This window comes from Nonomuraea sp. NEAU-A123 (assembly GCF_018603905.1).
GTDB lineage: Bacteria > Actinomycetota > Actinomycetes > Streptosporangiales > Streptosporangiaceae > Nonomuraea.
In genome coordinates this window covers 1-56,884 of record NZ_JAHFZZ010000033.1, presented here as the reverse complement: position 1 = coordinate 56,884, position 56,884 = coordinate 1, and the positions used below count along the sequence as shown (strand labels likewise).

Annotated in this window: 51 protein-coding genes and 1 rRNA gene (1 of these 52 cut by a window edge); 19 read left to right on the top strand and 33 right to left on the bottom strand. The window is 69.6% G+C overall.

All coding sequences use genetic code 11. The features are described from left to right. Positions 1-25: the 3' portion of a nucleotidyltransferase domain-containing protein gene (locus KLK06_RS53275; RefSeq protein WP_214643539.1), read on the top strand. 755 nt of this gene lie to the left of the window's left edge; only the last 25 of its 780 coding nucleotides appear in the window; the start codon falls outside the window, past its left edge; the stop codon is at positions 23-25. Between the two features lie 8 nt (positions 26-33). Here KLK06_RS53275 and KLK06_RS53270 read toward each other — a convergent pair whose 3' ends face one another. The 4 genes from KLK06_RS53270 to KLK06_RS53255 form a co-directional block, all read right to left on the bottom strand. After that, positions 34-1,632 carry a beta-N-acetylhexosaminidase gene (locus KLK06_RS53270; protein ID WP_214643538.1) on the bottom strand — a complete coding sequence of 533 codons (1,599 nt, stop codon included), beginning with the start codon at positions 1,630-1,632 and terminating at the stop codon, positions 34-36. Further along, on the bottom strand, positions 1,629-2,474 hold the full coding sequence (locus KLK06_RS53265; protein WP_214643537.1) for an N-acetylmuramoyl-L-alanine amidase: 846 nt from the start codon (positions 2,472-2,474) through the stop codon (positions 1,629-1,631). Before KLK06_RS53265 ends, KLK06_RS53270 begins: the two co-directional genes overlap by 4 nt. Before the next feature lie 86 nt (positions 2,475-2,560). Then, positions 2,561-2,809 (bottom strand): hypothetical protein, encoded by a 249-nt coding sequence (locus tag KLK06_RS53260; RefSeq protein WP_214643536.1) that lies wholly within the window; start codon positions 2,807-2,809, stop codon positions 2,561-2,563. A gap of 126 nt (positions 2,810-2,935) precedes the next feature. Further along, positions 2,936-3,985 carry a LacI family DNA-binding transcriptional regulator gene (locus tag KLK06_RS53255; RefSeq protein ID WP_250907458.1) on the bottom strand — a complete coding sequence of 350 codons (1,050 nt, stop codon included), beginning with the start codon at positions 3,983-3,985 and terminating at the stop codon, positions 2,936-2,938. 224 nt (positions 3,986-4,209) lie between these two features. Between KLK06_RS53255 and KLK06_RS53250 the strand changes: the two genes are divergently transcribed. Beyond that, the gene (locus KLK06_RS53250) at positions 4,210-4,797 is read left to right on the top strand and encodes a TetR/AcrR family transcriptional regulator (RefSeq protein ID WP_214643535.1); all 588 of its coding nucleotides are present in this window, start codon (positions 4,210-4,212) and stop codon (positions 4,795-4,797) included. Positions 4,798-4,922: 125 nt separating this feature from the next. On the opposite strand, the gene bldC is transcribed toward KLK06_RS53250, so the two are convergent. Together bldC and KLK06_RS53240 are read right to left on the bottom strand one after the other, a co-directional pair. Continuing rightward, complete coding sequence (gene bldC, locus KLK06_RS53245; RefSeq protein ID WP_013133571.1) at positions 4,923-5,126, bottom strand: developmental transcriptional regulator BldC; 204 nt, start codon at positions 5,124-5,126, stop codon at positions 4,923-4,925. A gap of 322 nt (positions 5,127-5,448) precedes the next feature. Then, positions 5,449-6,312, bottom strand: coding sequence for a hypothetical protein (locus KLK06_RS53240; protein ID WP_214643534.1), 864 nt, complete (start codon positions 6,310-6,312; stop codon positions 5,449-5,451). 111 nt (positions 6,313-6,423) lie between these two features. On the opposite strand from KLK06_RS53240, the gene KLK06_RS53235 reads away from it, so the two are divergent. Further along, on the top strand, positions 6,424-7,503 hold the full coding sequence (locus tag KLK06_RS53235) for a Glu/Leu/Phe/Val dehydrogenase dimerization domain-containing protein (protein ID WP_214643533.1): 1,080 nt from the start codon (positions 6,424-6,426) through the stop codon (positions 7,501-7,503). Between the two features lie 151 nt (positions 7,504-7,654). Continuing rightward, on the top strand, positions 7,655-7,879 hold the full coding sequence (locus tag KLK06_RS53230) for a DUF3073 domain-containing protein (RefSeq protein WP_214643532.1): 225 nt from the start codon (positions 7,655-7,657) through the stop codon (positions 7,877-7,879). A gap of 233 nt (positions 7,880-8,112) precedes the next feature. Here the strand turns inward: KLK06_RS53230 and purM are convergent, their stop codons facing one another. The 4 genes from purM to KLK06_RS53210 all read right to left on the bottom strand — a co-directional run bounded on the left by purM (position 8,113) and on the right by KLK06_RS53210 (position 11,867). Next, positions 8,113-9,138: a phosphoribosylformylglycinamidine cyclo-ligase gene (gene purM / locus KLK06_RS53225; RefSeq protein ID WP_214643531.1), complete on the bottom strand. Its 1,026-nt coding sequence runs from the start codon at positions 9,136-9,138 to the stop codon at positions 8,113-8,115. Next, complete coding sequence (gene purF, locus KLK06_RS53220) at positions 9,135-10,571, bottom strand: amidophosphoribosyltransferase (protein WP_214643530.1); 1,437 nt, start codon at positions 10,569-10,571, stop codon at positions 9,135-9,137. The genes purM and purF overlap by 4 nt, the downstream gene beginning before the upstream one ends. 51 nt (positions 10,572-10,622) lie before the next feature. Next, positions 10,623-11,369: an SDR family NAD(P)-dependent oxidoreductase gene (locus tag KLK06_RS53215; protein WP_214643529.1), complete on the bottom strand. Its 747-nt coding sequence runs from the start codon at positions 11,367-11,369 to the stop codon at positions 10,623-10,625. A gap of 93 nt (positions 11,370-11,462) precedes the next feature. Then, on the bottom strand, positions 11,463-11,867 hold the full coding sequence (locus KLK06_RS53210) for a MarR family winged helix-turn-helix transcriptional regulator (RefSeq protein WP_214643528.1): 405 nt from the start codon (positions 11,865-11,867) through the stop codon (positions 11,463-11,465). Positions 11,868-12,009: 142 nt separating this feature from the next. Here KLK06_RS53210 and KLK06_RS53205 point away from each other — a divergent pair, with 142 nt between their 5' ends. After that, a complete protein-coding gene (locus KLK06_RS53205; protein ID WP_214643527.1) occupies positions 12,010-13,230 on the top strand; it encodes a DUF4190 domain-containing protein in 1,221 nt (406 codons plus the stop codon). On the opposite strand, the gene KLK06_RS53200 is transcribed toward KLK06_RS53205, so the two are convergent. Continuing rightward, on the bottom strand, positions 13,227-13,664 hold the full coding sequence (locus KLK06_RS53200) for a sterol carrier family protein (protein ID WP_374197204.1): 438 nt from the start codon (positions 13,662-13,664) through the stop codon (positions 13,227-13,229). The two genes, KLK06_RS53205 and KLK06_RS53200, sit on opposite strands and share 4 nt — an antisense overlap. Before the next feature lie 167 nt (positions 13,665-13,831). On the opposite strand from KLK06_RS53200, the gene KLK06_RS53195 reads away from it, so the two are divergent. Then, complete coding sequence (locus tag KLK06_RS53195) at positions 13,832-15,820, top strand: PhoX family phosphatase (protein ID WP_214643597.1); 1,989 nt, start codon at positions 13,832-13,834, stop codon at positions 15,818-15,820. Positions 15,821-15,854: 34 nt separating this feature from the next. Continuing rightward, positions 15,855-17,759, top strand: coding sequence for an ABC transporter ATP-binding protein (locus KLK06_RS53190; RefSeq protein ID WP_214643525.1), 1,905 nt, complete (start codon positions 15,855-15,857; stop codon positions 17,757-17,759). A gap of 17 nt (positions 17,760-17,776) precedes the next feature. Here the strand turns inward: KLK06_RS53190 and KLK06_RS53185 are convergent, their stop codons facing one another. Next, entirely contained in the window at positions 17,777-19,201 is a 1,425-nt protein-coding gene (locus KLK06_RS53185; RefSeq protein ID WP_214643524.1) for an MFS transporter, read from the bottom strand. 70 nt (positions 19,202-19,271) lie between these two features. Here KLK06_RS53185 and KLK06_RS53180 point away from each other — a divergent pair, with 70 nt between their 5' ends. After that, positions 19,272-19,925 (top strand): TetR/AcrR family transcriptional regulator, encoded by a 654-nt coding sequence (locus KLK06_RS53180; RefSeq protein ID WP_250907467.1) that lies wholly within the window; start codon positions 19,272-19,274, stop codon positions 19,923-19,925. 47 nt (positions 19,926-19,972) lie between these two features. Here the strand turns inward: KLK06_RS53180 and KLK06_RS53175 are convergent, their stop codons facing one another. The 4 genes from KLK06_RS53175 to KLK06_RS53160 form a co-directional block, all read right to left on the bottom strand. Then, positions 19,973-20,293 (bottom strand): type II toxin-antitoxin system PemK/MazF family toxin, encoded by a 321-nt coding sequence (locus tag KLK06_RS53175; RefSeq protein ID WP_308168891.1) that lies wholly within the window; start codon positions 20,291-20,293, stop codon positions 19,973-19,975. Positions 20,294-20,516: 223 nt separating this feature from the next. After that, positions 20,517-21,953: an MFS transporter gene (locus KLK06_RS53170; RefSeq protein ID WP_214643522.1), complete on the bottom strand. Its 1,437-nt coding sequence runs from the start codon at positions 21,951-21,953 to the stop codon at positions 20,517-20,519. Between the two features lie 46 nt (positions 21,954-21,999). Beyond that, entirely contained in the window at positions 22,000-22,662 is a 663-nt protein-coding gene (locus tag KLK06_RS53165) for a Crp/Fnr family transcriptional regulator (RefSeq protein WP_214643521.1), read from the bottom strand. A 32-nt stretch (positions 22,663-22,694) separates the two neighbouring features. Next, positions 22,695-24,719 (bottom strand): adenylate/guanylate cyclase domain-containing protein, encoded by a 2,025-nt coding sequence (locus tag KLK06_RS53160; RefSeq protein WP_214643520.1) that lies wholly within the window; start codon positions 24,717-24,719, stop codon positions 22,695-22,697. 224 nt (positions 24,720-24,943) lie between these two features. Between KLK06_RS53160 and KLK06_RS53155 the strand changes: the two genes are divergently transcribed. After that, positions 24,944-25,852, top strand: a complete 909-nt coding sequence (locus KLK06_RS53155) for a hypothetical protein (protein WP_214643519.1) — start codon at positions 24,944-24,946, stop codon at positions 25,850-25,852. 53 nt (positions 25,853-25,905) lie between these two features. On the opposite strand, the gene purL is transcribed toward KLK06_RS53155, so the two are convergent. The 4 genes from purL to purS form a co-directional block, all read right to left on the bottom strand. Beyond that, positions 25,906-28,110 (bottom strand): phosphoribosylformylglycinamidine synthase subunit PurL, encoded by a 2,205-nt coding sequence (purL, locus tag KLK06_RS53150; RefSeq protein ID WP_214643595.1) that lies wholly within the window; start codon positions 28,108-28,110, stop codon positions 25,906-25,908. 44 nt (positions 28,111-28,154) lie between these two features. After that, the gene (gene purQ, locus KLK06_RS53145; RefSeq protein WP_214643518.1) at positions 28,155-28,832 is read right to left on the bottom strand and encodes a phosphoribosylformylglycinamidine synthase subunit PurQ; all 678 of its coding nucleotides are present in this window, start codon (positions 28,830-28,832) and stop codon (positions 28,155-28,157) included. Positions 28,833-28,969: 137 nt separating this feature from the next. Then, positions 28,970-29,356, bottom strand: a complete 387-nt coding sequence (locus tag KLK06_RS53140) for an ATP-binding protein (protein WP_214643594.1) — start codon at positions 29,354-29,356, stop codon at positions 28,970-28,972. Positions 29,357-29,578: 222 nt separating this feature from the next. Further along, a complete protein-coding gene (gene purS / locus KLK06_RS53135; protein ID WP_214643517.1) occupies positions 29,579-29,824 on the bottom strand; it encodes a phosphoribosylformylglycinamidine synthase subunit PurS in 246 nt (81 codons plus the stop codon). A gap of 226 nt (positions 29,825-30,050) precedes the next feature. Here purS and pdhA point away from each other — a divergent pair, with 226 nt between their 5' ends. Genes pdhA through KLK06_RS62095 form a run of 3 tightly spaced genes read left to right on the top strand, consistent with a single transcriptional unit; the run spans position 30,051 to position 33,630 of the window. Next, positions 30,051-31,142: a pyruvate dehydrogenase (acetyl-transferring) E1 component subunit alpha gene (pdhA, locus tag KLK06_RS53130; protein WP_214643516.1), complete on the top strand. Its 1,092-nt coding sequence runs from the start codon at positions 30,051-30,053 to the stop codon at positions 31,140-31,142. Further along, positions 31,139-32,119, top strand: a complete 981-nt coding sequence (locus KLK06_RS53125) for an alpha-ketoacid dehydrogenase subunit beta (RefSeq protein WP_214643515.1) — start codon at positions 31,139-31,141, stop codon at positions 32,117-32,119. Before pdhA ends, KLK06_RS53125 begins: the two co-directional genes overlap by 4 nt. 11 nt (positions 32,120-32,130) lie before the next feature. Then, the gene (locus KLK06_RS62095) at positions 32,131-33,630 is read left to right on the top strand and encodes a dihydrolipoamide acetyltransferase family protein (RefSeq protein ID WP_214643514.1); all 1,500 of its coding nucleotides are present in this window, start codon (positions 32,131-32,133) and stop codon (positions 33,628-33,630) included. A 71-nt stretch (positions 33,631-33,701) separates the two neighbouring features. On the opposite strand, the gene KLK06_RS53115 is transcribed toward KLK06_RS62095, so the two are convergent. From KLK06_RS53115 to KLK06_RS53100, 4 genes are read right to left on the bottom strand one after another with little or no spacing between them, the layout of a single operon-like run. After that, on the bottom strand, positions 33,702-34,886 hold the full coding sequence (locus KLK06_RS53115) for an adenylosuccinate synthetase (protein WP_214643513.1): 1,185 nt from the start codon (positions 34,884-34,886) through the stop codon (positions 33,702-33,704). Next, positions 34,883-35,818, bottom strand: a complete 936-nt coding sequence (locus KLK06_RS53110) for a hypothetical protein (RefSeq protein WP_214643512.1) — start codon at positions 35,816-35,818, stop codon at positions 34,883-34,885. The genes KLK06_RS53115 and KLK06_RS53110 overlap by 4 nt, the downstream gene beginning before the upstream one ends. Before the next feature lie 10 nt (positions 35,819-35,828). After that, positions 35,829-36,683: a molecular chaperone DnaJ gene (locus KLK06_RS53105; RefSeq protein ID WP_214643511.1), complete on the bottom strand. Its 855-nt coding sequence runs from the start codon at positions 36,681-36,683 to the stop codon at positions 35,829-35,831. Between the two features lie 17 nt (positions 36,684-36,700). Then, positions 36,701-37,432, bottom strand: coding sequence for an NUDIX hydrolase (locus KLK06_RS53100; RefSeq protein ID WP_214643510.1), 732 nt, complete (start codon positions 37,430-37,432; stop codon positions 36,701-36,703). A 143-nt stretch (positions 37,433-37,575) separates the two neighbouring features. On the opposite strand from KLK06_RS53100, the gene KLK06_RS61050 reads away from it, so the two are divergent. Continuing rightward, positions 37,576-40,830, top strand: a complete 3,255-nt coding sequence (locus tag KLK06_RS61050; protein ID WP_250907455.1) for a fibronectin type III domain-containing protein — start codon at positions 37,576-37,578, stop codon at positions 40,828-40,830. 4 nt (positions 40,831-40,834) lie between these two features. Further along, a complete protein-coding gene (locus tag KLK06_RS53080) occupies positions 40,835-41,128 on the top strand; it encodes a Dabb family protein (RefSeq protein ID WP_214643509.1) in 294 nt (97 codons plus the stop codon). Here KLK06_RS53080 and KLK06_RS53075 read toward each other — a convergent pair. The 5 genes from KLK06_RS53075 to KLK06_RS53055 form a co-directional block, all read right to left on the bottom strand. After that, positions 41,118-42,128: a CU044_5270 family protein gene (locus KLK06_RS53075; protein WP_214643508.1), complete on the bottom strand. Its 1,011-nt coding sequence runs from the start codon at positions 42,126-42,128 to the stop codon at positions 41,118-41,120. The two genes, KLK06_RS53080 and KLK06_RS53075, sit on opposite strands and share 11 nt — an antisense overlap. Further along, a complete protein-coding gene (locus KLK06_RS53070) occupies positions 42,128-42,661 on the bottom strand; it encodes an RNA polymerase sigma factor (protein ID WP_214643507.1) in 534 nt (177 codons plus the stop codon). Before KLK06_RS53070 ends, KLK06_RS53075 begins: the two co-directional genes overlap by 1 nt. Before the next feature lie 66 nt (positions 42,662-42,727). Continuing rightward, positions 42,728-42,952, bottom strand: coding sequence for a hypothetical protein (locus KLK06_RS53065; RefSeq protein WP_214643506.1), 225 nt, complete (start codon positions 42,950-42,952; stop codon positions 42,728-42,730). Positions 42,953-43,019: 67 nt separating this feature from the next. Further along, positions 43,020-43,964: an MBL fold metallo-hydrolase gene (locus KLK06_RS53060; RefSeq protein WP_214643505.1), complete on the bottom strand. Its 945-nt coding sequence runs from the start codon at positions 43,962-43,964 to the stop codon at positions 43,020-43,022. 120 nt (positions 43,965-44,084) lie between these two features. Next, a complete protein-coding gene (locus KLK06_RS53055; protein WP_214643504.1) occupies positions 44,085-45,890 on the bottom strand; it encodes an acyl-CoA dehydrogenase in 1,806 nt (601 codons plus the stop codon). 90 nt (positions 45,891-45,980) lie between these two features. Here KLK06_RS53055 and KLK06_RS53050 point away from each other — a divergent pair, with 90 nt between their 5' ends. Beyond that, positions 45,981-46,790, top strand: coding sequence for a class I SAM-dependent methyltransferase (locus KLK06_RS53050; protein ID WP_214643503.1), 810 nt, complete (start codon positions 45,981-45,983; stop codon positions 46,788-46,790). An 85-nt stretch (positions 46,791-46,875) separates the two neighbouring features. Then, positions 46,876-47,328: a hypothetical protein gene (locus tag KLK06_RS53045; protein WP_214643502.1), complete on the top strand. Its 453-nt coding sequence runs from the start codon at positions 46,876-46,878 to the stop codon at positions 47,326-47,328. On the opposite strand, the gene KLK06_RS53040 is transcribed toward KLK06_RS53045, so the two are convergent. Next, on the bottom strand, positions 47,294-48,211 hold the full coding sequence (locus KLK06_RS53040) for a zinc-binding dehydrogenase (RefSeq protein WP_214643501.1): 918 nt from the start codon (positions 48,209-48,211) through the stop codon (positions 47,294-47,296). The genes KLK06_RS53045 and KLK06_RS53040 overlap by 35 nt on opposite strands. A 57-nt stretch (positions 48,212-48,268) precedes the next feature. Here KLK06_RS53040 and KLK06_RS53035 point away from each other — a divergent pair, with 57 nt between their 5' ends. Further along, a complete protein-coding gene (locus tag KLK06_RS53035; RefSeq protein WP_214643500.1) occupies positions 48,269-48,727 on the top strand; it encodes a GNAT family N-acetyltransferase in 459 nt (152 codons plus the stop codon). Positions 48,728-48,731: 4 nt separating this feature from the next. Here the strand turns inward: KLK06_RS53035 and KLK06_RS53030 are convergent, their stop codons facing one another. Then, positions 48,732-50,747 carry a molybdopterin-dependent oxidoreductase gene (locus KLK06_RS53030; RefSeq protein WP_214643499.1) on the bottom strand — a complete coding sequence of 672 codons (2,016 nt, stop codon included), beginning with the start codon at positions 50,745-50,747 and terminating at the stop codon, positions 48,732-48,734. A gap of 139 nt (positions 50,748-50,886) precedes the next feature. On the opposite strand from KLK06_RS53030, the gene KLK06_RS53025 reads away from it, so the two are divergent. Beyond that, positions 50,887-53,322 carry a lysylphosphatidylglycerol synthase transmembrane domain-containing protein gene (locus KLK06_RS53025; protein WP_308168888.1) on the top strand — a complete coding sequence of 812 codons (2,436 nt, stop codon included), beginning with the start codon at positions 50,887-50,889 and terminating at the stop codon, positions 53,320-53,322. Here the strand turns inward: KLK06_RS53025 and mgrA are convergent. Together mgrA and KLK06_RS62810 are read right to left on the bottom strand one after the other, a co-directional pair. Next, complete coding sequence (mgrA, locus tag KLK06_RS53020) at positions 53,291-54,289, bottom strand: L-glyceraldehyde 3-phosphate reductase (protein WP_214643498.1); 999 nt, start codon at positions 54,287-54,289, stop codon at positions 53,291-53,293. The genes KLK06_RS53025 and mgrA overlap by 32 nt on opposite strands. Then, positions 54,286-56,334, bottom strand: a complete 2,049-nt coding sequence (locus tag KLK06_RS62810) for a S9 family peptidase (protein WP_308168886.1) — start codon at positions 56,332-56,334, stop codon at positions 54,286-54,288. The genes mgrA and KLK06_RS62810 overlap by 4 nt, the downstream gene beginning before the upstream one ends. A gap of 453 nt (positions 56,335-56,787) precedes the next feature. On the opposite strand from KLK06_RS62810, the gene KLK06_RS53010 reads away from it, so the two are divergent. After that, positions 56,788-56,884 (top strand): 16S ribosomal RNA (locus tag KLK06_RS53010); the annotation flags it as partial.

The window sequence follows — 56,884 nt, the reverse complement described above, 5'->3', positions numbered from 1 at the left end:
CATGACCATGGTGCTGGAGATGTGACGCACGGCTCACACGCTGGGTCTGGTCGACTCCGCGTCGTGGGTCATCGAGTCCACCCGCTTCATGACCTCGGCCACGCGTACCGTGGCGGGCCGGTGAGGTCTGCGCCGCTGCCACGGCTTGGGCCCGTCCAGCGGCCGGTACTCCACCCCGATCGCGTCGAGCCGGCCGAGATGCTCCTCCAGACGGGCCGGGAAGTCGGCCCCGGCTGAGCCGGACCACGCCACCTCCGCCAGGGCGCACGCCCGCGGCCATGCCCGGTAGTCGAGCGTACGAGGGTCGGGGATGCGCTCGGTCCAGAGCTGGGCCTGGGCCCCGACGACCCGCGACCGCTCCTTGCCGGACCAGTCGTCCGGGGCGGGGGAGAAGGCCGCGACGTCGGCGACGGTGATCGCGTCACCGATCGCCATGGGCTCGTCGGCCGCCGCCGACTCCGCGTAGTCGAAGTACAGCGGGAACACCGGCGTCGCGATCACCTCGTGGCCCGCCGCGGCGGCCCGCCGGCCGACGCCCATCCCGCGCCACGGCATCACCAGCGTGTCGTGCCGCAGCTCGCCGCTGACGAACGCCTCGTCCCACACGACCGCCCGCGCGCCGCGGTCCGCGAGCACGTCGGCGAGCCGGCGCAGGAACCACGCCTGCAACTCGCCCATGGACGAAAGGCCCAGCGAGTCGCGGTAGGCGGTGATCTCGGGGGAGGCGGCCCAGTGGTCGAGCACCACCTCGTCGCCGCCGATGTGCACGTAGGGGGTCTCGCCGATGGCGCCGATCAGCTCGTCGAAGATCGCGGTCAGGAACTCGACCGTGGGCGGCATGGGAGACAGGATGGCCGGGGTGATGCCCCACCGCTCCAGCACCTGATAGTCGTCGTCGGAGGAGCCGAACTCCGGATAGGCGGCCAGGATCGCCTGGGCGTGCCCCGGCACGTCGATCTCCGGCACGACGGTGACCGCACGGGCTCGCGCGTAGGCGGCGATCTCCGTCAGGTCGTCGAGCGAGTAGTAGCCGCCGTGCGGGATCTCGTCGTAGGCGTCGGGCTCGCGGTAGTGGTTGGTCGCGGTGCGAGAGCGGTGCGAGGCCACCTCGTGCAGCCGCGGGTACGCCCTGCTCTCCACCCGCCAGCCCTGGTCGTCGACCAGGTGCAGGTGGAGCCGGTTGAGCTTGTGCATCCCCATCAGGTCGACCAGGCGGAGCACCTCACGCTTGGGGAAGAAGTGCCTGGCCACGTCGAGGTGCAGCCCCCGCCAGGAGAAACGGGGAGCGTCCTCGATCCGCACCCCCGGAACGGTCCACGCCGCCTCGGCCGCGAAACGGTAGGACGCGGGCGGCAGCAACTGGTGCAGCGACTGCCCCGCGTAGAAGGCGCCCGCCCGGTCACCCGCCGTGATCTCCACCCCGCGCGACCCCACGACCAGCCGGTACGCCTCCGGGCCGAGGGCTGGGTCGTGCCGCAGATCGACGGCTCCCGCGTCGCCCGGCCGCAGGTCGAGCACCGGCAGCGCCAGTCGTACGGCGTCCACCAGGTCCTCGGGCCCCGAGACGGCCGCGCCCGAGGTCAGCTCGTAGGAACCGGAGAGATCGTTCAGCAGATTGGGGCGAGGAATCATGCTTTGAGATAGTGCTGCAAACCATCGGCCAGCGCCACCGCGATCCGCTGCCGGAACGCGGAATTCTGGAACTTGGCCGCCTCAGCCGGGTTACGCATGTTGCCGCACTCGATGAAGATCTTCGGCACGGTCGACAGGTTGAGCCCGCCGAGATCATTGCGGAAGTCGAGGGCCTTGCTGCCGATGTAGGTCGAATAGGGCAGGCCGGTCTCCTTCTTGTACGCGTCACGCACGGCCAGGCCCAGCTTGCGCGAGTCGGCCACGACGGGGTCGACCGGGCCGTTGATCTTCTTCGGCATGATGACGTGGAAGCCGTGGTTGGCGGCCGGGGCGCCGTCGCCGTGCACGGAGATGGCGGCGTCGGCCTTGGCCTTGTTGCCGATCGCGGCCCGCTCGGTGATGCACGGCCCGACGCTGCTGTTGTCGGCCCTGGTCAGCTTCACCGCGGCACCGCGGGCCTTGAGGATCTTGACCACGCGGTTGGAGACGTCCCAGGTGAAGGCGGCCTCGGTGTAATGGCTGTCCGTCTCGGTCCCCGTCGTGTCACACGGCTTCCATTTGGTCAGCACGTTGACCTTGCGGTTGACGGCCTTCGGATCGCGGTAGTTTCCGCCGTTGTGCCCCGGGTCGATGACGATGGTCTTGCCCTCCAGCGGCCGGGCCGCGGCCTGGGGCTTGGCGCGAGCCTGGGGCGTGGTACGAGCCTGAGCCGGGGCGGGGGCCAGGGTCGTCGCGGCCGCTTGGGCGGCCTGACCTGCCGCGGCGCCACCGCTGCCGGTGCTGCCGCACGCGGTGGCAATCAGGCCGCAGACAGCGAGGAGTGACGCAGGAAGAGCACGCATGCGTTCCAACTTACGTCAAGAGCGGTCCTCGCCTGACGCTTATGTCCAGAGCGGTCCCCGCCGGAGGCTCACCTCAAGGGCGGGCGTCACCAGACGTGTTCGCCCACCTCCTGCCGTTCGAGCAGCGCGGCCAGCTCCCGTGCGTCCTCGGCGTCGAGACCGAGAACGACGCGGGGACGGCCCCATGGGTGGTCGAGGGAGTGGGCGACGTAGCTGGCCACGGACTCCGCGCCGACGTCGGTACCCCTGTCCCTGCTTGCGCGCCACTGCGCCCAGGCGCGTTCGAGCTCGGTCGCCGCGCGCTGGGCGCAGGACACCAGTTCCGGATCACGCATGGCTGTCCCCCCGGATCAGATCGTGTCGCTTGACCTGATGAGTAAACCTCCGTGCGGCGCCGCCGCCGCACGGGTTGACCCAGCTTTGGCCCTCTCTAAACGGGACCCGTGCTCCTTCGGCCCTCCCTAAGCGGGGCCCGTGCTTCGCCGAACGATCAGTTCGGGGGTCACCTGGCGTAGACGGGCGACTTTCGAGGGGTCTCCGATCCGGTCGCTGAGCAGGGCCGCCGCGGACCGGCCCATGGTGCGGCGCGGTTGGTCGACGGAGGTGAGAGAGATGTGGTGCGAGGCAGCCAGGTGGGTGTTGTCGTAACCGACCACCGACAGGTCGTCCGGCACCTTCAGACCCAGTTCCGCCGCGGCCGAGAGGACGCCGAGCGCCACCACGTCGTTGGCGGCGAAGATCGCCGTGGGCCTGGGTTCGCGGCTGAGCAGGGCGAGGGCGGCCTGCCGGCCGTCCTCCTCGGTCGACTCCGCGGCCTCGACCATGATGTACGGCGCCAGCGAGTGCCTGCGCATCGCCACGAGATAACCCTCGCAGCGTGATGAGCGCGGACCCTCGATGTGCGCGATCCGCTTGTGGCCGTGGTCGACCAGGTGGTCGATGGCCAGACGGGCGCCGAGCTGGTCGTCGTCGACGACGATGTCGACGCCCTCGAGCTCGATGTCACGTTCCCCTACGACGACCGTGGGCGTGTAGGAGGTCGCCTCGATCAGCGTCTCGCTGGTCGGCGCGATGCCGAGCAGCACCAGCCCGTCGACCCTGAGCTCCAGGAAGGCCTCCACGGCCTCGTCCTCGAAAGCGGGGTCCCACTGGCTGTTGCCGATCAGCATGCGCAGTCCGTCGCCGTGCAGGCTCTCCTGCAGACCGTCGAGGAACTCGGCGTAGAACGGGTTGTGCAGGTCGGCGACGAGCGCGCCGATGAGGTGGGTACGGCCTTCGACGAGGCTCCGCGCGACCGCGTTGGGCCGGTAGCCGAGCTCGCGAGCCGCCTGCAGCACGGCTTGCCGCCGATGCTCGCTCACGTGCGGGGATCCGCGCAGTACGAGCGAGACCAGCGATTTCGAGACGCCGGCTCGCTCGGCGACATTGCGGATGGTCGGCCTTGGCCGAGGCACCGCGTCTACCTCGCGGAGCTCGGCGATAGTTGAAGTGTTGACGGGTGGTCCTGACATGTGTCTCCCCCGCGATGCGAAGTTGGGCACCTGTCTGACCAAACGATCGAGTTCGCCACAGGGTACGGCTTCAGGTTAGGGAAGGCTGATATTGACCGGTTGGCTACATGTCCGCTATTAGGCAGGCCGTCGGATACTGTGCACTTGTGACACCCGGGAAGTCAGCCGAAGCGGCCCGACCGGCTCGGCGCAGGCTCAGCGTGGATCGCCGTCGCGAGGAGCTCATGGCCGCGGCACTCGAGCTCTTCAGCACACGCGACGCGGAAGACGTCTCGATCGACGACGTGGCCTCGGCCGCCGGCGCTTCGCGGGCACTGGTCTACCACTACTTCGGCGGCAAGCAGGAGCTGTACGTGGCGGCGCTGAAGAGCGCGGCCGAGCAACTGGAGTCGCGGCTGCGCCCGCAGGGCGGCGGCAGGCCGCTGGACGAACTCGCCTCAGGGCTGCGGCGCTACTTCGACTTCGTCGAGGAGCACGCGGCCGGCTTCGCGGCGCTGCTGCGCGGCGGCCCCGCCAACCGGGCGGGGGAGATCGGGGAGATCGTCGACGGGGTGCGGCAACGCCTTTTCTGGCTCATCCAGCGGCAGATGCGGGTCGAGCGGCCGAGTCCGGTGCTGCGTACGACGCTGAGATCGTGGATCGCGTCGGTGGAGACCGCGGGCCTGGACTGGCTGGAGCACCGCGACATCGAGCGCGCGACGCTGGAGAAGATGCTCGTCGATCACATGGTGGCGCTACTCAGAGTAGCCGCCGGCTATGACACGGAGGTCGACGGGCTGCTGGATCTACTGACCAGGGAGCAGCTCGCCTAGGGAAGGATGGCGCCGGGCGGGCGGCGCCAGCTTCCCACTACGACATGACGTCGTCACCTGGGTGGACCGGGCTGTCCAGCACGGCCCACCATTCAACCCCCCTGAGGTTCGTGACGACCCCGGCACTACTCCGAGCGCTGCTGCGGAATGCCCGCCAGCAGTGCCCGGACCTCGGTCTCCCGGTAACGCCGGTGACCGCCGAGGGTACGAATCGACGTCAACTTGCCTGCCTTCGCCCACCGGGTAACGGTCTTGGGGTCGACCCTGAACATGGTCGCGACCTCAGCGGGCGTGAGCAGCGGCTCGGCCTCGGGTGTACGAGCTGACATTTGTGCGGCCTCTCCTCCGTGTGGACCGGCTCAGCGATCCTGTGACTCCCTTTGCGCGTGTCACGGATGTCCCCCTATAGCCCAGAGCGTGCGGCTTTTCTGAGCCATATGCGGCATCACCCGAAGTGACCATACCGCCACGCAGAGCGATTTGCGAGCCCTTCTTTGACCCAACTGCCCGCTCACATGGCGATGTCACGCTCGGTGATTCTAGCGACACGTTTCGTGGTATCGCAGTGAAAACGGCAAACTACTCAGTTCGCAGAAGAGAGCAGCCGCGAGTCATGACCTACTTATGCAGGTCAGACGGTTGTATTGGGGTTCAGTTGGCAGATTCCAGAAGTTGCATTGACTTCCAGCGCAGGATCACCCTCTGATACATGGCGTAGGCAAGCTCTTCTTGACCCGTGTCCAGCCCCGTGAGGGCCGCGGAGAGCTCCGCGACGGACTGATCCGCTTGCAGAGCGTCATCATTCATAAGGTGTACCAACCCGCCGTAATCCAGCTCAACCAGCGAGTGCGGGTGGAACTCCTCGAGCCACCTGGCCACGTCCTCCACGTCGAAGTTGGCCGACACCTCGCCCAGGTGCCTGCGCAGCACCTGCAGCGCCCGCGCGGAACGCCTCCTGGCCTGGGCCATGGAGGTGACGTAGATGAGATTGCGTCCCGTCGTGGTGGTCACGTCCTGTCCCGGAGTGGAGGAGCCGAGCACCAGCCAGCGCTCGTTCCCGTCGAAGGGCACGAACCACGCGGGTGGCACGTGCCACGCCGTGGTGCGGATGTGGGTCCGGAGCGCGGAGGAGTCACCCGTGCGCTTGTACCGGTCGAAGTCGTCGGCGGTCTGCTCGGCGATCGCCTTCGGGACGAACCGGTCCAGGAGCTTCACGGGAGTGCTGCCACGCAGCCTTGAGAACGCCAGCCACGAGCGCAACCGCGTCTGCCACGGACAGACATAGAGCCGGTCCTCAACGCGCCGCAGATAGGCGTTGGGGCTCTCCTGCGCGGGTGCCGGGTGGGGCGGCATGCCGAGCAGCCGCCTGACGGCCTCGTCGTGCTCGGCGTTGAGCGCGGTGGCCCGGCGGGGGCGGTCGCGCGATTCGGCGTACTCGGCCCAGACCTTGCGCTCGGACTCGGCGAACGCGGTCAGCGGCTCGTAGACCCGGAGGTAAGCGGCATAGGGCAGCACGGAGGCATCGTGTCATGAAGACAACCTGCTCGCACCGTCGCGGCTATTACGCTGAGAAGCGATATCCGTCGCAACGGAGCGACGGACTGTAACGGACAGGGAGTCACTACCGTGACCGATGTCTTCGGCTCGTCCCACAAGGACGTCCATGAGCAGGTCGTTTTCTGCGCAGACGAGCAGAGCGGCCTGCGTGCCATCATCGCCATCCACAACACCGCGCTGGGGCCGGCCCTGGGAGGGACCAGGTTCTACCCCTACCCGGACGAGCAGGCGGCCCTGGCCGACGTGCTCAACCTGGCCAAGGGCATGGCCTACAAGAACGCGCTGGCCGGTCTCGATCTCGGCGGCGGCAAGGCCGTCATCATCGGCGACCCGGCCCGGGACAAGAGCGAGGCGCTGCTGCGCGCCTACGGCCGCTTCATCCAGTCGCTCGGCGGGCGCTACATCACCGCCTGTGACGTGGGCACCTACAGCGAGGACATGGACGTCGTCGCGAGGGAGTCGCGCTTCGTGGTCGGCCGCACGCTGGCCCACGGCGGCGCCGGCGACTCCTCGATCCTCACCGCGTTCGGCGTCTTCCAGGGCATGCGGGCCTCGGCCGAGCGCGTGTACGGCACGCCGTCGCTGCACGGCAGGCGGGTCGGCGTCGAGGGCGTCGGCAAGGTCGGCCACCGGCTGGTGGACCTGCTGTGCGAGGACGGGGCCGAAGTGGTCGTCTGCGACGTCGACCCCAAGGCGGTCGAGCGCGTACGGCAGCGCCACCCCGAGGTGAACGTCGTGGCCGACGCGGCGGCGCTCATCGCGGCGGACATCGACGTGTTCGCCCCCTGCGCGCTGGGCGGGGCGCTCGACGACCACGCGTCGGCCACGCTCCGCGCCAAGATCGTCTGTGGTGCGGCCAACAACCAGCTCGCCCATCCCGGGGTCGAGAAGCAGCTCGCGGAGCGCGGCATCCTCTACGCGCCCGACTACGTGGTCAACTCAGGCGGCGTGATCCAGGTCGCGGACGAGCTCGAGGGCTTCAGCATGGAGCGTGCCAGAGCCAAGACGACCCAGATCTATGACACGACTCTGAAGATCTTCGCGATCGCGGGCGAGGAGGGCGTCCCTCCGGCGGTCGCAGCAGATAGGCTGGCCGAGCGCAGAATGTCGGAAGTCGGGCGTATTAGGGGCATTTGGCTGGGCCACTGACGCCCCACGCCCATACGGCGTACCGAGCTGGGCACAAAACAGGTACGGTAATAGGCGAACGATAGGCTGACGCCCAAAGTCAGGCGGCGTCAGTGTGTGGTGCGTTAGCGACGAGGGGTCGGGGACGACCCCACACGAGGGGGTCGAGCCAATGGGGCGCGGCCGAGCAAAGGCCAAGCAGGTCAAGGTTGCTCGCCAGCTGAAGTACAACAGCGGTGGCACGGATCTTGATCGTCTTCGCGATGAACTCGGGGTCGGAGACTCCAGCGACAATGACGACGCCGACGACCTCAGCGATGAGCTGGCGGATCGCTATGCCGATTACGCCGATGACTACAGCAACAACGACGACGATCGTTCGTCCGGACGTTCGTAGTCGTTCTTCTGGTTGAGCGAGTCCGCCCCACGGCACCCACCCGTGGGGCGAATTTTCTTTTTTTGGGGTTACGGCACGGCCAACCTGGCCGCCACCCGCCGTTCAGGGCTGGGGGCCTCCAGGAATACGGCTGCTGAGCCCGCACAGGGCCGGGCGCCGTTACAAGACGGTGAGACCATCTGGGTGGCGAAGCGGCGGCAGGTGTCGCCCAGCGGCAACCCCTGCCACCCGTGTCAGCGGTAGCCGGCTTTGCCGGTGCCCTCGGTGATTTCTCCCAGGACCCATGCATCCAGACCGCGGTCGGCCAGTAGGCGTAGGGCTTCGTCTGCTGACTCCTGGGACACGATGGCGGCCATGCCGACGCCCAGGTTGAAGGTCTTGTCCATGTCCTTCTGTTCGATGCCGCCGTGGCCGGCCAGGACCGAGAAGATCGGTGGCGGGGTCCACGACGAGCGGTCGAGGGCGGCGTCCAGGTGGTCGGGGAGTGAGCGGGACAGGTTGCTCTCGATGCCGCCGCCCGTGATGTGGGCGTAGGCGTGCACGTCCACCGCGCGGGCCAGCTCCAGGCAGTCGAGCGAGTAGATCCGGGTGGGCTCCAGCAGCTCGGCGCCCAGCGGCCTGGCCAGCTCGGGGAGGTGGGCGTCGAGCGACAGTGACGACTCGCGCAGCACGTGGCGTACCAGCGAATAGCCGTTGGAGTGCACTCCCGACGACGCCAGGCCGAGCACCGCGTCGCCGGCCCGCACGCGGGAGGCGCCGAGCATGGCCGACGCCTCCACGACGCCGGTGCCCGCGCCCGCCAGGTCGTATTCGTCGGGCCCCATGGCTCCCGGGTGTTCGGCGGTCTCGCCGCCGAGCAGGGCCGCTCCGGCCAGCCGGCAGCCCTCGGCGACGCCGCCCACGATCTCGGCGATCCGCTCGGGCACCACCTTGCCGCAGGCGATGTAGTCGGTCATGAACAGCGGCTCGGCGCCGCACACCACCAGGTCGTCGAGGACCATGGCGACGAGGTCGATGCCGATCGTGTCGTGCTTGCCGTATCGCTGGGCGAGCATGACCTTGGTGCCCACGCCGTCGGTCGAGGTGGCCAGCAGCGGGCGCTGGTAGCGCAGCAGGGCCGAGGCGTCGAACAGGCCGGCGAAGCCGCTGGCGTCGTCGACCACCTCGGGCCGGCGGGAGCGGGCCACCTTTGCCTTCATCAGGGAGACGGCGCGCTCGCCCGCCTCGATGTCGACTCCGGCGGCCTCGTACGTCGTCACGCCTTGCTCTCCAACACGAACTTGCCCACGTTGTCCTGGTCGATGGGGATGGGGTAGGAACCGTCGAAGCAGGCCCGGCACAGGCGTTCGGCGGGGATGGTGGTGGCCTTGGTCAGGCCCTCCAGCGAGATGTAGCCCAGCGAGTCGGCGCCGAGCGAGGCACGGATCTCCTCGACGGTGAGCGAGCCCGCGATGAGCTCGGCCCTGGTCGCGAAGTCGATGCCATAGAAGCACGGCCAGGCCACGGGCGGCGAGGAGATGCGTACGTGCACCTCTTTGGCGCCGGCCTCGCGCAGCATCCTGACGATCGCGCGCTGGGTGTTGCCACGCACGATCGAGTCGTCCACGACGACCAGGCGCTTGCCCTCGACGACCTCGCGCAGCGGGTTGAGCTTGAGCCTGATGCCGAGCTGCCGGATGGTCTGCGAGGGCTGGATGAAGGTGCGGCCGACGTAGGAGTTCTTCACCAGGCCCTGGCCGTAGGGGATGCCGCTCTGCTGCGCGTAGCCGACGGCGGCGGGAGTGCCGGACTCGGGCGTCGGGATGACCAGGTCGGCCTCGACGGGGTGCTCGCGGGCCAGCTCACGGCCGACCTCGACCCGGGTGACCTGGACGCCGCGCCCGGCGATGGTGGTGTCGGGGCGGGCCAGGTAGACGTACTCGAACAGGCAGCCCTTCGGCTCGGCCAGCGCGAACCGGCGCGACCTGACGCCCCGCTCGTCGATGGTGAGCAGCTCGCCCGGCTCGATCTCGCGGGTGAACGTGGCGCCCACGATGTCGAGCGCGGCCGTCTCGGAGGCCACCACCCAGCCCCGCTCCAGGCGGCCCAGGACCAGCGGGCGGATGCCCTGCGGGTCGCGGGCCGCGTAGAGGGTCTTCTCGTTCATGAACACCAGCGAGTAGGCGCCCTTGACCTGCGGCAGCAGCTCGGCCGCCGCGTCCTCGATGGACCGGTCACGGTCCTGGGCGAGCAGTGTGGTGAGCACGTCGGTGTCGGTGCTCGCCCTGGTCGCCCCGGGGGCCAGCCGCTGGGCCAGCTCCGGGGTGTTGATCAGGTTGCCGTTGTGGGCGAGCGCGAGGCCGCCGACGTCGGTGGAGCTGAGCGTGGGCTGGGCGTTCTCCCACACACTGGAGCCGGTCGTGGAGTAGCGGCAGTGGCCGATGGCCAGATGGCCCCGGAGCGTGCCGAGCACCGATTCGTCGAAGACCTGGGCGACCAGGCCCATGTCCTTGTAGACGAGGATGCGGCTGCCCTCGCTGACCGCGATGCCCGCGGACTCCTGTCCGCGGTGTTGCAACGCGTACAGTCCGTAGTAGGTGAGTTTGGAGACTTCCTCGCCTGGAGCCCAGACGCCGAAGACGCCACAGGCGTCTTGCGGAGCACGGTCTTGGGGGTCCAGGTCATGGCCGAGCCGGCCGTCGCCTTTCAGCACGTGCTTCAGTCTAGGTTGGCCGCTCCCCTGCTCGCGCACCCGGGGGCCAGATCAGAGGGCATGTGCCGACCGGCCGGCGGTGGATCCGTCGCGGATGATCTCTCCGGTGAGGTTGCGGTTCGCCGCGGAGCCGAGGAAGACGATCAGCGCCGCCAGGTCGTCCGCCGTCGAGAGTCGCCGGGTGGGGGTACGGGCGGCGAGCGTGTCCACGACCTCCTGTGGGACGGGCCGTTCGCGCTCGGTGAGAGTGAATCCGGCGGCGGCCACGTTCACCAGGATGCCGTCCTTGCCGGCCTCCCAGGCGAGCGCGCGGGCCATGCCGTGCAGGGCCATCTTGGCCGTGCCGTACGCCCCGGGGCCCGGCAGTCCCTCCTCCGCCGCACCCGACGACACGAACACGATCCGCCCGAAACCGTTGCGCCGCATGCCGGGCAGCACGGCCCCCACGAGAACGGCGTTGCCGACCACGTTCGCGTGCAGGGCGGCCGTCCACTCCGCCGCGGGCACCTCTTCGAAGGAGACGCTGTTGGGCATGATCGTGCCCCAGCGCACCGCGTTGGCGACCAGCGCGTCGACCGGCCCCACTTCCCGCGCGGCGGCGGTGATGCTCGCGTGGTCCTCCAGGTCGAGGTGCACGGCCGCGGCCGTGCCGCCGGCCTGCTCCACTCGCTTGACCACCTGGGCCGCCCGCTCTTCGCCGGAGTTGTAGGTGATGGTGACGCGGGCTCCCGTGGCTCCGTAGGCGACGGCGGTGGCCGCACCGATGCCGGAGGAACCCCCGGTGATGAGTACGTGCATGATGAACTCCTCGTTGATTAGCCGACTAATTAGCCAGCTAATCTCATCTGAACGCCGGACCGCAAGGCGGTTTCGCTGGGAGTGAAAGGGTTCTTAGGGCATGGCACGCAGCAGGCGGGCGAACACGTCGCGCTCCTCCGCGTCGAAGGTGCCCAGCAGCTCTTCGTCCATCCTGGCCCAGATCTGTTCCACGGGCTCGCGGACGGCCCGGCCCGCGTCGGTCAGCCAGACGCGGCTCACCCGCGGCCGGTCGGGGTCCGGGGTGCGGTGCAGGAAGCCGGCCCGTTCCAGGCGCTGGACGGTCTTGGTGACGGTCGGCGGCTCGACGCCCAGCCGGCCGATGAGCTCGCTCTGGGTGAGGCCGTCCTGCTGCCATAGCTGGTTGAGCAGCAGTTCCTGACCGCCGTGCAGGCCCAGCGGGACCAGGGCCGCGGCCATCTGGTTGCGTTTCGTCTTCATGACCATGATCAGCGCGTAGGTCAGGGTCTCTTCCAGCATGTCCTCATCTTGCCTGCCGCCTGCCGGTTTGGCGCATGGTGACCCAAGGATGAGGGGGGTTTTACCGTGTCGCGCGGTTTCGGTGGTGGCATGCGCGAAAGGGTGAAGTATCCGGCATGCAGACCCGTCGGGAGACGCAGACGTGACCACACCTGGAGATCCGAACCATCCCCGACCGAACGACGGCGACCGCCCCTCGCGGGACGAGCCGCCGCGCGAGGACGAGCCCACCGGCAGGACGCCCGGCGACTCCGGCACGGGCGCCAACGGGGAGGGCGGGGAGCCCGGCACCGAGGAGCCGATCACGCCCGCGCCGCCGGTGGTGCCCCGGGAGGAGCCGCCGCGTCCCGGAGGGGAGCCGCGGACGCCGTTCCACCCCGACCTGCCCACCTCTCCCGAGACGCCGGGCCCGGCCGCGGCCCAGGAGGGGGACGCGGAGCAGACTCAGGCGTTCCCGATGCCCGGGGCGCGGCCGACCTATCCGGGCTGGGAGCGCGACGGCGGGGAGCCCGGCGCGCCGGGGTCCACGACACCGTCGCGCTACGAGCCGGCGACCACGCCACCGGAGGAGCCGCCGCCGTCATCGCAGGACGACCGGCCATCGTTCGCGCCACCCGGCGCGCAGCCGCCGCCGTCCGAGGGGGCCCGCCCGCCGTCTGGTGAGGGCGCCGCGCCGCCGTACGGGGAAGGCCGCCAGGCTGATGAGGGCGCCGAGTGGCCGTTCGAGGACGCCCGTCCGCAGCCGTCCGGTGAGGGTGCCGGGCAGCCGTTCGGGGAAGGTCGCCCGCCCGGGCAGTCGTTCGGGGAAGGTCGCCCGGCCGGGTCGCCGTACGGGGAAGGCCGTCCGCCCGGGTCGCCGTACGAAGGCGGCCCCAGGGGATACGGTCCTTCCGCGCCGTATGGTGAGCAGCGGGACATTCCGCCGAGGACCGAGCCCATTCCGGCCGTCCCCGGCACCTCGCCCTCCAGCCCGTACGGCGGCCCGCCCGGCGGCGGCGGTCCCCCCTACGGCCCGCCCCCGGGGTACGGCCCCTACCAGACCGGTCAGCCCATCAAGCCGGGCAGCGGCCTGGCCACGGCCTCGCTGGTGCTGGGTGTCGCCAGCCCGTTCCTCGTCTTCGTCTGTTTCACCGGCCTGCTCACCGCGATCCTGTCGATCGTCTTCGGCAGCGTCGCGCTCAGCAGGGGCGTGGGCAAGGGCCGCGCCATCACGGGCATCGCGATCAGCGTCGTCGCCCTGATCATCTTCGCCATCGTGGCCATCTGGTTCTGGAGCGTGGTCCAGGAGTGCGGCCACCTGCCCGGCCAGCTCGCCGACAAGTGCTTCGAGGACAAGTTCCCCTGGATGCGGCGTAACGGCTAGAGCGGAAGGTGGCCGGACAGGTCGGCCCGGGCGCCGCTCGCCGAGACGGCGCCCTTGGCCATGGCCTCGGCCCAGGTGAGGCGGCCCAGCGCGAGCTCGATCCAGGTGCGGCCGTCCGTCTCCACGACGTTCGGGGGAGTGCCGCGCGTGTGGCGTGGCCCCGCGATGGCCTGTACGGCCGCGTACGGCGGCACACGCACCTCCACCGTCCTCCCGGGTGCGGCGGTCGCCAGCCGGTCGAGGAGGTAGCGCACGGCCTGCCGGGCCGCGTCCCGCTCGGGCCGGAGGTCGCGCTCGTACGCGGCGAGCACGGCTGAGACCAGCGCACCGGCCAGTGCCGACGGCGGCCCGTCGAAGGGGGGTTCGTCCAGCGCCACGAGTTGGGCGTCCAGTGCGGCCCGCAATTTCTCTGGGTCCAGCTTCCGCGTAGGCACCTCACCATTGTGTCCCCAGGAAGCGTTCATCGTGCCGGAGGTCGTCGTTCATCTGCGGTTTCGATGACGGTCGTAGCGTCCCCGCCGGAAGACCGTACTTTTTTGGAGGACCTGTGGCGAACCGGCTGCTACCGCTGCTGCCCACGCATACATCTGGCCGATCGGCGATGACCTGCCGGTTCCGCTGCGGCAACGCTTGTGCGCACGACGTGGCCAACCCCAGCGACAACACCTACTTCGGCGACGTGGTCGCGCAGGCGATCTCCCGCAGGGGCATGCTCCGCGCCGGCACCCTGGGCGCCCTGGCCGCCGGGGTCGTCGGGATCGGAGCCGTACCGGCTCTGGCCGAGCCCACGGAGCCGCAGGCCGAGCTCTTGGGTCACTCTTCGGGGGACATCCGCTTCACCCCCGTGCCGCCGAACAAGGAGGACGCGCTGACCGTCCCCGACGGCTACACCTCGGCCGTCGTCGCGCGCTGGGGCGACCCCGTGACGGCCGACGCGCCCGCGTTCGACTTCGACAACCAGAGTGCCGAGGCGCAGTCCAAGCAGTTCGGGTACAACTGCGACTTCGTCACGCTCTTCCCGATGGGCGCTAACCGCGGCCTGCTGTGGGTGAACCACGAGTACACCAACGAGAACCTGATGTTCCGCGGCTACACCACCGGCGTCGCCGCCACCGAGGAGCAGATCAAGATCGCGCTGGCCGCGCACGGCGGCTCGGTCGTCGAGATCGAGCGCGTACGCGGCACCGGTCAGTGGAAGCTGGTCACCACCGGCCGCAGGCGCTACAACCGGCGCGTCACCGCCCAGACGCCGATGCGCTTCAGCGGCCCCGCCGCGGGCAGCGACCCGCTCAAGACCGCCGCCGACCCGGAGGGCCGCACCCCCGTCGGCATGCTGAACAACTGCTCCGGTGGATCGACGCCGTGGGGCACGGTGCTGACCGCCGAGGAGAACATCGACCAGTACTTCGTCAACGGCGACAAGGTCCCGGCGGCGCAGTTGCCCTACATCTCCCGCTACACGATCACGACCGGCACCCCGGCGAGCAGCCGCCGGTTCGACCGCGTCGAGGAGCGCTTCGACCTGGCCAAGCACCCGAACGAGGCCAACAGGTTCGGCTGGGTCGTGGAGATCGACCCGTTCGACCCCGACTCGACGCCGGTCAAGCGGACCGCGCTGGGCCGCCTGAAGCACGAGGCCGCCAACACCACGCTGGCCCGTGACGGCCGCGTGGTCGTGTACATGGGGGACGACTCCCGCTTCGAGTACATCTACAAGTTCGTCTCGAAGAACCGCTACATCCCCGGCAACGACCGGCACAACCGGAACCTGCTCGACGAGGGCACGCTCTACGTCGCCAAGTTCACCGGCGACAGTCCCGCCGCCGAGATCGACGGGTCGGGCAAGCTGCCGTCCGACGGCGCCTTCGACGGCTCCGGCCAGTGGATCCCGCTGGTCTCGGGCGACAGGTCGTACGTGGACGGCATGACCGCCATCGAGGTGCTGGTCTACACCCGCGTCGCCGCCGACAAGGTGGGGGCGACCAAGATGGACCGCCCCGAGGACATGGAGCGCAACCCGGTCACCGGCGGCGTGTACGTGGCGCTGACCAACAACACCAACCGCACCGCGGCCCAGGTCGACGAGGCCAACCCGCGCCCGTCCAACAAGCACGGCCACGTGCTGGAGATCGTCGAGCGGCGCGACGACGCGGGGGAGAAGACGTTCGCCTGGTCGCTCCCGCTGATCTGCGGCGACCCGAACGACCCCGCGACCTACTTCGCCGGCTACGACAAGACGAAGGTCTCGCCGATCTCCTGCCCGGACAACGTGGCCTTCGACCGTGACGGTAACCTCTGGATCTCCACCGACGGCAACCAGCTCGGCAGCAACGACGGCATGTTCGTGATGCCGGTGCGCGGCAAGGAGCGCGGGCACCTGCGCCAGTTCCTCACGGTTCCGCTCGGCGCGGAGACCTGCGGGCCGATGGTCACCCAGGACCAGCGCAGCGTGTTCGTCGCGGTGCAGCACCCGGGCGAGCTGGACGGTGCCACCCCGGACAAGCCGGCCAGCCGCTGGCCCGACGGTGACCAGCCGCGTCCGTCGGTCGCCGTGGTCTGGCACGCCAAGGGCAAGCAGGTCGGCGCTTGACCTGAAGTTAAGTTGAGCTTCTAAGCTGCCATGCATGAGCATGGAAATGACCGCATGGCACCAGCTTTACTCACTGAACAATCAGACGGAGCGTCGCCCGCTGTCCAGGGCGACGCTCCGTCGCATCGCCGCCTTCGCCCGCCCGCACCGGCGAAGAGTGGTGCTCTTCTTGGTGTTGAGCGTGGTGATGGCGGCCTTGGCGGTGGTCTCACCCGTCCTCGCGGGCCGGGTCGTCGACGCGATCGTCAAGGGTGAGACGTTCGGTATCGTGGCCGGGCTCGCCGGATTGATCGCGGGGCTCGCCCTGGCCGAGGCCGGGCTGGGGCTGCTGACCAGATGGCTGTCGGCGGGGCTCGGTGAAGGGCTGATCCTCGACCTGCGCACCGCCGTCTTCGACCACGTGCAGCGGATGCCGATCGCCTTCTTCACCAGGACCCGCACGGGCGCCCTGGTCAGCCGGTTGAACAACGACGTGATCGGCGCGCAGCGCGCCTTCACCGACACCCTGTCCAGCGTGGCGGGCAACGTCGTGACGCTCGTGCTGACCCTCATCGTGATGATCGGGATCTCCTGGCAGATCACGCTGCTCGCGCTGTTGCTGCTGCCGGTGTTCGTCCTGCCCGCCCGCCGGATGGGCGTCAGGATCGCCCGGCTGAGGCGTGAGGCGGCCGACCACAACGCGGCCATGGGCACGCAGATGACCGAGCGCTTCTCCGCGCCCGGCGCGACGCTGGTGAAGCTGTTCGGCCGGCCCGCCCGCGAGTCGGCGGAGTTCGCGAACCGGGCCAGGCGGGTGCGTGACATCGGCGTGCGCACGGCCATGACGCAGTCGATCTTCGTCACCGCGCTCACCCTGGTGTCCGCGCTGGCCCTGGCCCTGGTGTACGGCCTGGGCGGCTTCTACGCGCTGCGCGACCAGCTCGACGCCGGCTCGGTCGTTGCGCTGGCGCTGCTGCTCACCCGCCTGTACTCACCGCTGACCTCACTGGCCAGCGCCCGGGTGGACGTGATGAGCGCGCTGGTCAGCTTCGAGCGGGTCTTCGAGGTGCTCGATCTCGAACCGCTCATCAAGGAACGGCCGGGCGCGGTCCGCGTCCCCGACGGACCGGTCTCGGTGGAGTTCGACGACGTGCGTTTCGCCTACCCCTCGGCCGACAAGGTCTCGCTCGCCTCACTGGAGGAGGTCGCCGTGCTCGACTCGCGCGGTGGGGCCGAGGTGCTGCACGGCGTCTCGTTCACCGCCGAACCGGGCCAGATGGTCGCCCTCGTGGGCTCCTCGGGCGCGGGCAAGTCGACGATCGCCCAGCTCCTGCCGAGGCTGTACGACGCAGACTCCGGGTCCGTACGGATCGGCGGCGTGGACGTACGGGACCTGACCGCCGACTCGATCCGCGACACGCTCGGCATGGTGACCCAGGACGGGCACCTGTTCCACGAGACGATCCGGGCCAACCTGCTGCTGGCCAGGCCCGAGGCCGATGAGGACGAGCTGTGGGAGGTGCTCGGCCGGGCCAGGCTGGCCACGCTGATCGAGTCCCTGCCCGACGGCCTCGACACCGTGGTCGGCGAGCGCGGCTACCGGCTGTCGGGCGGCGAGCGCCAGCGGCTGACGATCGCCCGGCTGCTGCTGGCCAGGCCCAGAGTGGTGATCCTGGACGAGGCCACCGCGGCGCTCGACTCCACCTCGGAGGCGGCCGTGCAGGAGGCGCTGGGCGAGGCCCTGCAGGGCAGGACCGCCGTGGTGATCGCGCACCGCCTCTCCACGATCCGCGCGGCCGACGTCATCCTGGTGATCGAGGACGGGCGGGTGGCCGAACGGGGCACGCACGCCGAGCTGCTGGCCGCCGGGGGGCGCTATGAGGAGCTGTACCGCACTCAGTTCGCCGACCCGGTGATCGAGGAGGTCATCGGCGAGCCCGCCACCGTCGGGGCCGCGTAGGGGGTTGATCGCGTCCGTCAACCGGTTGTCGCCCGCTCCCGACGGTCGGCCGGGGGCTGGTCCGGCCGGCCGCTCGTACGGCGGGTGCGGAGCGCGTACAGGCTGACCGGGACCGCCGCCAGGACGAGCACGGCCGCCAGCACCAGCGTGAACTGGTAGGCGTCGAGGAAGGCGGTCAGCGGCGGCCGGTCGCTGGCGCTCTGCCTGGAGTTCAGGATGGCGCCCAGGACGGTGATGCCGAGCAGCCCGAACACCTCGCGCGACACGTTCAGGACCCCGGAGGCCACGCCCGACCTGCCCGCGGGCATGCCGGTGAGGATCGCCGAGGTCAGGGGCACCAGCAGGCCGCCGCCCAGGCCGTACAGCAGGAACCAGGGCAGCACGTCGCCGTACCCGGCCTCGGCGCCGATCCCGGAGAGCATGAGGATGCCGCCGCCCATCAGCACCATGCCGAGCGCGACGGTGGGGCCGATGCCCAGCCGCGCGCTGATCCGCTGCGACAGGATCGCCGTGACAGCCATGAGCAGGGCCATCGGCACGAACGCGGCGCCGGCCTCGGTGGGGGAGAAGGCCAGCACGTTCTGCAGCCAGAGGGCGCTGAAGAAATAGATGCCGAACACGCCGAACGACCAGATGCCCATGGTGAGCAGGCCGCCGCTGAACACCCTGGCCCGGAACAGCGACAGGTCGATCATCGGCTCCGCGGCCCGCGCCTCGACGAGCAGGAACGCCAGCGCCGCCGCGAGCGCGAGGCCGAAGGCGGCCAGGATCTCCGGTGAGGTCCATCCGGCGCCGTCGCCCTCGATCAGCGCGTAGGTCAGGGCGAACAACGCGAGCGCCGAGGTGGCCAGGCCCGGCAGGTCGAGACTGTGCCGTACCCGGGTGAAGGCGGGACGGACGGCCCACAGCGCGAGACCCAGCGTGACGATCCCGATCGGCACGTTGATCAGGTAGATCCAGCCCCAGTGCAGGTGCTCGCTGATGAAACCGCCGGTCACCGGGCCGAGCGCCATCGACAGCGCGCCGGAGGCGCTCCAGATGCCCACGGCCCGGCCGCGCTCGCCCGGGTCGGGGAAGATCTGCGTCAGCAGCGCGAGCGCCGTCGGCGTGAGCAGCGCCGCGCCGAACCCCTGCACCGCGCGGGCGGCGATCAGCGTGGTGCCGTCACCGGCCAGCCCGGCGGCGAAGGACGACAGCGTGAAGATCACCAGACCGGTCGCGAAGACCCGCCTGGCGCCGAACACGTCGGCCAGCCGGCCGCCGACCAGCATGAGCCCGGCGAACACCAGGATGTAGCCGCTCACGATCCACTCCAAACCGGAGATCGTCAGCCGGAGCTCTCGCTGGATCGTCGGCAGCGCGACGTTGGCGAGGTTGTTGTCGAGGTAGGTCATGAAGGTCCCGAGCGTCACCGCGGTGAGCGCCCACCATCGCCGGTCCATGTCTGTCTCCTATACGTCGTACTTGTACGTCGTATAGTTGAACTTGTACGGCGTATAGTTGTCAACCGTGATGGGAAAACTGACCGCGCGGGCCATCGTCGAGCGGGCCCTGGAGATCGGTGACGCCGAAGGGCTCGACGCCGTGACGATCAGACGCCTGGCAGCCGACCTGGGCGTGACGCCGATGGCCCTCTACTGGCACTTCAAGAACAAGGATCAACTGCTCATCGGCATGGCCGACCACCTGATCCTGGGCTTCGGGGTCAAGGGCGGCGACGACCGCCCGTGGCGCGACCGGCTGAGGGAGCTGGTCGAGGGCCTGGTCAGGGTCCTGCGCACCCACCCCTGCGCGAAGAACGTGCTGGAGCAGGTGGACCAGGGCGCGGTGCCCAGCTTCCTCGCGGTCTGGAACGAGGCCCTCGGCCTGGCTCGCACGGCGGGCTTCACCGTGGAGGAGTGCTGCCTGATCTCCAAGTATCTGCTGCAGAGCGCCATCTCCATCGCCGACGCCCCGGTCCACTTCCGGCCCGGCCACACCTCCGAGGAGATCGCCGAGATCGTCCGGGTGAAGCGCCTGGGCCTGCAGTCACTGCCAGCGGAGAAGTACCCGAACCTGGTGGAGATGGCCGGTCCCATGGTCGCGGGGATGACCGCCGACTTCTACGACTCGTTCGGCGTGGACCTGGTGGTCAGCGGCGTGGAGGCATTGGCGGCCAGACGTTAGAGTGCTGGGTTTCCAAGGAGACGTGGAGTCGAGGCTGGCCGCGGCTTTCAGATGAGACCGAGTTTCAGTATCAGCGCGCGGTCCACTTCTGCGGCCTCGTGTGCGTCCAGTGTGCCCATGAAGTCGCCCAGCCTGGACGGCGACACAGAGTAGATCTGGTCAGCCAGGACGCGCGACTTCGTGCCGTTGAACTCGATCTCGGGCCGGTAGATCGCCGGTCCAGCGCTCGACGACGTAAGGGCGACGGTGATGACGCTGGTCGCGAAGCGGTCCGACTGAATGATCACCCCATACCGGCGTCCCTGCTGCTCGCGGTCCCGAGGGCCAGCAATGGCCTTGATCTTATAGAGCGCACCACGAAATATCACTCGGCGACACCCATGAAGCGCTGGATCGCGAGCATCTCGGCCTGATCGTCGGGATCGTCGCGCAGCCGTTCGGCGTCGTCTGCGGCCTGCTTCAGCAGCATCTCCCCGCAGGAACACACCGCCTCTGAGTGCCTGCTGTCGGCCGCGGCGCGGCGTGCGCTCTTCCTCGCTTCATCAGGGCTGACGTTGCACATGGTGTCAGATGTAACACACTTTGTGGTCGTCACGGATGTCGCGACCGGGCCAGGGCGGCGAATAACGTGCCGGTCAGGGCGACGGCGAACAGCAGCGCGTACGTCCGCTCGAACCCGTGCATCACCTGCCCCACCGCCACCGGCGACAGCTTGGCCAGCGTTCCCGCGTACACCTGGGCCCGTTCGACGGGGCCGACCGAGCCGGCCAGGACGCTCAGGGACGCGCCCACGCTGATCACGATCCCCACGTTCATGATCATCACCCGGAACCCGTTGACCACCCCCAGGCTCCCCCGCGGCAGGGCCCGCATGACCTGCGTGGTGTTGCCGGTCAGGAACGTGCCGCTCCCGCACCCGGCCACGAAGAGGCCGAGGCCGATGATCCAGTACGGCGTGGCGGGGTCGGCCGTCAGCATCAGCGTGCCCAGGCCCAGAGCGCTCATCAGCGTGCCGCCGATCGACAGGAAGTACGGGGAGATCTTCAGCGAGCCCGCGAGCGGCGAGGCCAGGGCCATGCCGACCGGCACCGGCAGCACGCTCAGCCCGGCGGTGAAGGCGTCCACGCCCCTGGCCGCCTGGAAGTACAGCGCCACGACCAGGATCAGCGCCGAGCGGGCCAGTGCGTTGCAGAACGAGGCCAGGTTCGCGAAGGCCAGCAGCCGCCCGCCGAACAGCCGCAGGTCGAGCACCGGATGCGCGGCCCGGCGCTCCACCAGCACGATCAGCGGCACCAGCACCGCGAACACCGCCGCCCCGATCAGCACCGTGGGGCTCGACAGCCCGGCGGAGCCCGCCTCGGAGAGGGCGATCAGCGCGGCCGAGAGCGCGGCGAACAGCAGCGCGTTGCCCAGCGCGTCCACCGGTTCGCGTGGGCCACGGGGCATCTTGCGCAGGACGACCGCGCCCCAGCTCAGAGCGATCAGGCCGGCCGGCACGTTCACCCAGAAGATCCACTGCCAGCCGGCCGTCTCCGCGATGAGTCCGCCCAGCGTCGGCCCGGCGAGCTGCGCCACGGACAGCGTGCCGATGTAGACGCCCATGCCCTGGCTGAGGCGGTCGGGCGGGAACGCGTCGGTGATGATGACCGTGCCGTTGGCCAGGATCATCGCGGCGCCGATCGCCTGCAGCACGCGCATGGCGACCAGGAACCACACGCCCGGCGACAGCCCGGCCAGCAGCGAGGCCACGGTGAACAGCGCGAACCCCGTCAGGTAGACCTCCCGCCTGCCGAGCAGGTCGGCCACCCGCCCGAAGAAGACCAGGCTCGCGGTGTTGACCAGCAGGAACGACAGCAGGATCCAGCCCGACTCGAACGCGCTGGCGTGGAAGTGCCGCACCACCGAGGGCAGCGCGACGTTCAGTGTGCTGCCGGCGATGCCGATGAGGACGAGCCCCAGGCTCGTCACCGAACACACTCGCCAGGCATAGCGGAGACGGCTGTCGTAATCGGGGGAGACCGCGACCATGCCCTCCACTATGACGTACGTCGTACGTCCGATTTGTCGGAGGTGGTCACCTGGCCCGCTTGCGCAACCCGTCGAGATCGTGGATCACCACGCGACGCCGCCCGGTCTCGATCAGCCCGCGGTCGCGCAGCGTCCGTAGCGCCTTGCTGACGGCCTCACGCGAGGCCCCGGTCCACCCGGCCAGCTCGTCCTGCGAGAGCGGCAGCGCCACGCGTACGCCGCTGTTGGTCTTCTCGCCGTAGCGCTCGGCCAGCTCGATCAGCCTGGTCGCCACCCGGCCCGTGGTGTCGAACGCGCCGTACTCGATCCGCTTCCTGTCGGCGTCGCGCAGCCGCCCCGTGACGAGTTGCATGAGCAGTACGGCGATGCGCCCGTGCGCCTGCAGGAACGCGGGGAAGTCGCGGATCACGATGCCCGCGATCGGCTCCAGCGCGGTGACCGTCGCCGAACGCGGCGAACCGTCGATGGCCGACATCTCGCCGAGCAGCCCGCCCGGCCCCCGCACGGCCAGCACGACCTCGGTGCCGCTGCTCGTGTGCGACGACACCTTCACCCGGCCCTCGGTCAGCACGAGCACCCAGTCGGAGGTGTCGCCCTCGCTCATCACCGTCGTTCCGCGCTCCCACCTGCGCGGGCGTCCTGCGGCGCGCATCTCCTCGATCTCCTCGGGGGTGAGCATGGAGAAGAACTCGCCGAGATCTGGGTTCATGCGCCGATTATGTCGGTACGGTCAGCGCCCTTCTAGGTCAATGAGGTCAGAACGTAGGCGCCCACGAGTTCTTCCTTGCCCTTGAGGCTCAGCTTTCCCAGAGGGTTCACCGTGACGCCGACACCCAGTTGCTTGCGGGTCGTCTCGCCGATCACCACCGTGCCCGGTTCGGCGAGGCCCTGCAGCCGGGCGGCCACGTTCACGCAGTCGCCCATCGCGTTGAAGCCGCGCAGCTCCGGGCTGCCGATGTTGCCGACCAGGGCGGGACCGGTGTTGACGCCGACGCGGAACGTCGGCCACGCCTCCGCGTCCTCCCGCTTCCAGGCGATCTCCTCGGCCACCTCGGCGGCGGCCTCCTGCATGGCCAGGGCCGCCCGGCAGGCCGCCCTGGCATGGCCGGTCTGCGTGGCCGGGGCGTTGAACAGGGCGAGCAGCGCGTCGCCGACGAACTGCACGATCGTGCCGCCGTTGTCCAGAATGCAGGGCACCGCGGCCGTGTGATAGCGGTTGAGCATCTCGACGATCTCGCCGGGCGTGACCCGCTCCGAGAATGTGGTGAAGCCCTTGAGGTCGGCGAAGAGCGCGGTGAGCTCCTTCATCTGGCCGCCGAGCGCCGCCTGGGTGGGGTCGGCGAGCAGGGCGGCGGCCACGTCGGGCGACATGTACTGCCGGAACAGCGTGTTGAGCTCCTGGTAGAGGCGGGCGTTCTCCAGCGAGATCGAGATCTGCCCGGCCAGCGTGGCGGCCAGCGCCTCGTCCTGCGACGTGCGGCCGACCGGCACCTCCAGCACCCCCGCCAGGTGGCCCTTGACGGTCAGCGGGAAGGCGAACAGGCTGTCGCGCCTGATGGGGGCGTCTCCGGAGAAGTCGTACTCGCGGGAGCCGATCTGCGTCTTCCCGTCGGCGATCAGGCCGATCCGCACGTCGCCGTACGCCTGCCGGACGCGTTCCAGCGCGGTGGCCAGGAGGTCGGTCTCGGACAGGTGCACGCGGGTCTGGGCGCTCACCGCCACCAGGGCGCCTAAGCGCTGGGAGAGCTCGCGCTCGCTGGCCAGCGCCTCGCCGGCCCGGTCGAGAATCGCGGTCTGCCCCTCGGTGAGCCGGAACTTGCCCGACAGCCGGGTCGCCGCCAGCGGCTCGCCGCGCCGTACGTGCTCGACCAGCTCTTCCAGGACCTCGTCGTACTGCCGCTGGATGCGGGCCACGGTCGCCGACAGCGCGACCGAGTCGAACAGGCCGGCGCTCGACCCCTCACGCATGAACTGCAGGTACGCGCTGTAGGCGACGAAGACGAAGGCCAGCGTCAGCAGGATGTGCCACTCCCACCAGGACAGGTGCCAGTTGAGCTGCGACATCCCGGCGATCATGGCCTCGGCGAGCAGCGCGTAGGCGGTGATCAGGCTGATCAGCATGGCCGACGGCCGCTGCCTGTGGAGCTGGAACATCATCACGCTGGCCGCGCCGTACAGGCCCAGGCCCGGCAGCGACAGCCACACGAGCCAGTTGACCGGCTCCTTGAACGGCGGCTCGCTGAGCGGCGTCAGCCCGGGGATCAGCGAGGCCACTCCCCAGACGATCATGAACCCGAAGAGCACGGCCCGTATGAAGTGCTGATATCTCAGTACGGTCTGCGCCGCCCGCTCGCCCAGCGGAAAGGCCGAGACGAACGCGAACGCCGCGGCGATCGTGAGCCCGACCTGCTGCCCGAGGTCGAACCCGATCGATCCGGTGGGCAGGATGACCTGCGGCGTGGCCATGCCGTGCAGGAAGAAGAACCCGGCGCTCGACAGGAACACCATCGAGACCAGGAAGAGCCGGGCGTCCTGCCTCCTGCGCGACGCTTCGCTGATCAGCGTGCCGAGCGCCACGTTGAGGCCGGCCACCGCGATGATCATCCAGAAGTGGCTGGAGTGGTGCTCCCACATGATGTTGAGGTGGTCCTGGGCCAGGAGCAGCCAGAGGCCGAGCAGTGGCAGGACCAGATGGATGGCCCAGACCACCCCGCGCACCGGCTGCGTGGCAGGAGGGAGGTAGGGACTGGCGGTCGGCAAGGTCATCCTCCGTGTAATACGTGCGCCCCCGAACAGTCCCGATTATCCACGGCCGACAAGGCCCGCCAATGCGTCCTTTTACCTACAGCCGACTTTCATGACCCGTCAAGTAGTGTCATACGCATTGTCGCGTAATGAACACGTTATGTAGTTTCTGTCATCCATTGGAACGGTTGAAACGTGAACCTCATGCTCATCCTGAGCAACACACGTTCCTCGGAGGAAAACCCGTGGCTATCAAGATTCGCGGTGGGCGCACGCTCACACTCGCCACTGTCGGAGCGCTGGCCGTCTCGCTCCTCGCCGTCGGCGGAGTCGCCACCGCGTCGTCGGCGTCAGAGGTGTACGCCTGCGTGCACAAGAAGACGCGGTACGCCCGCATCGTCAACCCCACCACTCCGTGCAGGAAGACGGAGATCCGGATGGTGATCGGCGGCGGCGGTCAGTCGACGACCACGATCACGGAGGGCACCAAGGGCGACACCGGCCCGCAGGGCCCGAAGGGTGACACCGGCCTCCAGGGCAGGCAGGGCTTCCCCGGCAAGAACGGCAAGGACGGCCTTCCCGGCAAGAATGGCACCGACGGCCTGCCGGGCAAGGATGGCAAGGACGGTCTGCCGGGCAAGAACGGCACCGACGGCGTCGATGGCAAGGACGGCAAGGACGGCCTTCCGGGCAAGACCGGCGCCGACGGCAAGGACGGTAAGGACGGCCTGCCCGGTAAGGACGGCAAGGACGGCGCCGACGGCAAGAACGGGCTCCCGGGCAAGGACGGTGCCGACGGCAAGAACGGGCTCCCGGGCAAGGACGGTGCCGACGGCAAGAACGGGAAGGACGGCCTGCCCGGTAAGGACGGCAAGGACGGCGTCGACGGTAAGGGCATCACCTACACGACCTACACCCGTTCGAACTCCTTCAGCTCGGGCAGCGGCTCCGTCTCCTGCTCCAGCGGCGACGTCGCGACCGGCGGCGGCTTCACCATCAGCGGCAGCGCCAACGTCACCAGCAGCGCCCCCAGCGGCGGGTCGGGCTGGTCGGTCACCGCGGTCAAGGACGACAACAACAACATGGCCGCCCAGACCAGCGGCAACCACGGCGTGAGTGGCACCGTCTACGTGGTCTGCCTCAAGAAGTCCTGACAAAACGACGAAGGCCGGTACGGCAGTACCCCGTACCGGCCCTCGCGGAGAACTCAGCCGAACAGCGCGGGCAGCGTGCCGGAGTGCGTCTCGCGCAGCTCCGCGACCGGCACCTCCAGCACCCCCTCCACCACGAGCGACGTGCCGCCGGTGGTGCCGAGCCCGTAGCAGGGCACCTCATGGTCGACGCAGAGCGCCGCGAACCGGTCGAACGCCTCCGGCCGGATCGCCACCAGCACGCGCGCCGACGACTCGCTGAACAGGTCGGTGAACGCGTCGCCGCTCAGCGCCACCGTCGCCCCGATGCCCCGCGCCAGGCAGGACTCGGCGAGCGCGATGGCCAGGCCACCGTCGGACAGATCGTGGGAGCCCTCGAGGAGCCCCAGCGCGGCGGCCTCCACCAGCACGGTGGCCATCGCCTGCTCGGCCGCCAGGTCGGCCTCGGGCGGCAGACCGCCGAGGTGACCGTGGGCGACGTGCGCCCACTCCGAGCCGCCGAACTCGTCCTTCGTCTCACCGAGCAGCGCGATGCGCAGGCCCTCGGCGACGAACCCGGTGGCGACCCGCTTGGCCACGTCGTCGATCACGCCGAGCACGCCCACGACCGGGGTCGGGTGGATCGGGGTCGAGCCGGTCTGGTTGTAGAAGGAGACGTTGCCGCCGGTGACCGGCACGCCGAGGGTCCGGCAGGCGTCGGCGAGCCCGCGTACGGCCTCGGCGAACTGCCACATGACCTCGGGGTCCTCGGGCGAGCCGAAGTTGAGGCAGTTGGTGACGGCCAGCGGACGGGCCCCGGTGACGGCGACGTTGCGGTAGGCCTCGGCCAGCGCGAGCTGGGCGCCCGCGTAGGGGTCGAGCCGCGCGTAGCGGCCGTTGCCGTCGGTGGCCAGGGCGATGCCCCTGGTCGTCGGCTCGGCGCCGGCCATGATCTCGGAGATGCGCAGCATCCCGGCGTCGGCGGGCTGGGCGAGCACGGTGTTGGACCGGACATAGCGGTCGTACTGGGAGGTCACCCACTCCTTCGACGCCAGGTTCGGTGAGCCGAGCAGCTCCAGGAGGGTGGCACGCAGGTCGGCGGGCCGGTCGAGGCGGTCGGGGGTGTCGGCGTTGAGCGCCGACTGCCCGGCGGGCTCGTGGAACGGCCGCTCGTAGACCGGGCCGTCGTCGGCGGCGGTGCCGGGCGGGATGTCGACGATCGTCTCGCCGTCCCAGGTCATCACCAGCCGGCCGGTGTCCGTGACCTCGCCGATCACGGTGGCCGGGACATCCCACTTCTGGCAGATCGCCATGAACGCCGAGATGTCCGACGGCCGGACCACGGCCATCATCCGCTCCTGCGACTCGCTCATCAGGATCTCCTCGGGCCTGAGCGAGTGATCGCGGAGCGGGACCAGGTTGAGGTCGACGTGCATGCCGCCGGTGCCCTTGGCGGCCAGCTCGGTGGTCGCGCACGAGACGCCGGCCGCGCCGAGGTCCTGGATGCCCACGACCACGTCGGCCGCGTACAGCTCCAGGCAGCACTCGATGAGCAGCTTCTCCATGAACGGGTCGCCCACCTGCACGGCGGGCCGCTTGGCGTGCGACTCGTCCTCGAAGGTCGCCGAGGCGAGCACCGACGCGCCGCCGATGCCGTCGGGCCCGGTCGAGGCGCCGAACAGCACCACCTTGTTGCCCGGCCCCGGCGCGGTGGCCAGCTTGATCTGGTCCTTGCGCAGCAGGCCCACGCAGAGCGCGTTGACCAGCGGGTTGCCGATGTAGCAGGGGTCGAAGACGAGCTCGCCGCCGATGTTGGGCAGGCCCAGGCAGTTGCCGTAGCTGCTGATGCCCTCGACCACGCCGGGCAGCACGCGCCGGGTGTCGTTCTGGTCGGCGCCGCCGAAGCGCAGCGCGTCCATGACCGCGATCGGGCGGGCGCCCATCGACATGATGTCGCGCACGATCCCGCCCACGCCGGTGGCGGCGCCCTGGTGCGGCTCCACGTAGGACGGGTGGTTGTGCGACTCGATCTTGAAGGTGGCGGCCCAGCCGTCGCCGATGTCGACGACGCCGGCGTTCTCGCCCATGCCGACGAGCAGTGCGTCGGACTTGGGGGCCTTGGTGGCGAACTGCCGCAGATGCACCTTGGACGACTTGTACGAGCAGTGCTCGGACCACATGACGCTGTAGATGGCCAGCTCGGAACCCGTGGGACGACGACCGAGGATCTCCTTGACCCGGTCGTACTCCTCCTGCTTCATCCCCAGCTCGGCGAACGGCATCGGCTCGGCGGGCGTTTCGACGGCCCGCTTGACGCTGTCGGTGCTCACGCGTTCACCAGCTTCTTGAGGATGGAGGTGAAGAAGCCGAGCCCGTCCGTGCTCGGCGCGCCGACCAGGTTTTCGACGGCGTGCTCGGGGTGCGGCATGAGGCCGACCACGTTGCCCGCCTCGTTGCGGATGCCGGCGATGTCGTTGAGTGAGCCGTTGGGGTTGCCGAGGTAGCGCATGACCACGCGGTTGTCCGCCTCGAGCGCGGCGAGCGTCTCGGGGTCGGCGACGTAGCGGCCTTCGCCGTGCTTGATGGGCAGCACGACCTCCTGGCCGGGCTCGAACGAGTTGGTCCAGGGTGTGCCGGTCGACTCCACACGGAGCCGCTGGTCACGGCAGACGTAGTGCAGCGACGCGTTGCGCGTCAGCGCGCCCGGCAGCAGGTGCGCCTCGCACAGGATCTGGAACCCGTTGCACGTGCCGAGCACGGGCAGCCCTTCGCGGGCGGCCGGGACGAGCTCCCGCATCAGCGGGGCGAACCGGGAGATGGCGCCACACCGCAGGTAGTCGCCGTAGGAGAAGCCGCCGGGCAGGAAGACGGCGTCCACACCCTTGAGGTCGTGGTCGGCATGCCACAGCGGAACGGCTTCCGCGCCGGACAGTCTGATCGCTCTGGCGGCGTCCTGGTCGTCGAGAGTTCCTGGAAAGGTGACTACCCCCACGCGGGCGCTCATGTCTTGCGTCTCCTCCAGCGTTTCGTGGTGTGCACAGCAAGGCTATCTGGTGCTCGTCCATGCCTCTCAACGGCGTCATCCCACGCACGCGTAGGAACGGGCCGTTGGGACGGCCCGTGGAGGGGTTGCGAGATCGGCTAGACCGCGGCCAGCTCGCGGGAGCGGCGGTTCGCCGTTTCCTCCCAGGCGAGGGTCTTGCGGAGGTGGACCGTGGTGCCACGGCCGGGAGTGATGCCGAAGGAGATCTCATCCACGACCGAGCGCATGATCAGCAGGCCGCGGCCGTTCTCGGTGTCGGGGGGCGGAAAGGTCATGGGCATCGAGGGGATGCCGACGCCGTTGTCGACGACGCGCACATCGCAGCGGCCGGACCCGATCGAGGCCGTGACCTCGTAACGGTTGGCCGGACCGCCGTGCCGTACCGCGTTCGAGCACGCCTCGGAGACCGCGAGCAGCATGTCGGAGATGCACGCCTCGCTCACGTTGAGCGAACGCATCGCATCTCCCAGCACTCGCCTGACCATCGGTATGCCGATCGCATCCCGAGGCAGCGCCAACGAGAACTCAATATCCACCGGACTCCTCCGGGCTCCGGAATGTCACCTGGAGTAGGTTTCCCCGTGAAATCGGGGCTAACCGCAAAATCACGTTGTTGTTATTTAGTGTTGGCAAGCTCGTGGCATTGTGGCACGCCCGAACCCGACTTTAGCCGGTCGCGGGTATTTCGAGGCGTCAAATGTGCCGTTCTACTGTTCAACGCGCACGGTGTAGTCCTCGATGACGGTGTTGGCCAGCAGGGTCTCGGCCATCTTTCGGACGTCCGCAAGTGCCGCCTCGTCGGCCGGCCCCTCCAGATCGACCTCGAAGCGCTTGCCCTGGCGTACGGCTGAGACTCCGGAGAAGCCCAGCCTGGGCAGGGCGCGGGCGATGGCCTGGCCCTGCGGATCGAGAATCTCGGGCTTCAGCATGACGTCTACGATGACGCGCGCCACTGCGTTCCTCCTGGGTGCGGCGGGAGATGGGAAAGCCAGCCTACCGGCGCGTGTGGCAGGCAACACAACGGGAAGTGGGAGGGGATGGGGCTTGCGCGAAGGGCTGTGACGTCTGCCACGATGTCCCCAAACGCGTACGAACCACCACCACATGGTCCGTCGCTCGAAAGGCTGGCCTAAGGTGGCAACCCCATCGACCCCGGCCCTGACCGCACAGGAGTGGCACGTGACACTCGACGCCTCTCGTGGTGCACAAGCACCCCCGGAGCTCGTTCAGCTCCTCACCCCCGAGGGTGAACGGGTCGAGCACCCCGACTACGACATCGATCTCAAGCCAGAAGAGGTCAGGTCCCTCTACCGCGACCTCGTACTCGTCCGGCGCATAGACCTGGAAGCCGTCGCTCTGCAGCGGCAGGGCGAGCTCGGCATCTGGGCGTCCCTGCTCGGCCAGGAGGCCGCGCAGATCGGCTCCGGCCGGGCGCTGACCGACGCGGACATGGCCTTCCCCACCTACCGCGAGCACGGCGTGGCCTGGTGCCGGGACGTCGACCCGGTGAAGCTGCTCGGCCTGTTCCGCGGGGTGAACCACGGCGGGTGGGACCCCAAGGAGCACAACTTCCACCTGTACACGATCGTGATCGGCAGCCAGACCCTGCACGCCGTCGGCTACGCGATGGGCATCCAGCGCGACGACGCGACCGCGGCCGTCATCGCCTACTTCGGCGACGGCGCCACCTCCCAGGGCGATGTGAACGAGTCGTTCATCTGGGCCAGCGTGTTCAACGCGCCGATCGTGTTCTTCTGCCAGAACAACCAGTGGGCCATCTCCGAGCCGCTGGAGAAGCAGAGCCGCATCCCCCTCTACCGCCGGGCCTCCGGGTTCGGCTTCCCCGGCATCCGGGTCGACGGCAACGACGTGTTCGCCTGCCTCGCCGTGACCAGGCAGGCGCTCAAGAACGCCCGCGAAGGCCAGGGCCCGACGCTCATCGAGGCGTTCACGTACCGCATGGGCGCCCACACCACCACGGACGACCCGACGCGCTACCGCGTGGCGAGCGAGCTGGAGGCGTGGAAGCTCAAGGACCCGATCGAGCGGGTCAAGGCGTACCTGTTCAAGAACGAGTTCGCCGACCAGGCCTTCTTCGACTCGGTCGAGGGCGAGGCCGACCAGCTCGGCGCCGACCTGCGCAGGCGCTGCCTGGCGATGCCCGACCCCGCGCCGCTCGACATCTTCGACCACGTGTACGCCGAGCCGCACGCGCTGATCGACGAGGAACGTGCCCAGTACGCCGCCTACCTGGAAGGCTTCGAGTCATGAGCGTCCTCAGCCTGTCCAAGGCGCTCAACGAGGGCATGCGCAAGGCCATGGAGGACGACCCCAAGGTCCTCATCATGGGCGAGGACGTCGGCAAGCTCGGCGGCGTGTTCCGCGTCACCGACGGCCTGCAGAAGGACTTCGGCGAGGACCGCGTCATCGACACCCCGCTGGCCGAGTCGGGCATCGTCGGCACCGCGATCGGCCTGGCGCTGCGCGGCTACCGGCCGGTGTGCGAGATCCAGTTCGACGGCTTCGTCTTCCCCGCGGCCGACCAGATCATCACCCAGCTCGCCAAGATGCCGATGCGCTCGCTCGGCGCGATCAAGCTGCCCGTGGTCGTCCGCATCCCCTGCGGCGGCGGCATCGGCGCGGTCGAGCACCACAGCGAGTCCCCCGAGGCCTACTTCACGCACACCGCCGGGCTGCGCGTGGTCGCCTGCTCCAACCCGGCCGACGCCTACACGATGATCCAGCAGGCCATCCGCTCCGAAGACCCGGTCATCTTCTTCGAGCCCAAGCGGCGCTACTGGGAGAAGGCCGAGGTCGACACCGTCAATACCGACTGGTGGATGCCCCTCGACCGCGGCCGGACCGTGCGCCAGGGCACCGACATCACGCTGATCGCCTACGGCCCGATGGTGAAGACCTGCCTGGAGGCCGCCACGGCCGCCGAGGGCGACGGGCGCTCGGTCGAGGTCATCGACCTGCGCTCGCTCAACCCGCTCGACGCGCCGCTGGTGATGGACTCGGTACGCCGTACCGGCCGGGCCGTGGTGGTGCACGAGGCGCCGGTCTACAGCGGCTTCGGCGCCGAGCTGGCGGCCCGGATCACCGAGCAGTGCTTCTACCGGCTGGAGTCGCCGGTGCTGCGCGTCGGCGGCTTCTCCACGCCCTACCCCCCGTCGAAGCTGGAGGAGCACTACCTGCCCGACCTGGACAGAGTGCTCGACGCCGTCGACCGTGCCTTCGGCTACTGAGGAGGGGCCTCATGCGACGTGAATTCAAGCTCCCCGACGTCGGCGAAGGCCTGACGGAGGCGGAGATCGTCCGCTGGCACGTCAAGGCCGGCGACGCGGTCAAGGTCAACCAGATCGTCGTGGAGATCGAGACGGCCAAGTCCATCGTCGAACTGCCGATCCCCTGGGACGGCGTGGTCTCCGGCCTGATGGCCGACGAGGGCCAGACGATCGACGTCGGCCTTCCCATCATCGCCGTCGACACGGGCGAGCCGGACGACGCCTCCGGCCGGGTGGCTGACGTGTCCGGCCAGGCAGCCGACGCCTCCGGCGGCGAGGCCGACCGGGTACAGGCGCTGGCGGACGACCTGGTCCCGCGCCCTCCGGCCGAGGGAGCCGTCGAACCCGGCGCCCACGGCAGCCCCGCCCCCAAGGAGGAACGCCAGGCGGTCCTGGTCGGCTACGGCGTCAAAACCGGCGCCACCAAACGCCGCCCCCGCAAATCCCGCCCCGACGAGCCCGCCGGCTCCGACCAGTCACCGGTGATCCCGGCCACTCCGGTCGCGAACCCGCCCCGCGTCGAGGCCTCCACCGCGCCTCGGGGTTCCGTGGGGGGCGATGCGACTCGGGGTCCCGTGGGGGGAGGCGCGGTCCGTGCGGACCTCAGCCTGTCGCAGGTCGCAGTCCTGGCCAAACCGCCGGTCCGCAAGCTGGCCAAGGACCTGGGCGTGGACCTGACCAGCCTGGCGGGCTCGGGCCCCCACGGCTCGATCACCCGGGACGACGTCCACGCCGCTGCTGAGGGGCCCGCCCCACGGGCGATCCCCCAGCAGGGCGAGGAGCGTATCCCCGTCAAGGGCGTCCGCAAGATGACCGCCCAGGCCATGGTGGCCAGCGCCTTCACCGCCCCGCACGTCACCGAGTTCCTCCAGCTCGACGTCACCGAGACCATGGACGCGGTCCGGCGGCTGCGCACTCTGCCGGACTTCGCCGAGGTCAAGGTCTCGCCGCTGCTCCTGGTCGCCAAGGCCGTGCTCACGGCCGCCAGGCGGCACCCGATGATCAACTCCTCGTGGGACGAAGCCGCTCAGGAGATCGTGGTCAAGCACTACGTCAACCTGGGCATCGCCGCGGCCACCCCGCGCGGTCTCGTCGTCCCCAACATCAAGTCCGCCCACCAGCTTTCCCTCCCCGAACTGGCCACCGAACTGGGCCGGCTGGCGGAGACCGCCAGGGCGGGCCGGACCCAACCGGCCGAGATGTCGGGTGGCACGATCACGATCACGAACGTGGGCGTGTTCGGCGTCGACACCGGCACCCCGATCCTGAACCCGGGCGAGGCCGCCATCCTCGCCTTCGGCCAGATACGGGACATGCCGTGGGTGGTGGACGGCGAGCTGGCGGTACGCAAGGTCACGACCCTGGCGCTCTCCTTCGACCACCGGATCGTGGACGGCGAGCTGGGGTCGCTGTTCCTGCGCGACGTCGGCGCCATGCTGGAGGACCCGCTCCGCATGCTCGCCTGGAGCTGACCGACGGCGACCCGCTCGCCTGACCGAGGGCGGGCGCGAGGGTCTGCTCGTCTGACCGAGGGTCCGCTCGTCTAACCGAGGGCGGGCGTGAGGATCCGCTTGTCCGCTGAGGTCGGGCCGTATGACCCGACCCAGACGGGCGCGCCCAGAGCGTCCGCCACCGCCGCGGGCCAGTCGGTGACGGCGTCGTCGTACACCGGCTTGGCCCGCAGCAGGCGAGCGGTGAGCGCGGCCCCGTCACCGGGCTGGAGGCCCGTCTCGAACGCAGGGCCCTCGTACGCGTGGCACAGCCGAGACACCGGCGCGTCCAGGTGCGTGAGCGCCAGCCCGTCGACACCTCCCGCCACCTCGACCGCGTACCGATGCGCCACGACGTCGAAGTGCCCCACCCGGAACGCCCCCTGCCACGGCCCCGTGCCGTTGTGCCGCTCCGGCAGCTCCAGCGTGGGGTCCTCCGTGACCAGCGGCCCCGGCCCGTGCCGGGGCGTGTAGGTCCGCAGCACGCCGAGCCGGACGGCTCCGGCCCCGCCCAGCAGCTCCAGCGCGTTCGCGAACGTCGTGGTGCTCCAGGTCGTGTACGGGTCGAACCCGTGGTTCTCGTCCAGCAGCACCCCCTGCGCCCCCTCGAACACCACCGGCCCCCGCCTGAGCAGGTCATCAGCGGAATCCACCAGCCGCACCCGCGCCGCGAACGCCCGGTAGGCCGCCACGCAGTCCGCCACCGGCGGCCCGTCCACCCCCAGCGCCTCCCGCAGCACGCCGAGCTTGCGGGTCAGCGTCGCGGGAGAGTCGCCCGCGCGCGGGGCGAGCGAGCCGTGCGCCAGCGCGTACGCCATCGTCTCCCCGACGCCCATCCCGCACGACCCGTGCCGCTCCGCCCCGCGCGCCAGCTCCCGCCGGCGGCCCGCCTCGATGTGGTACGGCGTGGCCAGCAGGCAATCCCGATGGACCGTGAGCAACCCGAACGGATCCGGCACGCCGAGCCGTACCAGATGGGCGGCTTCGGCGGAGAGCGCCAGCGGATCGACCACCACGAACCTCGACAGATGCGTCGGCACCCCCCGCAACGTCCCCGAGCCGAACTGCGCGAACGTGTGGTGCCGGCCATCCGGCAGCACCACGTTGTGCGCCGCCTGCGCGCCGCCGTTGAAGCGGATCACCGCGTGGACCGGCCGGGTGGCGCACAGCCAGTCCACGACGGTGCCCTTGCCGGCGTCGCCGTACCCGAGGTCGGCGACGATGACGTGTTCGCTCACGCGTCGAGCCCGTCGAGCGGCTCCGACACCACGAGCGCGCCGCGGTCGAGTTTGGCCAGCGCCTTCGACACCGAGGCGCCGGCGCGCGAGCCGAGCCCGGCCAGGTCGTCGAGGCCCTCGTCGAGGCCGATGGCGTCCTCGCCGAGCCCGACCGTGAGCGCGATCGTCTCGCAGACCGCGTCCAGGTCGTCGAGCTCCAGCACGTTCTGGCCGAGCAGGTCGCGCCAGGTGCCCAGCACCTGCTTGTTCCCGGCGTAGCTGGCCCCGGCGGGCAGGATGTAGTAGACGTCGTACTTCTGGGTCAGCTCGGCGACGATCGCCGCGACGTCGATGTCGCGCTGGCGCGGGTCGCCGATCAGCTTGTTGACGGCCTTCCCACTGACCCGCTGATAGGGCAGCTCGTCGCCGATCATGAACAGGTATCCCCGCTTGCCGCGCTTCTCGTAGCAGTCGATCGAGGTGTGCCTGGCCATGAAGTACATGGCCAGCTCGTACGACTCACGCATCTGGCCGCCGCCCCCGCCCTCCAGCAGGATCTGGCCGAGCTGGTCGTCCATGCGGTTGTCGGACTCGAACTGCCCGACCTGGAGCGGCGCCCGGTCGCAGGTGGCGTCGCCGATCGCGCCGAACATGATCTGCGGGTCGGTGGCGTACCCCTTGCGCAGCAGCAGCCCGAGCAGGTCGGGCAGCTTGGCCTGCAGCACGCGCGGGACGCGGCCCATCGAGCCGGTGACGTCGAAGAGCACGGCGACGGCCAGCGAGTCCGGGTGTTCGTCGGAGTCGCGGCTCTCCCGCGTGACGCCGAACGGGTCGAGGTCGGGGTGGGTGGTGGCGGCGCCGCCGTCGCTGTAGGCGAAGGCGCTGGCGCCGGTGGCGGCCCGGTAGTGGGCGGCCGAGCTGTAGACGTCGGTGGACCAGATTCCGCTGCCCATGATCTTCTCCCTAGAGGTGAAGGGGCCGGTAGGTACGCGGCCCGTAAAGGTCTTCGAGGAGCTCGTCGAGCTCGGCGAGCAGCGCCCACGCGTCGGCGGGCGGGCGCCGCAGGCAGCCGCGGACGAAGGCGCGCATCGCCCGGGGGTGGTCGCCGAGCAGCCCGGCGACGCATCGGGTGACGCCCAGGACGTCGTCCGCGCCGTCCTCAGAGGCATCGGAGAGCCGCGATGCGCACCAGTCGACGAGGACGAGTCCGTGGTCGATGGGGTGGACGAGTACGTGGCGGGGGAGCACGGCGCCGTGCGTGACTCCGGCCCGGTGCGCCAGGCCGGTGGCCACCAGCAGCCGCCGCCAGATCCAGGCCACGTCCCGGGGGTCGAGGCCGGTGCCGAGCCGGGTCAGGGTGACGAAGCCGCTGGGTGCCCGGCTGAGGACGTTCGCCTGCCGTACGGTCCCCCCGGCTTTATGCCGAAATTTCGAGACAAGGCGGGGGATGTACGGCAGGAAGCGTGGGTCCGCTTCCGTGGCGATCTGGGTCAGCGCGGCGGCTTCCCGCACCAGCAGGTGGTTGTCGGCCGGGTCGCGCGGCAGCTTGAGCACCGCGTCCCCGTCGGCCGGGTACAGGACGGCGGTGCCGCCCCGATGCAGGAGCGGCCCGATCCGATAGGGCCCGACCCGCTGACCGCGGTTGTGGTCGGACCACAGCTCGGCCAGCCGGGCGAACGCCCCCGCCGTCTCCGGGGACACGTCCGGGTGGAGCAACCGGGCCAGACGCCGGTAGACCCGCGCGGGGGAGTCGCCCGCGAAGAGGTCGCCGGCCGAACGCGCCCCTGTGACGATCGACGCGGCCTCCTCCGCGTTCACCGGATCTCCTCCTGCGTTCACCGGATCTCGTCCTCCCGCGAGGGCCGCAGCAGGGCGGGATGCAGCAGCCGGGCGTCGCCCGCGCGGTACAGCTTGGCCCGCGGCCCGCCCTTGGGCCCGCCGGTCTGCGTGGTCTCGCCGGTGCCCTCCACGAACCCGGGCACCGACAGCACCTTCCGGTGGAAGTTGCCCGCGTGCAGCGGCGTGCCCCACACGCTCTCGTAGATCAGCCGCAGCTCGGAGACCGTGAACGTGTCGCCGGCGAAGGCCGTGGCCAGTGGGGTGTACTCCAGCTTCGACCGGGCCCGCTCCACGCCGTCGGCCAGGATGCGCTGATGGTCGAAGGCCAGCCGCGGCACGTCGTCGACCGGATGCCACACGGCCGCCGCCGCGTCGGTGCCCGCCCGGGGATCGGGCAGGTCGGGGGCGAAGGCCAGGTACGAGATCGACACCACGCGCATCCGCGGGTCCCTGCCGGGGCCGCCGTAGCTGGCGAGCTGCTCGATGTGCGCGGGCGCGGCGTCCAGCCCGGTCTCCTCGGCCAGCTCCCGCACCGCCGCCTCGGCCAGGTCCTCGTCGGGCCGGATGAAGCCGCCGGGCAGCGCCCAGGCGCCCTCGTACGGCTCGACGCCGCGCTCCACGATCAGGGCGTGCAGCTGCCGGTCGCGGATGGTCAGCGCCACCACGTCGACCGTCACCGCGACCGGTGGGTACCGCCGCGGGTCGTAGCCGGCCAGGAACTCTTCCATCGCACGTCCTTCTCAAAGTGAGTCAATCTCTCTCTGAGAATAACCAGCCAACCCCAACGTGTCCACAAATTTGGGCATTTACGAGATCGCGTTTAGTTGTTAAGAAGGTTTATTAACAAACTCCATCGAGCTTGCGAGGACCCATGGCCCGCTCCCGGCTCATCCTCATCCTGCTCTGGACCTGCGCTTTGCTGGTCAGTGCTGGAGGTGTCGCCCTGGCCGCACCGGCGGCGACCGCCTCCTCTACAGCCCTCTCCGCCTACAAGATCCAGTCATCCGCCAAGGTGTCGGACTCCGGCGCCGCGATCTCCACCCCCGGCTACGCGGCCTCCGGCTGGTATCCGGTCGGCCCGCGCTCGACCGTCCTGGCCGGGCTGCTGGAGAACAACGTCTACTCAGACCCGTTCTTCTCCACGAACATGCAGTCGATCCCGACCGCCGACTTCGACGTGCCCTGGTGGTACCGCTCGGACTTCACGCTCGGCTCCGAGACCGGGTTACGCACGTTCCTCGACTTCAGCGGTGTGATGTCGAGCGCCGACGTGTGGGTCAACGGCAGCCAGGTGGCCACCGCCGCCCAGGTCGCCGGCGCCTACACCCGCCACGAGCGCGACGTCACCGCGCTGGTCCACCCGGGCGTCAACTCGGTGGCCTTCCGCGTCAACGCCAACAACCCGAACAACCACCTGACGATCGGCTGGATCGACTGGGTCCAGGTCCCGCGCGACGACAACACGGGCATCTTCCGCGACGTGCTGATCAGGCGCAGTGCCGACGTCTCCTTACGCGACGCGCACGTGATCACCAACCTGGCCGTGCCCGCGCTCGACCGCGCCGACCTCACGATCAAGGCCGACGTACGCAACGGCACCGGCAGCGCGGTGACCACCACGGTCAGCGGGACGATCGGCTCGCTCACGTTCTCCCAGAATGTCTCGCTCGCGGCGAACGAGACGAAACGGATCACGTTCAGCCAGACGCTGACGAACCCGCAGGTCTGGTGGCCCTACCAGCTGGGTGCCCAGCCGCTGTACGACCTCGACCTCACGGCGACCGTCGGCGGCGCGGTGAGCGACACGCTGACCCAGCGCTTCGGCGTCCGCAAGGTCGAGTCGGCCAAGAACGCCAGTGGCCGCCGCTTCTACAAGATCAACGGCCGGTCGATCCTGATCAGGGGCGGCGGCTGGTCACCGGACATCTTCCTGCGCAAGGACCTGCGCTACCTGGAGGACAAGATCCGGTACGTCAAGGACCTCGGCCTGAACACCATCCGGGTCGAAGGCCACCTGGACACCGACGAGCTCTACGACCTGGCCGACAAGTACGGCATCCTGACCATGCCCGGCTGGGAGTGCTGTAACAAGTGGGAGGGCTCGTTCGCCACGGCCGACTACCCCATCGCCAAGGCATCGATGCAGGCGGAGGCCACCAGGCTGCGTAACCACCCCAGCGTGATCTCGTTCCTGATCGGCTCCGACAATCCGCCGTCGGCCCAGAAGGAGACCAACTACCTCGACGCGCTGACGGCCGCCGAGTGGCCGCTGCCGATCGTCTCCGTGGCCTCGGACAAGTCCAGCCCGCAACTGGGCACCTCAGGCCTGAAGATGCCGGGCCCGTACGAGTGGGTGCCGCCGAACTACTGGTACAACAAGCGCGAAGGCGGCGCGTTCGGCTTCAACTCCGAGACCAGCGCGGGCCCGGACGTCCCGACGCTCGACTCGCTCAAGCGGATGATGACCACCGCGCAGATCAACTCGCTCTGGCAGAGCCCGAGCGCGACGCAGTATCACCGCTCCCCGTCGAGCACGTTCAACAACCTGACGATCTATCACAACGCCCTCAGAGGCCGGTACGGCGTGCCGTCCAGCCTGACGGACTACGTGAAGAAGGCGCAGCTCGCCCAGTACGAGGCGGTCCGCGCGCAGTTCGAGGCGTACGGCCGCAACTTCACCGACTCCAGCAACCCTTCGACCGGCGTCATCTACTGGATGCTCAACAGCGGCTGGTCGTCGCTGCACTGGCAGTTGTTCGACTACTACCTCGACCAGGGCGGCTCCTACTGGGGCGCCCGTGAGGCGAACAGGCCGCTGCACGTGCAGTACTCCTACGACAACAAGTCCGTCGTCGTGGTCAACTCGGGCACCTCGGCGGCCTCGGGCCTGACGGTCAAGACCGACGTGTTCAACATGGACGGCACCTCGAAGTACACCAACACGGCCACGGTCACCGTCCCCGCCGACGGCGGCAAGACCACCGCGGTCACCGTCCCGTCGATCAGCGGCCTGTCCACGACCTACCTCGTACGGCTGAGCCTGCTGCGAGGCGGCGAGGAGATCGACCGCAACGTGTACGCGCTGTCCACGGCGAGTGACGTCATCGACTGGGACAACAACGACTGGTACTACGTGCCGACCACCAGCTACGCCAACCTGACCGGGCTCAACGGCCTGGCCCAGGCCCCGATCACCGCCACCGCCACGTCGCCGTCCCCCGGGAGCGTCGCGGTGACGATCAGCAACACCGGCACGGGCAAGATCCCCGCGTTCATGCTCGACGCGCACGTCGTGGACGCGTCAGGCAAGCCGGTGCTGCCGATCCAGTGGTCGGACAACGCGATCAGCCTCTGGCCGGGCGAGTCGAAGACCCTCACCGCCACCTACCGGGCCGCCGACCTGAGCGGCGCGGCGAGCGTCCGGGTGTCCGGCTGGAACACCGCGACGCTCACCGTCCCGACCGGCCCCCCGGACACGGAGAACCCGACCATCCCCGGGAACCTGCACAGCACCGCCAAGACGTCCTCCAGCGTCTCGCTGGCCTGGGACGCCTCGTCCGACAACACCGGGGTGACCGGCTATGACGTCTACAACGGCACGACCCTGGCCACCACGGTCACCGGCACGACGGCCACGGTCTCGGGCCTGACGGCCGCCACGCCGTACACGTTCACGGTCAAGGCCCGCGACGCGGCCGGCAACACCTCGGCCCCCTCGAACGCGGTGACCGAGACCACCGGCAGCGGCCCGGTCGTCTACCAGGCCGAGGACGCGACGATCTCCCAGGGCGCGGCGGAGTCGAACCACGACGGCTACACGGGCACCGGGTTCGTCAACTACGACAACGTGACCGGCAGCTACGTCGAGTGGACGGTCAACGCCCCCGTGGCGGGACCGGTCACTCTGGAGCTGCGCTACGCCAACGGCACCACGGTGAACCGGCCGATGGCCATCGCGGTCAACGGCGGCACGGCGGTCAACCGCGACTTCAACGGCACCGGCAACTGGGACACCTGGCAGACCTCCACCCTCACCGTCACCCTCGCTCAAGGAGCCAACAAGATCAGAGCCACCGCCACCACGGCCAACGGCGGACCGAACGTCGACCGGATCTCGATAGGCTGACCTCATGATTCGCCACGTCGTGCTGTTCACCTGGACCGAAGACGCCACCGAGGAGCAGAAGGCCACGGTCGCGACAGAGTTGCGCAAACTGCCGGGGATCATCCCGGAGATCCGGTCCTACACGGCGGACGCCGACGCGGGCATCAACCAGGGCAACCACGAGTTCGGGGTGGTCGCCGACTTCGACAACGTCGACGACTACCTGGTGTACCGCGATCACCCTCAGCACCAGAAGGTGATCGCGGAGCACATCAAGCCGATCATCGCGAGCCGGGCGGCCCTCCAGCTCAGCGTATAGGCGCCTCGTCGGTCCAGCCCTGCTTCTTGATCACGTAGGACTCGAACGGCTCGCCGGACTGCGAGCCGTGGGGCTGGATCAAGGCGCCCTGGACGGCCAGCAGGTCGCCGCTCTCCCTGTCGATGACGATCTGCTGCTGCACGGGCAGGTATTGTCCGCTCCACTGTCGGACGGGGTTGCCCTCAAACACCAACCCGACCCCGACCCGCCCGTCGAGGTCCGCGACCCCATCGATCACCCGCACCTCGGGCAGCCCCGCGAGCATCCTGTAGAGCGCCGCCCTCGTGCCCGGAGTGGTCTCCGCGTCGACCAGCAGCCACCTGGCCGCCATCCAGAGCCAGCTCTCCCGGCTCTCGCCGCCGCTCCCGTCGGCGGGAAAGCCCTTCAGCAGCTTGGCCTTGAGCGTCTCGGCGTCGGTGGGCAACCGCGTCACGGGCTTGTACGTCTTCGGGTCCATGGGGATGTGGAAGACCTTGCCCACCGCGCACTCGCCCGCCCCGGCGTCGCAGAGCGCCGGTTTTCCCGCGTCCTTCCATGCCTGCTCGTCGGCGGGGGTGAGCGGTGCGGCGGAGACGTCGCCCTGCTCACGTTGCTCCTTCCCCTCTCGGTTGATCCACAACACCTGCGTCACGCGCTGCTCGACGGTGAACGTGGAGTTGTCCTTGGGCTTGATCCTGAGCACCTGCACCTCCTCTCGCCGCCACCAGGCGCCCTCGCCGGGCGGCTGGGCGGCCAGCCGGTCCGCCGCCGTGGCGAGCACCTGGGCCGCGTCCTCCGGGGCCGCGCCGGGGGCCGGGCCTCCGCCCAGTCCTGGCGCCACCACGAATCCGCCGACCAGCACCAACGCCACGGACGCGGCTGCCAGCGTCACCCGGGACCAGCCGGGCAGGCGGCGGCGCGGGGCCTCGTTCAGCATCCGGGCGCGGACCGCCATCACCCGCGCGTGGTCGGTCGGCGGCACGTCCGGCATCACGTCGTCGATGAGCTGGAACTCCTTCATCACACCTCAACTCCCAACGCGTCACGCAGTTTGGTCCTGGCCCGGCTCAGCCGGGAGGCGACGGTGCCGTAGGCGACGCCGAGCGCCGCGGCCACCTCGTCGTAGGTGAGCTCGCCGTACGCGACGAGCAGCACCACGTCGCGCTCGCCGCGCGACAGCCCGGCCAGCGCGGCCGAGAGCTTCTGCACGGTCACCCCGGCGGAGACCCGATCCACGACCCGCTGGTCGTGGCCGTCGTCGTCGGGAGGCGGCCCCGATCTGGCGAGAGCCCGGTAGCGCCGCATCTCGGCCCGCCGGTGCCTGCCGGTGAGGTTGGTGGCGATGCCGTACAGCCATGGCCTGATGCCGCCCTTGGCGGCGTCGAAGCTGTCACGGCGCCGAAAGGCGATGAGGAAGGTCTCGGCGGCGAGGTCCTCGGCGATGTCGAGGTCGAGGCGGCGGCCGATGTAGCGGCGGATCTCCTCGTAGTGCGCGTCGAAGACCGTGGCGAACCGCTCGGGATCGGCGACCGCTCCGTCAAGAGATGTGATCATGCAAGGGTCTCCCTTGCCGGGGAACAGGGACACCAGTGATTGCCCGCTCCCGGGAGACCCTTCCGGTTAAATGTCGGGCGGGTTGTTCTCGCGGTGCATCAGCTGGCTGTCAGAGGTGCGGCCCCGCCTCGGGGCCAGCACGATGCTCAGGACCACGCCCACCCCACCGACGATCATGAAAATGACGCCGATGATGTCCATATGCACGCTCTGGCCGAACACGTCCGGCTCGATGGCGAATCGCAGGATGGCGCCGAGCGTGAGGAAGAAGATGCTGACCCCGACACCCATGACGACCTCCACAATGGCAAAGAGCACGTACGCCCTCGGTCATACCCGAGTATGCGTGATCACACGCTCAGGCGAGACAGGAGAGTGGCTTTCCACCATTAAACGTGATCATGTCGCCGATGGCGGCGACCAGGTCGATCTGGCCGCCCCGGGGCAGTCCGTCCAGCTCGGCGTAGGCGCGGTGCAGGTTGCCCACGATGCGCTCGGCGTCGAGCAGCTCGCCCCACTCGCCCAGGTCGGTCTCGCGGGCCGCCTCCAGCGGGGCCAGCCCCGCCGCCCGGCCGCGCTCGGCGGTCGCCAGCACGAACTCCAGGTAGCCCCGCACCCGGTCGAAGACCTCGGGCCCGCACACGTCGCCGTGCCCCGGCACGACCGTCTCCGCGCCCAGCTCCTTGAGCTGGTCGAGCGCCTCGATCCCGCCCGTCACCGAGCCCATCAGCACGAACGGCGTGCCGCCGTTGAAGGCCAGGTCGCCCGCGAACAGCAGGCGCCGCTCCGGGATCCACACATAGGAGTCGTTGGTCGTGTGCGCGGCGAAGCCGACGTGCCGCACCTCGCAGCGCAGCTCGTCAGAGTGGACCGTGACCCGGTCGCTGTAGGTGAGGAACGGCGCCACCGCCTCCAGATCGCCCCACTCCACGTCCGGTGACCAGGCGAACGTCCGGTACTCCGGGATGCCCTCGGCCATGATCAGCTCGCGGGTCCGCTCGTGGGCGACGATGGTGGCCTCGGGGAAGAGGTAGTTGCCGAACGTGTGGTCGCCGTGGTGATGGGTGTTGATCAGCGTGGTGATCGGGCGGTCGGTGACCTCGGCGATGGCCCGCCGGTACGCCCGCGTGCGCCGCTCGGTCGAGCAGGCGTCGATGGAGATCACCCCGCGCCGCCCGGCCAGGAAGCCCGTGTTGTTGATCCACCAGCTCCCGTCAGGCTGGATGTAGGCGTAGACGCCTGACGAGACCTCTTCCACACGGGGCGGCGGCAGAGGCTGGTCGTCGTGGTGAGAGGCACTCATGCCGCGAACGTACCGCGTCCGGGCCGTACGGACTGTGCACTTTTCAGCAGAACGCCCGCTCCACAGCGGAGCGGGCGTTCAGCGGGAGGCGGATCCCAAGGCGGATCCAGAGAGGCGGGTCTAGAAGGCGTCCTCCGGGAGGTCCATCAGGTCCTGGCCGGTGGCGGTGAGCACCCGGCGCTCGGCGGCCAGGCGGGGCAGCACGGTGTTCGCGAAGAACGAGGCGGCGGCGACCTTGCCCTGGTAGAAGGGGTCCTCGCCGTCGGCGAGCCGGGCCAGCGCGATCTCGGCCTGGCGCAGCAGCAGCCAGCCGATCACCAGGTCGCCCAGGGCCAGGAGCAGCCTGGTCGAGTTGAGCCCGACCTTGTAGACCTCTCGCGGCGTCTCGAGCGCGCCCAGCGCCCAGCCGGCCATCGTGTCGCCCATGGCCTTGATGTCGGCGGCGGCCTCGGCGAGCAGCTTGCGCTCCTCCTTGAGGCGGCCGTTCCCGGCATCGGAGGAGGCGAAGGCGTTGATCTCGGCCAGCAGCGAGCCGATCGCGGCGCCCTGGTTACGCAGGATCTTGCGGAAGAACAGGTCCAGGCCCTGGATCGCGGTGGTGCCCTCGTACAGGGAGTCGATCTTGGCGTCCCGGATGTACTGCTCGATCGGGTAGTCCTGCAGGTAGCCGGAGCCGCCCAGCGTCTGCAGGGACCGGGCGAGCAGCTCGTACGAGCGCTCCGAGCCGACGCCCTTGATCAGCGGCAGCAGCAGGTCGTTCATGTCGCGCGCGTGCCGGTCGTCGGGGTCGATCTGGATGGCGTCCTGGAACGTGGCCGTGTAGAGCACCAGCGCGCGCATGCCCTCGACGTACGACTTCTGCAGCATCAGCTCGCGGCGTACGTCCGGGTGGTGGGTGATCGGCACCCGGGGCGCGGACTTGTCGGCCATCCTGGTCAGATCGGCACCCTGGGCACGGCTCTTGGCGTACTCCAGGGCGTTCAGGTAACCGGTGGAGAGCGTGGCGATGGCCTTGGTGCCGACCATCATGCGGGCGTGCTCGATCACCATGAACATCTGCCTGATGCCCTCGTGCACCTCGCCGACCAGCCAGCCGACGGCCGGGTGCTTGTCGCCGAAGGTGAGCTCGCAGGTCGTGGAGACCTTCAGGCCCATCTTCTTCTCGACATTGGTGACGTAGGCGCCGTTGCGCTCGCCCAGCTCACCCGTCTCCAGGTCCACGTGGAACTTGGGCACCAGGAACATCGACAGGCCCTTGGTGCCGGGTCCGTGTCCCTCGGGGCGGGCCAGCACCAGGTGGAAGATGTTCTCGGCCATGTCGTGCTCGGCGCTGGTGATGAAGCGCTTGACGCCCTCGATGTGCCAGGTCCCGTCGGGCTGCCGGATCGCCTTGGCGCGGCCCGCGCCGACGTCGGAGCCCGCGTCGGGCTCGGTCAGCACCATCGTGGCGCCCCAGTCGCGCTCGATGGCCAGCTCGGCGAAGCGCTTCTGCGCGTCGGTGCCGACCTCCCACAGCGTGTAGGCGAAGTTGGGGCCGGCGGCGTACATGTAGAGGGCCGGGTTCGCGCCGAGGATCATCTCGGCCGTGGCCCAGGCCAGGCTCCGCGGGATGCCGGGGCCGCCCAGCTCGCGCGGCAGGTCGAGGTGCGCCCAGCCGCCGTCGACCAGCGCCCGGAACGACTTCTTGACGCCCTCCGGCATGGTCACGGAGCTCGTGGCGGCGTCGAAGACCGGCGGGTGCCGGTCGCCCTCCTCGAACGACTCTGCCAGCACACCGGTGGCCAGTCGGTTGACCTCGTTCAGAATGCCGCGGGCGACGTCCTCGTCGATATCCGCGTACGGCCCGGTGCCGAGGATCTCGCGTCGCCCGAACACCTCGAAGAGGTTGAACTCCAGGTCACGGACGTTGCTCTTGTAGTGGCCCATGGTGTCGATCTCCTTGAACCGGGGGCGTTATGTACTGGCGAGTAACCTTACTCGAAATGCTACCCGTGAGTAACCATGAATATGCGTGGCATGCTCATCTCCATGGACGCCGAAGAACTCGCCGCCCGGTGGCGAGAGCGACTGGACTCCTGGGCCATCCCCGCCGAGATCATGGCCAAGGCACCGGTCGATCCGTGGGGTCATTCCCCGGCGCGCTTCGCCACGCGCACTGACCGAGCGCTCGCGGAGCCCGACGACGGCCCCACCGCGACGCGCCTCATCGAGGCGCTGGGCGAGCGCGCCACGCTGCTCGACGTCGGCGCGGGCGCCGGCGCCGCGTCGCTGCCCCTGCACGACCGCATCTCCACGCTGTACGCGGTCGACCCATCCGCCGGAATGCTCGACGAGCTCAGTCTCAGGGCGGACAAACTCGGCGTCCCGCTCACCGCGGTCCAGGGCCGCTGGCCCGACGTGGCCGAGCAACTGCCGGTCGCCGACGTGGTGATCGCCGCGCACGTCATCTACAACGTGCCGGACCTGGCCGACTTCCTCCGCGCGCTGAACGCCCACGCCCGGCGCCGCGTCGTCCTCGAACTCCCGCACCGCCATCCCATGAGCTGGATGGAGCCGCTGTGGCAGCACTTCCACAACGTGAGCCGCCCGTTCAGGCCCGTCGCCGAGGACTGCGTGGCGCTGGCGGCGGCGCTCGGCTACCGCGTAAAGGTGGAGGAGCGCGAGGCGCCGCTGGACCGATACAACTCCCTGGAGGAGCTGGCCGACAGCGTCTGCCAGCGCGTCTGCCTCGACCCGTCCCGCTCGGCGGAGGTCGGCGCGACGGCACTCGAACTCGGCATGTGGCCGCTCCCACGCGAACGCTGGGTCACGATCTGGTGGGACTGACCCGCGCGGCCGATACAGCATGTCAGGGAAGGCTCAGGGTAGGTCCCCGATGCCATCGAGGGGTCTCAAAAGGCACTCTAAGGACATGAACGAAATCAGTCGACGCGATGAGGTCTCGCTGTCGGGCGCCGCACTGCGCGGCGCCCCCTGGAAGGCAGCCGCCATCGGTGGTGGCGCGACGGCCGCGGTCAGTTTCGGCCTGGGCGTGCTCCTGCCCGGCTCCGCCGACCTGGTGTGGGCGCTCGGCCTCGGGATCAGTATCTTCGCGCTGGTCGCCGCCATCGGCGCCGTGTCCAAGCCCAACGAGGGCGACCGGGTGACCCGCCAGGCGCGCCTGTGGGCGCTGAAGCACCCGTGGCGGTTCGCCCTGCTGCCCGCCGCCATCACGGCGGTCCTGGACTACCCGGTGCAGCTCGTACTGGACGGGGAGGGTGTGTTCGGTTCGGCCTTCGAGTCGATCTGGCACGGCGCCCTGGTCTATCTGATCGCCGGCGTCCTGACGCTCACGATGCAGGGACGAGCACGATCTTCCCAGTGACCCGGCGGTTGATCAGGTCGTCCATCGCCCGCCCGGCCTCCTCCAGGGGCCTGGCCTCCGGTGGTGCCGGGTCGATCCCGGGCATCGTGAGAAGCTCCTGGAGCATCAGCCGGTTGGCGGCCGCGTGGCTCATCGACCACGCGCCCCAATCCACCCCCACCACCGCCCGGTTACGCAGCAGCACCTGGTTGGCGGGCAGCCGCGGAATGCCGCCCCCGGCGAAGCCGACGACCAGGAGCCGCCCGCCTTCGCGCAGCGAGCGCAGCGCCTCCTCGGACAGTTCGCCCCCTACGGGGTCCACCACCACGTCCACGCCCCAGCGCCTGGCGGCGGCCTTCAGCCCCTCGTAGCCGATGACCTCGTCCGCCCCGGCCCGCGCCGCGCGCTCGCGCTTCTCCGGCGTGGACGCGGCCGCCAGCACGGTGGCCCCCATCGCCCCGGCCACCTGGATCGCGGCCAGCCCCACTCCACCGCCCGCGCCGAGCACCAGCACCCGCTCGCCGTGCCGCAGCCCGGCGCGCTCCTTGAGCGCGTACCTGGCCGTGCAGTAGCTCTGCGCGAACGCGGCCGCCGTCCGCGGATCGAAGCCCTCCGGCAGGGGTACGGCCTGCGACTCCGCAACGACCACGTGCGTCGCGTAGCCGCCGATCCCGGTGATGGCGAGGACCCTGGTGCCGTCGGCCAGCCGCCCGGCCACCTCGTACCCCGGCGTGAACGGCAGCGGCGGCCTTATCTGGTAGGTGCCGCCGACCATCAGCCCGTCGACGTAGTTGACACCGGCCGCCTCGACCTCGACCACTACTTGGCCGGGACCCGCGACGGGATCGGGCCGCTCGACGAGCTCGACCGGCTTGCCGTACTCGGTGCAGACGACTGCCTTCATCCGGACAGCCTCACCGATAGAACATCATTCTGGCAAGCGGTCCGGCATGATTCGGGCATGGACGAAATCTGGATGATCCGCCCTGCTCGCGCCGATGATGTGCCCGCCGTCGTGGCGATGCTGGCCGACGACCCGCTCGGCGCCCAGCGCGAGGGAGATCCGGCCGATGAGCGGTACCTGGCGGCCTTCGCGCGGATCGACGCCAACCCGTACGACGAGCTGATCGTCGCCGAGCGGGAGGGCAAGATCCTGGGGACGATGCAGCTCACCTACCTGGCCGGGCTCTCGCGGCTCGGCGCCGAGCGCTGCCAGATCGAGGCCGTCAGGGTCGACGCCACGACCCGGGGCCAGGGGCTGGGCCGGGAGATGATGCGCTGGGCGATCGACCGGGCGCGCGCCCGGGCCTGCGCGATCGTCCAGCTCACCTCGGACAAGTCGCGCACCGACGCGCACCGGTTCTACGACTCGCTCGGCTTCAAGGCCTCGCACGAGGGCTACAAGCTCTCACTGAGCTGATCGATCATGGACCGGCACAAGGGCTGACCTCGACCAGGTTGTCGTGGTAGGAGGGGCCCCGGCCCATGTCGGCGTCGCGTTCGGCCACGACCGCGTTGGGGTTCGCGCCGCCGGGGTTGTGCTTGGGCCAGCTCCCCTTGGGCGAGGCCACCACGCCACGCGCCACCCGGTCGCTCACCTCCACGTCGGCCAGGAACTCGCCGCCCTCGTTGTGCACCCGCACCCGCTGCCCGCTCACCAGCCCGCGCGCCTCGGCGTCGGCCGGGTTGACCAGCACCACGGGGTCCTTGGCCCGGCGCCTGAGCTCAGGGTTGTTGCCGAAGATCGTGTTGAGGAAGGTGTGCGCCGCCGGTGTCACCAGGGTCAGCGGGTACGGCGAGGTGCCGGCCGTACGCAGGGAATGGGACGGCACGTACGCCTTGCCGTGCGGCGGGAAGCGGAGCCGCCCCGAGGCGGTGGGGAAGCCGTCGGCGAACGGGGTGAACGGCCGGGGGTAGTTCATCCGCACCCAGCCCTCCTTGCGCAGCCGGTCCAGCGTGACGCCCTCCAGTGACGGGTGGCCGCTGCTCAGCAGTTGCTCGGCCAGCTCCAGGTCGGAGTCGTACAGCGACGGCTCCGTCATGCCCATGTGCGCGGCCAGGCGGCGGAACGTCTCGGCGGTGGACAGGCACTCGCCGGGCGGCGCCACGGCGGGCTCGTTCCAGAGGAGGTAGAGATGGCCGTATCCCGCGTGCAGGTCCATGTGCTCGGTCTGCATGGTCGCGGGGAGCACGATGTCGGCGTAGTCGACCGTGTCGGTGGGGAAGTGCTCCATGACCACGGTGAACAGGTCCTCGCGGGCCAGTTGCCGCCTGATCCGGTTGGTGTCGGAGGTCGAGCCGACCGGGTTGGCGGCGTAGACCCAGAGGCACTTCACCGAATCCAGCTCGGAGGCCAGCCGGGTCATGGTCAGCGTACGGACGGGCTTGGTCAGCAGGTCGTCGCGAGTGTCGATGTCGAGGTGCACGTGGCCGCTGGTGGAGTAGGCCACGCCCCCGCCCGGGTGGCGCCAGTCACCGGTCACACCGGGGATCGCGCCGATCGTCCGCAGCGCGGTGCCGCCGCCCGCGTGCCGCTGGATGCCCATCGTGGCCCGGATCGCGGTCGGCCGGGTGTGCGCGACCCGCATCCCGAGCTCGCGGATGTCCGCGGCGGGAATGCCGGTGATCTCCGCGGCCCGCTCGACGGGGTAGTCCAGGATCTCCTCGCGGAAGGACTCCCAGCCGGCGGTGTGCTCGGCGAGGAACTCCTCGTCCTGGGCGCCCTCGGCGAGCACCACGTTCAGCAGCGCCAGCGCGAGGACGGCGTCGGTGCCCGGCCTGATCGCCAGGTGCTGGTCCGCCTGGTCGGCGGTCCTGGTGCGGATCGGGTCGATGGCCACCACGTGGGCGCCGGCGGCGCGGGCGTCCTGGATGAACTTCCACAGGTGATGCCCGCTGGTCAGCGTGTTCGTGCCCCACAGCAGGATCAGCTTGGACAGCGCGAGGTCCTCGGGGTCCATGCCGGCGGGCGTGCCGTTGGTCAGGGTCAGCCCGGCGCCGCCGGCCGTGGCGCAGATGTTCAGCCAGTGCTTGGACGCGCCGAGCATGTTCCAGAACCGGCGCCCGGCGACGCCCTCGGCGCCCTGGATGTAGCCGAGCGAGCCCGTGCCCACGTACGGCCAGATCGCCTCGCCGCCGTGCTCGTCGACTATGCTCCGCAGTCTGGTCCCGATCTCGTCGAACGCCTCGTCCCAGGTGATGCGCTCGAACTGCCCCGACCCCTTGGGCCCGGTACGGCGGAGCGGGTACAGAATGCGGTCGTTCGCCTGGGTGTGCTCCAGATACCGGTTGACCTTCACACAGAGCGCGCCCCTGGTGTAGGGCTGCTCCGGGTTGCCGCGCATCTTCACGGCCTTGCCGTCCTCGACGGTGACGATCCAAGAGCAGGTATCTGGGCAGTCCAGAGGACATGCCCCCAAAACCCTCAATTCACCCGACATGCGACACAGCTTACGTGCCACTCCACCGGGCCTTATGGGACGCCACGGCAGGCTCCGACTCGCGGTAGAAATCAAAGGTGAAGGATTGACGGGACCCAGAGATCGTACGGTCGGTCGGGAAGGTGCAGAATCTCTGTCGGTGGCCGAAATCAGGGAACGTGATGACGCGGAGGACCTCGCGGAGGGGGATCCAGCCGTGGACGAAGCGCGCGCTCACCCGGACGTCTACGTAGTCGAGCCGCTGCTGCCGCAGCGCCTGCGCCGGCCCTCGGACCTGCTGCGCTTCCTCAGCACGCTGCTCGTGCTCGCCGCTGTCGTCCTGGTCGCCCTGGTCGCCAAGCAGACGCTCAACGGCCTCGAAGCGGACGTCAAGGAGGGCACCACCCTCGTCCCCGATCTGCTCAGCCGCGTCGCGACGTTCCTCGGCGGCGCGGCCGTGCTCATCGTGCCGGTGGCCTTCGCCGTCGAGCGCGTCTTCCACCGCGACGGCCTGCGCGTCGCCGAGGGCCTGATCGCCGCGATCATCGGCATGGTCGGCTCGTTCCTGCTCGGCCAGTGGCTGATCGGGGGCAGCGCCGAGGACCTGCGCATGCTGCTGACCGGCGGGCGGTCCATCGAGCCGCTCAACACGCTGCTCACCTCGGTGGTCGCCTACGCCACCGCCGTGCGCATCTCGCGCCGCCCCACCTGGCGCATGCTCATGTGGACGGTGATCGCGCTCGACATCTTCGCGCTCTTCTCGGGCCGGCAGATCACACTGCCGGGAGCGATCGTGCCCGTCCTGGTCGGCATGGCCGTGGGCTACGGCACCCTGTACGGCGTGGGCAGCCCCAACACCAGGCCGCCCGGCAACGCGGTCATCGCCGCCCTCCGCAAGCTCTCCTTCTCCCCGGTCTCGGCCCGCCGCATCGACGACGACCACCAGGGCAGCCGCCGCTACGCCATCGGGCTCAAGGACGCCAGCCGCCTCGACGTCACCGTGCTCGACCGCGACCGGCAGGTCGCCGGCCTGCCGTACCGGCTCTGGCGGCGGATCCGGCTCAACTCCGAGACCAGGCGCAGGGCGATCAGGTCGCTCCGCGCCGAGCTGGAGCGCGAGGCGCTCATGGCCTACGCCGCGCAGGCGGCGGGCGCGAGCACGCCGCGCCTGCTCGGCACCAGCGAGATCGGCACCGAGGCCGCGCTGCTCGCCTACGAGCACCTCGAGACGCGCCCGCTCGACGACGTGCCCGACGCCGACATCGACGACGACCTGCTCGCGCAGATCTGGGAACAGGTCGCGCTGCTGCAGATCCAGCGGCTCGCGCACCGGCGGCTGACCGGCGACAGCATCCAGCTCGATCCGGCCGGCCGGGTCGTGCTCACCGACGCCCGCAGCGGCGAGATCGCCGCCGGCGACCTGCTGCTCCGGCTCGACGTCGCGCAGTTGCTCACCTACCTGGCGCTACGCGTCGGCGCCGAGCGGTCCGTCAGGGCCGCCGCCGCCATCATGGGTCCCGACGCGCTGGCCGCCGCGATGCCCCTGCTCCAGCGCATCGCCCTCACCCGTGAGACACGATCGGCGCTGTCGAAGGACAAGGGCGCGCTCGCCGCGCTCCGCGAGCACATCGTCGCGCTCAAGCCGCAGGGCAAGGTCGAGGAGATCCGGCTGGAGCGGTTCCGGCCCCGCACCCTGGTCACGATCATCGCCAGCACGCTGGCCGCCTACTTCCTGCTGTCGCAGCTCAGCCAGGTCAACCTGATGCGGGTCATCACCACCGCCAACTGGGCCTGGTCGGGGCTGGCGCTGGTCGCCTCGTTCATCAGCTTCGTGGCCGCCGGGCTGATGCTCAGGGGCTTCGTGCCCGAGCACCTGCCGCTCTGGCGCACGGTGCTCGTCCAGTTCGCGGCCTCGTTCGTCAAGCTGGTCACGCCCGCCGCCGTCGGCGGTGTCGCGATCAACACCCGCTACCTGCAGAAGCGCGGCATCTCGCCGGCGCTCGCGGTGGCCAGCGTGGGTGCCTCGCAGCTCAGCATGATGGTCTTCCACATCGCGCTGCTGCTGCTGTTCGCCTACATCACCGGGTCCAACACCGCCACCGCGTTCAGCCCGTCACGCGGGCTGGTCGTGGTGATGCTGGCGGTGGCGGTGCTGGTCGTGGTGCTGTTCGGGGTGCCGCCGCTGCGCCGGTTCATCACCGGGCGGATGCACGCGCTGTTCGCCAACGTGCTGCCCCGGCTGCTCGACGTGCTGCAGTCGCCGCGCAAGATGATCGAGGCCTGTGCGGGCACGCTGATGATCACCCTCGCGTTCGTCGTCTGCCTCGACGCCTGCGTCGAGGCCTTCGGCGGCGAGATCGGCTTCACCACCGTCGCCGTCGTCTACCTCACGGCCAACGCGATCGGCTCGGCCGCGCCCACACCTGGTGGCCTGGGCGCGGTCGAGGGGGCGCTCACGCTGGGTCTGACCGTGGCCGGACTTCCCGCCGAGCTGGCCACGTCGGCCGTGCTGCTGCACCGGCTGCTCACGTTCTGGCTGCCGGTGCTGCCGGGCTGGGCCGCCTTCACCTACCTCCAGCGGCACGAGGCCCTGTGATCTTGTCGATGGCGTCGAGCTCGTCCTGAGTGAACGCCGGGCCGTCGACGCAGGCCACGTTGTCCTCCAACTGCTTCACGCTGCTCGCGCCGATCAGCACGCTGGTCACCCGCGGATCCCTGATCGCCCACGACAGCGCCATCTGCGCCAGCGACTGGCCGCGGCTCCCGGCGATCTCGTTGAGGTCGCGCGCCAGATCGCGGTCGATCCGGTCGGCACTCAGGAACCTGCTGGTCGCCGCCCGCGAGTCGGCGGGCACGCCGTCGAGGTAGCGGTCGGTCAGCAGCCCCTGCGCGAGCGGTGAGTACACGATGCACCCCATGCCCGCCTCCTCCAGCACGTCGAGCAGCCCGTCCTCGATCCAGCGGTTGATCATCGAGTAGGACGGCTGGTGGATGAGCAGCGGCGTGCCCAGCTCCGCCATGATCCGCGCGGCCTGCGCGGTCTGCTCGGCGGAGTAGTTGGAGATCCCCGCGTACAGCGCCTTGCCCGAGCGCACCGCCCGGTCCAGCGCGCCCATCGTCTCCTCCAGCGGCGTCTCGGGATCGGGCCGGTGGCTGTAGAAGATGTCGACGTAGTCGAGCCCCATCCGCCCCAGCGACTGGTCGAGACTGGCGAGCACGTACTTGCGCGAACCCCACTCGCCGTACGGCCCCGGCCACATGTCGTACCCGGCCTTGGTGGAGATGACCAGCTCGTCCCGGTAGCCGGCGAAGTCCTCGCGGAAGATCCCGCCGAAGTTCCGCTCCGCCGAGCCGTACGGCACGCCGTAGTTGTTGGCCAGGTCGAAGTGCGTGACGCCCAGGTCGAACGCCCGCCGCAGGATCGCCCGCGAGTTGTCGATCGGCCGGTTGTCGCCGAAGTTGTGCCACAGGCCGAGCGAGACGGCCGGCAACTTGAGGCCGCTCCTCCCGCTGCGGTTGTACGGCTGGCGCTCGTAACGGTTGTCGTCCGGTTGGTAGGTCATGCGGTGCCCCTCTCGATGATCCAGGAGAGCGCGAAGGCCTCTTCGCGCCAGGCGTCGTAGCGTCCGCTCCGGCCGCCGTGTCCCGCTCCCATTTCCGTCTTCAGCAGGAACGGCCCGCCGTTGGCCGTCGCCCGGAGCCTGGCGATCCACTTCGCGGGCTCGTGGTACATGACCCGGGTGTCGTTCAGGCTGGTGATCGCGAGAATCGGCGGGTACGGGCGGCCGTCGACGTTCTCGTACGGTGTGTAGCTCTTCATATACGCGTAGACATCGGGATTGTGCAGGGGGTCGCCCCACTCGTCCCATTCGATCACAGTCAGTGGCAGCGACGGGTCGAGGATCGTGTTGAGCGCGTCGACGAACGGCACCTCGGCCACCACACCCGCGAACTCCTCCGGCGCCAGGTTCGCCACCGCGCCCATCAGCAGGCCGCCGGCCGAGCCGCCCCTGGCGATGACCCGCTCGCTCCAGCCCGACTCCTTCAGATGCCTGGCCGCCGCGACGAAGTCGGTGAAGGTGTTCTTCTTCCTGGTGAGCTTGCCCTCCTCGTACCAGCGGCGGCCCATCTCGCCGCCGCCCCTGATGTGCGCCACGGCGAAGATGAAACCGCGGTCGAGCAGGGAGAGCCTGGGGACCGAGAAGCCGGGGTCGATGGAGGTCTCGTAGCTGCCGTAGCCGTACAGGACGGTGGGGGCTGGCTTGGCGGTGTCCTTGCGCTTGACGAGGGAGATCGGCACCCGCGTGCCGTCCTCGGCGGTGGCCCACTCGCGGAACTGCTCGTAGTCAGCCGGGTCGTAGCCGCCCAGGACCGGGCGCTGCTTGAGCAGGATCAGCTCGTGGGTGGCCAGGTCGTAGTCGTAGACGCTGGCCGGGGTGATCATGCTGGTGTAGGCGAGCCTGAGCCGGCCGGTGCTGAACTCCGGGTTGCCCGCGGGGCCGACGTCGTAGAGCGGCTCGGGGAACTCGATCTCGTATTCGGCGCCCTCGTACGGCAGGACGCGGATGCCGGTCAGCCCGTCGCGGCGGAAGTGGACGACGGCGTGGCCGGCGAACGCGTCGATCTCCAGGAGCCTGGTGTCGGTGCTGTGGGCGATCAGCGGCGCCCAGGTGCCGGGATCGTCGAGCGGGGCGGTGGCCAGCTCGAAGTTCTCGGCGTTCTCGTTGTGGAGCACGTAGAAGAAGTCACCGGCGTGCTCGAGTCCGTACTCGACACCTGTCTTCCTGGGGCGGACGACCTGGAACTCGCCTGTCGGGTCGTTCGCGTCGAGGATCCGCACCTCGCTGGAGATCTTGCTGCCCGCGCCGAGCACGAGGTACTTCTCGCTGCGGGTGAGCCCGATGCCGACCCAGTAGCGCTCGTCGGCCTCCTCATAGACCAGGACGTCGTCGCGCGTGCCGAGCGTGTGCCGGTAGACCTGGAACGGGCGCCAGGCGTCGTCGACGCGCGTGTAGAAGAACGCCGACCCGTCGGCCGACCAGGCGCCGCCGTAGAAGACGTTCTCGATCTCGTCGTCGAGCAGCTCCCCGGTCTCGAGGTTCTTGAACCTCAGCGTGAAGCGCTCGTCGCCCTTGTAGTCGGTGGAGTAGGCCAGCAGTGTCCCGTCGGGGGTCATGGCGCTGGTGCCGACGGAGAAGAACGGGCTGTCGCCCGCCAGCTCGTTGCCGTCGAGGAGGACCTGCTCCTTGTCGAGTCGCTCGCCCGGGGTGACCGCCGGCGGGGTCTCGCCGTCCGCGGGCACGCGGCAGGAGACGGCGTACTGCTTGCCCTCCTCGGTGCGGCTGAAGTACCACCAGGCGCCCTTGCGGCTCGGCACCGACAGGTCGGTCTCCTGGGTGCGCCCCTTGATCTCCTGGAAGACCTGCTCCTGGAGGTCGCCGAGGTGAGCGGTCTGGTGTTGGAGGAACGCGTTCTCCGCCTCCAGGTAGGCGATCGTGTCGGGATCGTCCTTATTGGTAAGCCAGGCGTACTCGTCGATCACGGTGTCGCCGTGATGGGTGCGCTCAGTTGGTGATTTCTTCGCCACAGGCGGTGTGTTGCTGCTCACGTGGGGAGTCTATGTTCCTGGCCGTGATCGTTCTGTGGCCGTTGATCGGAGTGAAGGCGTCTCGAGTGGTCGGAGGCGCTGCTAATCTTTAGAAGCCGCCAGGGTGTGGCGCAACCAACCTCTTCCACTTCGGTGGCTTTGATGTGCGTTGCGCTGTGCCGGGCGGCAGTCGCTTCGATTCGCTACCCGATCTACGGGATGGTAAGTTGAAGAGGCGGTCGACATTCTAAGCAAGTCCGGTCAGTTTGACAGAAAAACGGACTGGTGAAAGAATAAAGACACAACGAAGACGAAATGAGCGCCTCTCGCAGGTTAGGGAGTACGCGTCCGTTTCTTGAGAACTCAACAGTGTGTTAAAAGCCAGTGCATGATGCACAACCCCGTCATGTTCATGCTTTCGGGTGTGGATGACGGATTCCTTTATTTGGTTGGGATTTCTTTCCCTTCAGACATTGTTTGGAGAGTTTGATCCTGGCTCAGGACGAACGCTGGCGGCGTGCTTAACACATGCAAGTCGAGCGGAAAGGCCCTTCGGGGTACTCGAGCGGCG

Bases quoted from the DNA above. Each gene is read 5' to 3' on its own strand.
- KLK06_RS53270 (WP_214643538.1), bottom strand. From the start codon at position 1,632: ATGATTCCTCGCCCCAATCTGCTGAACGATCTCTCCGGTTCCTACGAG.
- KLK06_RS53265 (WP_214643537.1), bottom strand. From the start codon at position 2,474: ATGCGTGCTCTTCCTGCGTCACTCCTCGCTGTCTGCGGCCTGATTGCC.
- KLK06_RS53260 (WP_214643536.1), bottom strand. From the start codon at position 2,809: ATGCGTGATCCGGAACTGGTGTCCTGCGCCCAGCGCGCGGCGACCGAG.
- KLK06_RS53255 (WP_250907458.1), bottom strand. From the start codon at position 3,985: ATGTCAGGACCACCCGTCAACACTTCAACTATCGCCGAGCTCCGCGAG.
- KLK06_RS53250 (WP_214643535.1), top strand. From the start codon at position 4,210: ATGGCCGCGGCACTCGAGCTCTTCAGCACACGCGACGCGGAAGACGTC.
- bldC (WP_013133571.1), bottom strand. From the start codon at position 5,126: ATGTCAGCTCGTACACCCGAGGCCGAGCCGCTGCTCACGCCCGCTGAG.
- KLK06_RS53230 (WP_214643532.1), top strand. From the start codon at position 7,655: ATGGGGCGCGGCCGAGCAAAGGCCAAGCAGGTCAAGGTTGCTCGCCAG.
- KLK06_RS53215 (WP_214643529.1), bottom strand. From the start codon at position 11,369: ATGCACGTACTCATCACCGGGGGTTCCTCCGGCATCGGTGCGGCCACC.
- KLK06_RS53210 (WP_214643528.1), bottom strand. From the start codon at position 11,867: ATGCTGGAAGAGACCCTGACCTACGCGCTGATCATGGTCATGAAGACG.
- KLK06_RS53195 (WP_214643597.1), top strand. From the start codon at position 13,832: ATGACCTGCCGGTTCCGCTGCGGCAACGCTTGTGCGCACGACGTGGCC.
- KLK06_RS53190 (WP_214643525.1), top strand. From the start codon at position 15,855: ATGAGCATGGAAATGACCGCATGGCACCAGCTTTACTCACTGAACAAT.
- KLK06_RS53185 (WP_214643524.1), bottom strand. From the start codon at position 19,201: ATGGACCGGCGATGGTGGGCGCTCACCGCGGTGACGCTCGGGACCTTC.
- KLK06_RS53180 (WP_250907467.1), top strand. From the start codon at position 19,272: ATGGGAAAACTGACCGCGCGGGCCATCGTCGAGCGGGCCCTGGAGATC.
- KLK06_RS53170 (WP_214643522.1), bottom strand. From the start codon at position 21,953: ATGGTCGCGGTCTCCCCCGATTACGACAGCCGTCTCCGCTATGCCTGG.
- KLK06_RS53165 (WP_214643521.1), bottom strand. From the start codon at position 22,662: ATGAACCCAGATCTCGGCGAGTTCTTCTCCATGCTCACCCCCGAGGAG.
- KLK06_RS53160 (WP_214643520.1), bottom strand. From the start codon at position 24,719: ATGACCTTGCCGACCGCCAGTCCCTACCTCCCTCCTGCCACGCAGCCG.
- purL (WP_214643595.1), bottom strand. From the start codon at position 28,110: ATGCCGTTCGCCGAGCTGGGGATGAAGCAGGAGGAGTACGACCGGGTC.
- purQ (WP_214643518.1), bottom strand. From the start codon at position 28,832: ATGAGCGCCCGCGTGGGGGTAGTCACCTTTCCAGGAACTCTCGACGAC.
- KLK06_RS53140 (WP_214643594.1), bottom strand. From the start codon at position 29,356: ATGGTCAGGCGAGTGCTGGGAGATGCGATGCGTTCGCTCAACGTGAGC.
- KLK06_RS53125 (WP_214643515.1), top strand. From the start codon at position 31,139: ATGAGCGTCCTCAGCCTGTCCAAGGCGCTCAACGAGGGCATGCGCAAG.
- KLK06_RS62095 (WP_214643514.1), top strand. From the start codon at position 32,131: ATGCGACGTGAATTCAAGCTCCCCGACGTCGGCGAAGGCCTGACGGAG.
- KLK06_RS53110 (WP_214643512.1), bottom strand. From the start codon at position 35,818: ATGGGCAGCGGAATCTGGTCCACCGACGTCTACAGCTCGGCCGCCCAC.
- KLK06_RS53100 (WP_214643510.1), bottom strand. From the start codon at position 37,432: ATGGAAGAGTTCCTGGCCGGCTACGACCCGCGGCGGTACCCACCGGTC.
- KLK06_RS61050 (WP_250907455.1), top strand. From the start codon at position 37,576: ATGGCCCGCTCCCGGCTCATCCTCATCCTGCTCTGGACCTGCGCTTTG.
- KLK06_RS53080 (WP_214643509.1), top strand. From the start codon at position 40,835: ATGATTCGCCACGTCGTGCTGTTCACCTGGACCGAAGACGCCACCGAG.
- KLK06_RS53075 (WP_214643508.1), bottom strand. From the start codon at position 42,128: ATGAAGGAGTTCCAGCTCATCGACGACGTGATGCCGGACGTGCCGCCG.
- KLK06_RS53070 (WP_214643507.1), bottom strand. From the start codon at position 42,661: ATGATCACATCTCTTGACGGAGCGGTCGCCGATCCCGAGCGGTTCGCC.
- KLK06_RS53065 (WP_214643506.1), bottom strand. From the start codon at position 42,952: ATGGGTGTCGGGGTCAGCATCTTCTTCCTCACGCTCGGCGCCATCCTG.
- KLK06_RS53060 (WP_214643505.1), bottom strand. From the start codon at position 43,964: ATGAGTGCCTCTCACCACGACGACCAGCCTCTGCCGCCGCCCCGTGTG.
- KLK06_RS53055 (WP_214643504.1), bottom strand. From the start codon at position 45,890: ATGGGCCACTACAAGAGCAACGTCCGTGACCTGGAGTTCAACCTCTTC.
- KLK06_RS53050 (WP_214643503.1), top strand. From the start codon at position 45,981: ATGCTCATCTCCATGGACGCCGAAGAACTCGCCGCCCGGTGGCGAGAG.
- KLK06_RS53045 (WP_214643502.1), top strand. From the start codon at position 46,876: ATGAACGAAATCAGTCGACGCGATGAGGTCTCGCTGTCGGGCGCCGCA.
- KLK06_RS53040 (WP_214643501.1), bottom strand. From the start codon at position 48,211: ATGAAGGCAGTCGTCTGCACCGAGTACGGCAAGCCGGTCGAGCTCGTC.
- KLK06_RS53035 (WP_214643500.1), top strand. From the start codon at position 48,269: ATGGACGAAATCTGGATGATCCGCCCTGCTCGCGCCGATGATGTGCCC.
- KLK06_RS53030 (WP_214643499.1), bottom strand. From the start codon at position 50,747: ATGTCGGGTGAATTGAGGGTTTTGGGGGCATGTCCTCTGGACTGCCCA.
- mgrA (WP_214643498.1), bottom strand. From the start codon at position 54,289: ATGACCTACCAACCGGACGACAACCGTTACGAGCGCCAGCCGTACAAC.